The organism is Proteus sp. PR00224 (assembly GCF_016238105.1).
Taxonomy (GTDB): domain Bacteria; phylum Pseudomonadota; class Gammaproteobacteria; order Enterobacterales; family Enterobacteriaceae; genus Proteus.
This window is the reverse complement of record NZ_JAEHQU010000001.1, coordinates 230686-288356: the sequence shown is the minus strand read 5'-3', so window position 1 is coordinate 288356 and position 57671 is coordinate 230686. Positions and strand designations below refer to the sequence as shown.

Here is a 57671-nt window from a genome sequence, read left to right as displayed (position 1 = left end):
AACAAAACTTCAATTTCTTCAATCAATTACCTGATTTACATCCTTCTGAATTAGAAAAAATAGATATCAGGACATCACAATTAATTACGCCACTATTTGAATATTCAGGTGCATGTTCTGGCTGTGGTGAAACCGCCTATATTAAATTATTAACTCAGCTTTATGGCGATGAATTATTAATTGCAAATGCCACAGGGTGTTCATCTATTTACGGTGGTAATCTCCCAACCACACCCTATACCACAAACAGAGAAGGCAGAGGGCCTGCTTGGGCTAACTCCTTATTTGAAGATAATGCCGAATTTGGTCTAGGTTTTCGTCTCACCTTAGATCAGCATAAAAAACGTGTTGAGCGCTTATTAAATCGATTTGCAACAGAAATACCCGCTTCACTTTATCAAACGTTGACTGATACGAATAATTCTAATCAGGATAAACGCAATGGAATTAATGAGTTATCCACCTTATTAGGTCTCAGTAGTGATCCACTAGCCAAAGAGTTACTCCATGATGCGCACTATTTAATGCAAAAATCTGTATGGATGGTTGGCGGTGACGGTTGGGCTTATGATATTGGTTTTGGCGGACTTGATCATGTATTGAGTAGCGGTGAAAACGTTAATGTACTGGTGTTAGATACACAATGTTATTCCAATACTGGTGGACAACAATCTAAAGCAACCCCAATGGGCGCTATTACTAAATTTGGTGAGGATGGAAAAAATAAAGCTCGCAAAGATTTGGGTATCACCATGATGATGTATGGCAACATTTATGTTGCTCAAATCGCTATTGGTGCTCAAATGAACCAAACTATTAAAGCCATTCAAGAAGCGGAGGCCTATCAAGGACCTTCACTGATTATTGCTTATAGTCCTTGTGAAGAGCATGGTTATGACTTGGCCTTTAGCTATGAACAAATGAAGCAACTGACTGCATCAGGTTTCTGGCCTCTCTATCGATTTGATCCTCGCCGTGAACAAGAGGGCAAAAATCCATTAATGCTAGATTCAAGAGCTCCTAACCAAGTCGCTTCTGCGGTGTTAAATAAAGAGCAACGTTTTAGTCGACTATTTAAAATCTATCCTGATAAAGCAATGGCATTAGCGAATCAAGCACAACGTAATATTGAAAAGAAATATGCTTTACTTAATCTATTGGCAGAAAAAAGCATAAAGTCAGAGACTGAATAAACTATAAATCCCACTCGGCTAAAAATCATAACCACTCGTAAGATGGGTGGTTATGATTTTATTAATACCTAATATATTAAACAGATATCATTTTATTTCGGCTGGCATTCATACCTTGGATCATACAAAACCAAGCCAATGCAGAAACCACCATTAAAATAGCGAATAAAGAGGCGGGCGGAAATGCAGTTAAAATAAAACCACTGGCAAGTGGATTAAGCGCCGCACCTAACCAACCGAGTGACTGTGCAGAGAAATAACTTGCTTTCATTCCTAACGGTGCAATGTTATCAATCATCATATACTCGCCTGGTGCATAAATTAATTCACCAAAGGTAAACACAGCGATAGCTAGTGCCCAAAAGATTAAATTGTCACCAGCAAACATAAAGCCAAGTAAGCCTGTCATAAAAAATAACGTACCTAATGTCATTAATTTACGTAGCCTTTCTGCGGTAACATGTTTACCCACTATATATTGTAAAGAGACTACAATGGCAGCGTTTACAGGTAATACCACGGCGATAACAGACTCTGCTAATTTTGCATCGTAAACCACTAAAATATATTGCGAAATACATGAGGCAAAAGAGCCAAACGTCAATGTACCGAAAAAAGTTGAGAGTACAAACCAACTTAATGCTCTATCTTTTAGCATTATTTTCGGATCCCATTTCACACTATTTTCTTCATCTGTATTCACCGCTTTTGAGCGTTGAACAAAAACTTGGATCATAAATAGTGGAAATGTTGCCGAAATAGCCGCAAGCCAGAAAGGTAATTGTGTTCCATACATTAATAATAAGGTGCCGATAGGGGGCCCCACCGTCCATCCCATATTGATAAAGGTATAGTTTAGAGAGAATATTTTAGGTTTTGCTGAAACTGATAAGGTTTCGGCAAAATACGCTTTTAATACGGTTGAAAACACTAAATAAGAGCAGTTAATCACAGAAAAAAAGATAACGACTAAAATAGTGCTATGAACAAGAGGGATTGCAGCAAATCCAAAAATAAACGTTAGAATTGCAAGGATCATATAACGTTTTTTCTCAAATTTATCAGCAAGCATGCCAAAGCCAAGGCTGAAGAAAATCCCCGTTGTTAATGCAATAGACATGGCAATACCAATATCATCGACGGGTAATTGATACTCCCTCGACAAATAGATAGCCATAAACGGTAATGTTGCACCTCTTCCTATTGTAAGAAGAAGTGATGAAAATAGCAGTGCAGCTGTTGAGCGTGTTTTTTTTGAGAACATATTATCTTTATTCTAATTATTTGTATTTTATGGCGTGTTTTATAATTCGTACGATTTTTTACGGGTGAAAAAAAGAACAAATTCGCACTGTATATTAATACATAACTTAGTAATTACTGTATAGCTTAAAGTCAGAAAAAAAGCTCTTTTTGATCTTATCTTTTTTCTTGCTGATCTTGTTGTAATGTTCAATTATCCCATTTTTGATAATAGTGTTTATCAAATTCTAATCTATTAACACATTGTTATTTTTTCTAAACTGAGCCAATCATTGTTTTATTTACTGCATTAAATCTGAGGTCGTTATGTCTTTTATTCATCTTGAATTTGAAAAACCTATTGTTGAATTAGACGAAAAAATAGATGCATTGCTCACCTTTAAGCAATCTCAAGATGAACCAACAGGTATTAATTTAGATGAAGAAATCGCACGTTTAAGGCAAAAAAGCCTTTCGCTGACAAAATCTATTTTTACTGATTTAGGTGCTTGGGAAATTGTGCAACTCGCTCGTCACCCAATGCGTCCATATACCCTTGACTATATTAAAGCGGTTTTTACTGATTTTCAGGAGTTGGCGGGTGATAGAGCTTATGCCGATGATAAAGCGATTGTTGCGGGTTTAGCGCGTTTAGACAAAATGCCAGTCATGGTGATTGGGCAGCAAAAAGGGCGTGATACAAAAGAGAAAATTCTTCGCAATTTTGGTATGCCGTCACCAGAAGGTTATAGAAAAGCATTACGTTTAATGAAAATGGCGGAGCGCTTTCATCTACCCGTAATTATTTTTATTGATTCTGCGGGAGCGTACCCTGGTGTTGGTGCTGAAGAGCGCGGACAAGCTGAAGCTATCGCACGTAATATTCTTGAAATGTCACGATTAAAAACACCTATTATTTGCACTATTACTGGTGAAGGATTTTCTGGAGGCGCGCTAGCTATTGGTGTTGGTGATAAAGTTAATATGCTGCAATACAGTACTTATGCAGCAATTTCACCAGAAGGCTGTGCATCTATTCTGTGGAAAAGTTCTGATAAAGCGCCAATTGCGGCAGAAACCATGGGAATGACAGCACCTAAATTACAATCATTAGGTATTATCGACGCCATTATTCCAGAGCCATTAGGTGGAGCTCATCGAGATCATCAACAAGCTGCTGAATTTCTTAAACAACAGTTATTAACTGACTTAGCCTTATTAAAAAGCTATTCAACCGAAGAACTTTTAGATAAACGCTATCAAAAACTCATGTCTCATGGTTACTGTTAATTATTAACGAGTGAAAAGAAAATGAATGATACACTGCCTATATTGAGTAATAGAAATACAGTAGGCAGTGAATTATTTATGCAAATCGATCTTAATTTATTACGTATTTTTTCTGCCGTAGCAGAGCAAGGGCAATTTGCAGCAGCAGCTCGGCTATTATCTATGCCTACCTCAAATATCAGTCGTGCAATTAAACAGCTTGAACAGCAACTCAATTGTAAACTTATTGATAGAACAACTCGAAAAATGCGCCTTACTGAACAAGGCAAAATACTCTATCAGCAAGGAATAAAAACCTTAACTGAATTAGACAATGTTGTAAGCAATATCACTAGTGATGGACCATTAACGGGTACTTTCCGTTTAACTATTCCGAGTGAATATGGCAGTGAGCTACTTGGTGATATTTTGGCTGATTTTGCTGCACTTCATCCTAATTTACTTATTCAATGTGATACCCAACTAATGCCAAGAAATATCATCGATGATGATATTGATTTACTGTTAACTTTTCATCGTGGAAATTTAGCGGATAGTAGCTATCACTCACGCTTAATTAAATCATGGCGCAGTATTGTTGTGGCATCTAATGAATTATTAGAAAAAACAGGAATACCCACACATATTGAACAATTAAGCAAAATGCCTTGTATTTCTAGCTTAAGCGCACTAGAAGGGCAACCTTGGATATTTATGGATGAAGATAAAAAGCCAATCAGAGTAACCATTAATAGTAATTATCGAGTAAACAGTGCCATATTAGCAAAATCAGCAGTATTAAAAGGATTGGGATTTGCTATTTTAGCTGAGCATTGCTGCCTTGATATGATTAAAGAAGGGAAGTTACGAGCTATCGAGTTTCCTCAACAACCCGCAACGATTAACTTAGTGGCAATATATGCAACTCGTAGCACACTCTCACGTAATATTGAGTCTTTTCTTGAATTTCTAGCTCAACGTTTATAGATATTAATCTGTGATTTGTTGAGTAAGTGCCTTATGTTTTGCTTTAACAGGAAAGAGCACAATAAATAAAGTCACAAAACATGAGATCCCCGCGATCGCAATTGCATAAGCAAACCCCGAATTAAATGCCTCTGGTAATAGAGTGACAAATCCTTTGTCTAAACTATTTGTCGTATTTTCAGTCACCAAACTAACAATATCGGTATAACTTACAGATATTCCCAATGTCTGACTTTGGAGCACCATATAATGAATTGCTTGCTGCACCATCAAAGTGCCTAATAAAGCAATTCCCATTGTCATACCCGTTTGTCTTAATGCATTCATGGTTGCAGACGCCATACCAGAACGAGATGGTGACACACTTTTCATCACTAAAGCACCTATTGCGGGTGTTGCTAATCCCATTCCAGCACCTAATACAAACAGATAGCTTCCTGTTATTCCATAATGGCTATTTGTTGCTAATGTCGCTAATAAACAAGAAGAAATAGCGATTAATAAGAAACCACAGATCATAAGTTTTCTAACAGAGAAATAAGAAGATAACCGTCCAAAAGACATAGAAAATAGTGCCATTGCAATAAATTCTGGTGCCATTCTCCAACCCGCTTCTAATGCACTCCAACCTTGTGCTTTTTGCAAAAAGAATGCGATAAAAAATACATTACTGTATGTAGCAAAACCCAAGGTAAAAGAAGAAAGGTTATATTGAAAGAACGTGCGATCTTTAAATAAAGCCAGTGGTAATAAAGGACGCTCCACACGTTTTTCTATCATTAAGAAAAGGGCAAGGAATATAATCCCCGCAATCAGTGTTGATACTGTTCTATAATGTGACCAACCCACAGAGCCAGCTTCAATTAAACCATAAGTCAGTAATCCTAATCCCAACATACTGGTTAATTGGCCAAAAGGATCTAAAGCAACATTTTCAGGATCAGCACTCTCACTTAATCCATACCAACCTAATAAGACGGTAATAATGCCAATAGGAATATTAATAAGAAATATACTCGCCCAGCCACTCACATAAACTAAAAAACCGCCTAAAATAGGACCAATAATTAACGATAATGCACTGACTGAAGACCAAATACCGATAATGCGAACCCGTTCAATATCAATAGGAAAAGCATGAGTAATTAAAGACAATGCACCCGGAATAAGTGCAGCTGCGGCAATACCTTGAATAATACGTCCAAGAATTAATATTTCATGTTGCTGTGCAATCGCACAAATTACTGAACCTAACGTGAAAATAATCACGCCCCATAGCCATACCTTTTTTCGCCCAAAGCGATCGCTCAAAGGACCTGATGACAAAATACAGGCTGACAAACAAAGCGCATAAGCATCAACAATCCACTGCAAGGTTGCCATATCAGCATGTATATCATTTTGAATAGTTGGCAGAGCTACATTCACGATACTAATATCGAGAGTTGCCATAAAAGTACCTAAACAAATGGCACAGATAAGTGACAGTCGTTTTAAATAAGTCATAAGCTTTTATTGCCTTAATGATGAATAATAATGGCATAATAATACTCGACCGACCGTCGGTCAATTGATATTGATAATGAGTTTCATTTGTCATCATTGTGACTCGCTTTAATATAGAGTACTCTTTACAAGCGACTTTGAGGGAGATAAGCAATGTCATTAGAAGAACAAATAACAGATAAACCAAGAACAAAACCCGCAGAGGTTCGTTTAGAAGAGTTAATGAATGCCGCAGAAGCGTTATTTCTTGATAAAGGTTTTGATGCCACAACCGTTAGCGATATTGTAAAAAAAGCAGGGGTAGCAAAAGGAACGTATTATCACTATTTTTCTGCCAAAACAGACGTTCTTGATGCGCTCAGAACACGTTATATGGATTGGTATTTAAATAAAATAGATAACGCCATGGATGCCTGCTCACAACAAGATCATCGTGAGAAATTAAAACAGTGGTGTGAAATCAGCGTTATTGCTTATGTTGAGAAACAAGAATTACACGACATGCTTTTTCATCAAGTATTTCATCAAAGCAGCAATATTCATGAAAATAGAGCATTACAGCAAATTCAAACACTGTTAATTTCGGGTACAGAAAATAAAACTTGGCATGTTACACAACCGGAATTAACCAGTACATTGATTTATCATGGTATGCATGCTGCGGTTGATAATTTAGATCATAGCGAAGAATATACCGAAAAAACATTAGGTAATATGCTATATCAGCAATTTACTCAATTGCTAAAATAAGCGTTAATGATATATCGTGACAATGTCACTTATTGAGAAGATAGTTCCAGAAAATCAGCTTACTGAAGGAATGACATGGTTACTTTCAGGATTAAATGTAGGCACAGCAATTGGTGCAACATTAACAGGGCAACTTGTTGATTATTCTGGTGTTCAATCTGGCGTATGGGTTGCCATTGGCGCAAGTACTTTAGTGATGTTAATTGCATTTATTGGCTTTAAACGCATAAATAATCACAACAGTAAGATTTAAGCACAATCAATAATAATTAAAGCCTAAGAATATCAGCAAGATTAATGTTGATATCTTAGGCTTTTTTCGATCAGCGACTACGATTTAACAGCATTAAACAAAGGAAATAGCTACCACCTAAAATCGCTACTAAAGTTCCTGCGGCAATTTGTGCAGGATAAATCAATATTTGCCCAAGCCAATCAGCCCAAACCATTAAAGTCGCACCGATTAATCCCGAAAGAATTAATTGTGATTTTATTTTTTGAGCGCCAATTAATACCGCCATATGAGGAGCGACTAAGCCAATAAAGGCGATAGGGCCAACAGTTGACGTAACTAATGCACATAACAGAGAAACAATAATCAGTAAAATAATACTTGCTCGCGCTGTATGTAATCCTCGCGCTAAAGCAAAGTTTCGACCAATTGATATTAATGCCAACCATCGAGTGAGTAATAAAACAACGCCCACAATAAAGATGATAGCTAATGCAAAATAAATAGCTTGTTGCCCTGTTACACGATAAGTCGAGCCTGATAACCACAATAATATTTTATAGCTACTTAACGAACCTTTCGCTAAGAAAAACTGAATAAAAGCCTCTAAACTCGCGGTTAATGCAATACCCGTTAAGATTAAACTGGCAGGGGCATATTGGTGCCTTTTACCCAACACTAATAAGATAATCATAACAACGCCGCTTCCTAATAACGCAGTTCCCCATTGTGATGTTTGTAAAGTACTTCCCAGAATTAAGCTAGAAAATACCAAAGCGAAGGTTGCACCTGATGAAACACCTAAAATATCTGGGCTGGCTAACGGGTTATAAATTAAACGTTGTAAAATAACGCCAGCAATAGCCAGTGCAACACCAGCAAAGAGTGCTGTTAATAGACGAGGGAAACGCAAAGCCCATTGATAAACGGAAGGTATTTCCCATAACCATTGGCGCTCATTAATATGAATAAACAGGGTAAGCGCTAATCCAAGTATTAATAATGCCGTTATTCCTATGACCATATAATTCGATATTTTTTTAGTTTGAGAAATAATTGAAATAGAAAGCTGATCTTGAGCTCGCATTTTCTTACGACTAAACCAAATTAATGCTGGCGCCCCAATAGCCGCTGCCGTAACACCACTAGGAATAACTGTATTGAGCCACTGACCAACCCATATCGCAAGACTATCGGTAATTAACAGCAAACATATTCCCATTAATCCACTTGCAATGAGTTCTTGGCTAGCCGTTCTAGCTCCTAATGTTCTAACTATATTAGGTGCAAGTAATCCGATAAAACTAATTACACCAACAGCCGTAATAGAAACAGAAACTAACCAAGTACTTAATATAATGAAAAAGGCAAATGCAGGTAAAACAGAAAGCCCACGAGCCGCCGCACCTTCATGCCCTAAACGTAATAAAGTGAGAATACGAGGTGCAAAGATAAAAATAAGTAAAACAGGTGTTATTCGTGGTAATAACCAATAAACTTTATCCCAGCCATCTTGTGCTAAATCACCAGCTCCCCACATGAATATATTTTGAGCAAATTGTGAGTTTAATGTCACTAATGCCGTTGCAATAGCGCCTAATAAAATATTGACCACCATACCTGAAACAACTAAAGGTAAGCCGGTCATATTGCGAATACCTGCAATAATAATCACCAGAGAAAAGGCTAATAAAGCGCCAATTGTTGCAGCTACTGCACTGTAATCTGTAACCCAGCCAGTGAACCAAATATTAACGATCACTAAGGCTAGCCAAGCACCTGATGAAGTTCCTAAGGTTAAAGGGGAAGTTAAATTATTTTGCGTTAATTGCTGCATTAAACTGCCAACAACACCAAATAACCCGCCAATAACAACGGTCATAGCTAAACGTGGTAATTGTGCGTGCAAGAAAAAAACATCAGCAAAAGGCATTGTTGTGGCTGAATTAGCCAATAAATACAATTGATGAGATAAAGAAAGAGAATTATCAATTTGTAAGTTGGTAATGCTTAATAAGATAATTACCAAAAAATAGAAAGTAAGTTGCTTAATTTTCATTACTAGGTGCCATATCTAATAAGCTTTCAGTAATGGCTTGCGCCATTAATGTCAATGATGTCATTCCTCCATAATTCCAGACAGGTTTGACTGAATGAAAATGCCCATTTTGTACAAATGGCATGGCTTTCCATAATACTGATTTTTGCAGTTTACTTTCATCAGGAAAAGGCAACATATAAAGGACATAACCATGTTTAATCTGTTGCAATACATTCATTCTTCGTTGATCAATACCCCAAGGTTGTGGCGGTAATGATATTGCCGATTTCAGCCCCAGCTTATTTATCACATATTCGGTTGTTGAATTTTCAGTATATAAAAAGATGGAGGTGAGCGTAGAAAAACGGATCACTTCTACTTCAGGTAATGTGATAAATGCCTGCTGTAACTTTGCTTTAAATTGCGCAAAAGTAGCGTCCATTTCAGCTAACTTTTGTTGTGCGAGAGCTTCTTTTCCCAAAAGCGAAGCAAGGGTATTAAAATGCGCTAGAGCGATTTGTGCCGCATTATCTTGGCGAGAAAAATTAGGTAAATAAACCACAGGAGCAATGGTTTCTAATACAGGTAATAAATCTTGTTGTGAGCTTGATGCTAAAATAAGGTCAGGTTTTAACGTCGCTATTTTTTCTAAATTAGGCTCTGCTCGCATACCAACTTCTTCAATAGAATTCGGTGCAATAGGGTGAGCAACCCATTGGTTATAACCTGCAATTTCAGTTGCCCCTACGGGGATAACTTCAAGTGTTAATATTTGTTCAAGTAAATCCCAGTCTAAAACAATAATACGTTGCGGTGTGTTAGAAGCCTTTTCATTATTATGTTGCGCCGCATTTACTGTGGGGGTAATTAATAAAATTACTAAACAAAAGGACAGTAAATTAACTATTTTTTGTAATATTACACGCATACCACCGCCACTTTATGTTGTTGTGAGCCTTTATTATCAGGGTGTTCAATCAGCTTAATGGGTGTTTCATAAAGCGAGGAGAGTCGCTCTTCATCAAAAAGTAACGAGGCTTCACCTTCAAACGCAATTTTCCCTTTTTTAAGTGCGATGATATGAGTGGCATAACGCAAGGCAAGGTTAAGATCATGCAAAATAACAATAATACCAACGTGCTGAGTTTGATTTAACTCACTCAACAATTCCATTAATTGGTATTGATGATGTATGTCTAATGCCGAGGTTGGTTCATCTAAGATCAAGATCGGTGATTGTTGAGCGAGTAACATTGCAACCCAAGCCCGTTGACGCTCACCACCTGATAAATCATCAGCAAGCGTGTCAGCGAAAGGAAGTACTCCCGCTTTTTCCATCGCCATTGTGATAATTTCATCATCTTTTTTATTCCAACGGCCTAATGTTCCACGCCAAGGAAAGCGTCCTAAACGCACTAATTCTCTGACAGTTAATCCAGCAGAAGCGGGAAGTTTTTGGGGAAGAAACGCGATTTGTTTAGCCAAATCACGAGGCTTATATTGTGAGATATTACGGTTATTTAGTGTGAGACATCCGCTATCAGGAATTTGCTGACCCGATAACAAACTGACGAGTGTCGATTTACCTGAGCCATTATGGCCAAGCACAATGGTTAATCCTGAATCTGAAATACGCAGTGAGGGTATTGATAAAATAGTGCGTCCACCGCGATCCATTTGAATATTTGAGAGTTCAAACATGGTCACTCATTTATAAAATCATATTCCGCCTTTTATTGCATGGTTAACAATAAAAAGCGGAATAAAAAAGAAAATTACCAGCGATATTTAGCGTTTAATAAAACAGAACGAGATTGCCCGTAATAGCAGTAATAATCACAGCCAGAGAGATATTCTTTATCAAGAATATTGTTGATATTTAGCTGTAATTGCCACTGTTTATTGAAATTATAGGTTGCTGCCATATCCCATAATGTTGCACTTGGTACTGTTAAATCACTGCTCTTAGGATTATCTTTAGATTTACCTAAATAACGAACACCCGTTCCTAAAGTTAAATCTTGGGTTCCCGTAATTGGAATAGTGTAACTACCCCAAGCAGAAGCAGTATGTTTAGGAATTAAACCTGCTTGTTGTTTACCTCGATTACCCGTGTCATCTGTTTGCATATCGGTATAGGTGTAATTGGCTTTTAACGCTAAACGTTCCGTTAATTGCATTTCACTTGTTACTTCAATACCTTTTGAAGTCACTTTACCTGTTTGTGTTGAAACAAATGTCGTTGGGTTTGCAACAAGCGCATTTTTCTGAGTAATATCAAACCAAGCAATATTAAAGTAGCCATCCATAAAATCAGGTGTATATTTCACACCTGCTTCAATTTGCTCACCTTTTAACGGTTTATACAGATCCTTTGTTGCTGGATCGATAGTGCTCATTACCTCAAAGGACTCGGAATAACTGACATAAGGCGATAATCCATTATCCGCTAAATACATTAATCCTGCATTCAGGCTAAATTCGCTATCAGTACGAGATTTATCCTCATTTTTTACTTTTGCTGTATTCTCTGTTTTTACCCAATCTTGGCGTACACCAGCAACGGCAATCCAGCGACTATCAAATTTGGTTTGATATTGTGAATAAAGGCTATATTGGGTTTTATCAATAGTCCGATTAACGTTATCTGCTGGATTGAGTGGGGTATAGTTTCCGTAAATAGGGTTCCAAGGATTAATGGTGCCAAAACTATAATTATCTTGTTCATCACCTTTAGTTTGGTGATATTGCAATTCTGCGCCTGCTAATAATGTGTGCTCAAAGTTATCCGTATCCCATTCACCGACCACATTATTATCAAAGGTAATACTTTGATTTTTACCATCACGGAAAACAACACCGCGATTCAATTCTGTTGCTGTTATATCTGAATTAGGAAATGCATAAACACTACGTAAGAGCAGATCGTTATAACCATAATTTAAACGTTGAGAAAAACGCCAAACATCATTGATGTTACTCTCTAATAAATAACCAGCTGAAATTTGGGTTCGTTTATATTTATCGTATCCTGGTTCACCTAAGTTGGTAGTAGGCTTTATTTTACCAAAAGGAGATGAAATTAATGTACCGGCAGCAGGGAAGAAAGGATTAGTTGGCGTACCATCATCATGCAAATAGGTTGCCATAAAGGTTAATGATGTATCATCAGTCAGGTTGATCGCAACACTTGGCGCAAGGTAAATACGCTCATTATCAGTGTGAGATAATTCTCCATCTGACTTTTTCATTAATCCAACAAGACGATAGCGCACACGTTTATCATCGGTAGCACTTGAAACATCAAAACCTAAACCACGTTGGTCATTATTTCCGACCTCAAGAAATACTTCATTTTGAGGCTTAAAGCTGGGTTTCTTTTGTACGACGTTAACCGCACCACCTGGTGTCGATTCACCAAATAATACCGCCGATGCGCCTTTTACCACTTCAATTTGTTCAAAACCATAAGGCTCTAATAACCATGTATAATAACCATCACGGAAAAGACGGCTACCATCTAAATAGGTTGCTGCTTCAAAGCCACGAACACGAAGCCAATCTGTGTCGTTATCCGCACCATAAGGTTGAGAGACAACACCAGATGTATAACGCAATGCTTCATCTAATTTTTGTGGAGCATGTGTTTCTAGATCTTGTTGAGAAATAACAGAAACCGATTTAGGTGTTTCTTGCAAACGTGTATTTACTTTTAGTGCTTGAGCGCTCACAACAAGCTTCTCAACGTGTTCTGTTTTTGCTGTTTCTTCAGCAAAAGCCTGTGTAGTCAAAATAAAAGGAAGGGTGGCAGAACAAAGTAATGCCACAGGTTTCAATTTAAATGCATAAAAATTAATCACAATAAGTCACCGAATAATAATCATTACTATTACCACTATTATTCATGTAATCGATACTAAGGTAAATTAATTTATGCAAAAATGTCTATAAATGATAATTTTTCGGGTTAATTAACTGCTTATGTCAATCCAAGCAAGGCGTCCACCGACAGAAGTGCTGCGATGTTGTGCATGGTGGCTTAAACATAAAAATAGTATTATTGATATATTGGCATATGCTCTACATTATAAAAAATAAAAGTATTTTTTATTAAAATAATCAATATATTTATTTATATTAAGTAATTTTATTATTATTTATTATTATTTTACTTTAAATACTTTCAAACTAAGTGAAATATGAATAGCATAACCATAGGAAATAGTAAACTAACATCAGCTCAAGTTGATAGGGTTTTATCTGGAGAAAAAGTCAATAAAGTCATGACTATCTGGGATAAGATAAAAGATTTTTTCCATATTAGCGATAAAAAGCAAGTCATGACATTGTTTTATGATGTTTATTATAACCCTAAAGTTTCATTTTTAGATAAAATAGATAAGTTTCAAGAACTAAGGAATTTATCACTAAATGATTATAAGGATACATTTAACATTAAAATAGATGATAATGTTTTTTATTTTGAGATAGGGGACATTCAGGATGGTACACATATATCTCAATCATATTTTAAAATTGATTGCACAGAAGAACAAAATGAAAATATCATTAATAATCAAAGTATTAAATCATTGTTTAATCAATCACCCCAAAATGATATTGATAATATAGTATCAATAGTAGTAGATAAAATAGATAGAATAAATAAAATGGAAAATAAAAGCACGGAAGAAAAAATAGAATTAATAAGAAGCACTTTATCATTATTATTGAATGATGATAATTATAGAGATAAAGAACTCGATTCTTTTAAGAAAGGAAAATCAAAACTAAATGAGATTGCATCAAAAAAAAATTGTAGCGGAATGACAGAAAAATATGTCATGGATAAAATATGGAAAATAATAAAAGAAAATGGTAATGAAAAATATAATGACTATTACACCAGTTTATTAATAGACAATATTTTTAACGATAGGTTTTATTCAACCTATAATATAATATATAGTTATCTGGGACTGAAAGAAATTCTCAATAAAGACAGAAAAATATTAGATATAGAGTTTACACCAGAAAAAGTAACTTTTTTTCTTCTAGATGAAAATAATAATAAAATCATATCCAATGAACATTCAAATATAACACAGAAATTTAATTTAGACTTTGCAGCATTTGAATACATTATAAATAATGAAAACGTATACAATAATGCAAATTTAAAGGAAGACAAAGAAAACTTAACTAATTTTTTATCTACTTACTATATATTAAGTGAAAAATTAGATGAAAAAGACAAAGGCGACCTGTTTATTAAAATATTGAATTTAAAGGAAGAAAAAAACATATTAGGTGATAAATTAGAATTAATTAAATCGATATCTAAACAATATAATAATAGTAATATAGATAAAAAACTGGACATTAAAATAACTCAAGAAAAACAAATAGAATTTAAGCTTAAAACCAGTGAAAAGGGGAATGACAATGTATTAAAATTTACCATTCCTTATGATGATAATAATTTAGATTTACTTAATATAAATAACTTTAACAATAGCGATTTCTCCATTGAAAACAAAATAAATATATTAGCAAATTTAGATAAGTATAATAAAAACTCAACTATATTAAAGATCTTTCATTATCATAATTTTGAAAAATCTTCAGAGTTAAAGGAAGAATTTAAAAAAGAATATGGAGAAGAATTTGAAAAAGAATTTCGCGGAATAATCGAGCCTTTATTGATGGATGAAAAAAAGACAAATATTTTTGAGATTAGTACCGAAGAAAAAAACATAATAGAAAACTTACCTAAAAGTATCGGCATTTATAGTGTCGAAAAAATAAATGAAGTATTTAAATATTATAACGATATATTATTTATAAAAAGATTAGACTTACAAGACATTGATAATAACAATGAATATATAATAAATTCAAAAATCGATAATTTAATTTTAAATAGCAATAACAAGAAAGAAACTATTAGCGAAGAGTTTTCCGATGTGCTAAATAAAACAGTTGTAGAAAACATCACCGAAAAATTAAAAAAAATAGAAACAGAGTCTAAAATAAATATTTTATCTTTAAGTAAAATTAACACAGAAAATCTTAATGAAGAAAAATATCTTGATACCTTATTTTCTGGAAAGTTTAATGAAATTATAGAAAAATACTATAACGATGGAAAGTTTAAGAATGTAACTAATTTTATGGAAGTTAAAGTAGATAAAAAAAGTGAAAAAGATGAAGAGATAATTAAAATTAGAGTATCAGAAGAACATGCACAAACTTCTCTAATTAATGCAATTCAAGAATATGTAAAATCCCCCGCAAGCTTTCTAGCAAATAAACTTAGCAATTCAATAGAAAAAGAAAAATCAATATTAAATTTAGCAGTTATAGACCGCTCTTTATTGATCGAAATTGATAATAAAATATCAGATTTAACTGAACTCGTTGATAGAATACCAGATGGAAATAATTTAGATAATATTAAAAGTTTATTACTAATATATAAAAAAATAAGAGAAATAATTAGTAAAAACCAAGATATAAATAAATTAGCAAAGAAAGAAAAAGATACTACTGGGTCTATAATCAATGATAGTGCGTTAAATGTAGCATTATTAAACAATATAGATATGTTGGGTATTTTATTATCAGATAAACATATGGATTTAAAATATAAAAAGGATAAAGAAGAGAAATTTAAGCTTATCGAAGAAAAACAAATCAGTGAAGATTTATTATTTGAAACTCCTTTATTATACAGTGGCTTGGAAATAATGATAAAAATAAATAGAAAAATAAAAAATAAGCCTGATGTGGAAATTTCAGGAAACTATAATAAAATAAGAATGTAAAAACCCATTTATCTAAATTTAAAAAGGCTTAGTCAATTCACTAAGCCTTTTTCATTTATCTTATCTACTATTTAATAAATAGGGCGGCGATTAAGCCTCAACACCTTTTTTCGCTAAGAACTCATCATAAGTTCCTTGGAAATTAGTCACTTTTTCAGGTGTAATTTCAATAATACGGTTTGCTAATGAGCTAACGAATTCTCGGTCATGAGAAACGAAAATCAACGTACCTTGATAAAGCTCTAATGCCATATTCAATGATTCGATAGATTCCATATCTAAGTGGTTGGTCGGCTCATCCATAATTAAAATGTTTGGTTTTTGCATCATTAGCTTACCAAATAACATTCTACCTTTTTCACCACCAGATAAAACTTGGACTGATTTCTTCAAATCATCTTGAGAGAACAGTAAACGACCTAATACGCTGCGTACAGATTGCTCATCGTCTTCTGGTTTCATCCATAAGCTCATCCAATCAAATACTGTCATATCCACTTCAAAATCAGTTGCGTGATCTTGTGCATAATAGCCAATGTTTGAGTTTTCAGACCATTTTAAACGACCTGTATCAGGTGTTAATTCACCGACTAATGTTTTGATCATTGTCGATTTACCCACACCGTTATTACCTAAAATAGCCACTTTTTCGCCCACTTCAAGCATCATATTGACGTTTTTAAACAGCGGGGCATTATCATCATAGCCTTTAGAGATATTTTCCACTTCAAGCGCATTACGGAATAATTTTTTCTCTTGTTCAAAACGAATGAATGGGTTTTGACGGCTAGACGCTTTCACTTCTGCTAATTGAATTTTCTCAATTTGTTTTGCACGAGAGGTTGCTTGGCGTGATTTAGATGCATTAGCACTAAAGCGACTCACGAAAGATTGTAATTCACTAATCTGTGCTTTTTTCTTCGCATTATCCGCTAATAAACGTTCGCGAGCTTGAGTCGCTGCAAACATATATTCATCGTAGTTACCGGGATGAACAGCAAGCGCACCATAGTCTAAGTCTGCCATGTGCGTACAGACCATATTTAGGAAGTGGCGATCATGGGAAATAATGATCATGGTACTGTTACGTTCATTTAGCGTTTGCTCAAGCCAACGAATGGTATCAATATCCAAGTTATTCGTCGGTTCATCCAATAATAGAATATCTGGATCAGCGAACAGGGCTTGCGCAAGTAACACACGTAATTTCCAACCGGGAGCCACTTCACTCATAGGGCCATTATGTTGTTCTAATGGAATACCTACGTTTAGCAATAATTCGCCAGCACGAGATTCAACGGTATAACCGTCCATTTCACCAAATTTCACTTCAAGATCAGCAACACGTAAACCGTCTTCTTCGCTCATTTCAGGTAAGCTATAGATGCGTTCGCGTTCTTGCTTCACTTCCCAAAGTTCTGTGTGACCCATAATTACCGTATCAAGCACAGTAAACTCTTCATAAGCAAACTGGTCTTGTTTTAGTTTACCAAGGCGTTCATTAGGATCGAGAAATACGTTGCCGCTACTTGGCACTAAATCGCCACCTAAAATTTTCATAAAGGTTGATTTACCGCTACCGTTGGCACCGATTAAACCATAGCGATTTCCGCCACCGAATTTGACAGAAATGTTTTCAAACAGAGGCTTTGAGCCAAACTGCATAGTGATATTATTGCTGATTAACAAGACGAATACTCATTATTAGTGAATGACAAAAGGTAATGGGGCGGCATTATGCCACAAGTTACCCCTATTAAGACAGTAAAGTGACGAATGACTATAAAGGAATTTTTGTTGTGAGAGAAAAACACATCGTAATGTGAGTTATTGCCCACGAGAAAAATAAGAAAAAAGAGATAACACAAAAGTGCTATCTCCAAGAATAATAGAGTAGATATTAATACATAACGTGCTTATTTAGAAGGCACTAAACCAGGTTCAACTACGGCATAGACTTGATCGTCTAAAAGGTCAGCGTCTAGAAGTTGTGCCACTAAACGTGCAACATCTCGGCGATTAACTAAACCATGAGTTTCTTCGTATTGATAAAGCTGAGCCTTACCCGTTTCTTCACCATTCAGTAATCCACCGGGTCTGACAATCGCATAATCAAAACGACTGGTTTGCAACCACACTTCAGCCAATGATTTTTCTCTCACAGCTTGACCAAACGCGGCTTTTGCTCTGTCAGATAACGCGACCCAACTATCGCCACACCCTAACGAAGAAACCATTAACATACGCTGAAAACCCATTTTCTCCGCAGTATCAATTACGGTTCGATGAGCTAAATAATCATTTTCACCGCCCATTGTGGAAATGATGTCTGCTTCTTTTCCTGCCAATGTTAAAACAGCTTCAACAGCCTTAGCATCAATCGCATCGCCGATAACTGTTTTGATCCCTTTTTCTTCTAACCGATTAGCTGCCTCTTCGGAACGAACTAAAGCCACAATAGGGCGTCGTTGTGTAACGCCAATATCTGCAATATGTGCGCCAACACCTTTACCGCCAGCGCCAAAAATAACCCATGTTTTCACGCGCAATTATTCCTTATTTAATTGTTGTGCTAATTGACGGAAGGCTGATAATTGCTCTGGTAACAATTGACGATGTTCGTCTCTACCAAGGAAAATCTTAAACATTGCAACGCCTTCATGATTGAAAAATAAGATAGAGGCGGTATCCATACCCATAAATTTACGCTCGATCATCGCAATATATTGGCAATTTTCGGCTTTAATATGGCCTGTCATTCCTTTTTTACCACGTAAGTTAAAATAGCCATGACGATGAAAACCACTTGGTAATTCACCGCTAAACTCTAAAATAACATCTTGAGTATGCACAAGCGTGGTGACATTACCCCATTTCATGACGTTATCCCACACTATATCGAATTGCTCACCACCCATTAATGAACGTGATGGTAAATGTCTTACAACGTCTAATAACGTTGTATTAAATTGCGTCGCAATAGTTTCCAATGTGCCATCAGGCTCTGTCATTAAAAATTGTTGTAACTCTGTATTCATGATGTTGTTTCCATCTTTTCATTAATAGTAAGGGTGATGAGATTAACGAGGAGTATTTAACTGCAAAATTAATTGCTGTAAGGAAGTCAGTAAATTACTTGCCCAAAACCGACCTTCATTGGTCAGTTTCATGCAAAGAAAATCATCTTCAACAAGACCTGCTTGATACCATTGATTTAATAAAGGGGAGAGCTGAGTCGCTTGCGGACTTAATTTGGCTAAATCAACACGACCACATTCAATGCCCGCTTGTAGTTCATGACGCCAACGAAAACCGCTGTCTGTTGTACGGCTCATCATCATCAACGGTTTTTGGTTATCCGTGATTTTTTGATAATAATTATCGAGTGAGCGTTCAATCATCCAAGAATAACCATTAACTGAACCACCAGCACCAGAGCCAAAGGCAAGACAATCCGCGCCTTGTTTAATTAATAAATTATAGAGATTGCGTTCACGAGTTGTTCTAGCCCAATGACTATTACTGATCTGACGCCAACCCACGTTATCCATAAAATCACAACCTTGAAGATAAAGCGCTCGCCTTTCTATCGGTGTTGGTACTGTCACACGTTGATTTTCGACAGCTTTACCTAATGGTGTATTTGGCAATAAATTCAAGGCATATAAATCGACACCATCTAAGCCAATATCATGGGCAATAGTCAGATCCTCTTGCCAATTCAGCGCATTTTGTCCCGGTAATCCAAATAACAGATCACACACCACAGCAGCTCTATCTCGTAAACAGAGTCCTTTCATAAACTTAGCGGCTTCTTCACCGGTTGATGTCCTTGCCATTCGTTTACGTATTTTGCTGTTAAAGGTTTGAATACCAATAGAAAATCGATTTGCACCTGCATCTAAACAAGCATCAATTCGATTATCATCAAAATTTAAAACGCGACCTTCAATCGTGATTTCGCAATCTGGTGCTAAGGGGAGTGATTGGCGTAAATGTGTGATCACACGATAGAGATCTTTTGCTGATAATGCAGAAGGGGTTCCACCGCCAAAGTAAACTGCATGAATTGGTGCTGACTGATAAAGTAAGCTATCTGATTCAGCCGATATCTCACGCAGTAATGCGTCGGTATAACGCTTACAGGCTGCTTCGTGATAGTTATTTTGATAGAAACCACAAAATGTACAATGCGTTGCACAAAAAGGGATATGAATATACAACAAACGTTTACACGCAGGCGTTTTACTGTTTAACAGTGTTTGCCATGTAGATTGTTGATCTCCTTTCACAATAGGTACAGAGCCTCGCCACGGCATTGTGGCATGTCTATCACGAAAAGGGCTATCACCCTCAAGTGCAAAATGGGGAGTAAGATCGATTTCAGTCGAAAATTGCGTGCTATGTGTTGCGACTAACTCTTTCATTATTAAATCATTCCTACTTATTATCATTAACAGGATCAGCGGGATAAAATTGTTGATGCAATAACTCCACGGCATCCACAATACGAGGTCCCATTCCCAAAATAAGGGATTGATCAATTTCAATAATGCGTTGATTTTTCCATGCTTGTGTCATTGAGACACCGGGAACGGACGCTAATCCTTCAGAGGATCTTATACCGCCAGTATGGTTTTGTTGGCTTTGTGTGGTTATAACGATAACTTCTGGGTCAGCCGCGATAATGGCTTCTGCGCTATAGATACGATAATTTTCGTGAGTGGCGATATTATCTCCACCCGCTAATGCCAAAATGGCATCTGCAACACTGTTTTTTCCTGCAACTTGAGGAATTCCCCCTCCTGGTGAAAGAAAGAACAATACTTTTACTTTGCGCTTAATGTGATTATTTTTAGCTGTGATCGTCGTTAAACGAGATTGCAGTGAACTAATCAAAGTTTCTGCTTCTGTCTGTTTATCTAATGAAACCGCTAAGGTACGAATATTTTTAAGCATTAATTCAAACGTAGCGGGTGTTCTTGGTAAAGAAATAACCTTTACATTATGTTGTGCGAGTTGGCGTAATACCATTCTAGGTTCAGCATCATCCCAAGTCACAAAAGTAGAAGGGCGTAATGACAGAATGCCTTCTGTACTTAACTGTTTCCAATATCCGATATGAGGCAATGCTTGTGTTTGTTCAGGATAAGACGTTGTTTCATCAACACCGACAACCTTATTGCCAGCACCTATGGCATAAACCAATTCCGTTATAGAGCCTCCAGCAATAACCCAGCGTTCATTATTTTTGTTTTCTTTTGCCATTAAGTTAAAAGGCAACAATAACAAACTAAGTGCGATTACTATTTTTTTCATAATTAAAATGCCCATGTCAGACCAACTGCTGCATTAATTCCCGCGGCAGGAATAGATTCATGAGCCGTTTGATAACGCTTATTTAAAATATTATTTAAATCGAAGTTAATACGGTATTGATCGTTATGACCAAATTCCGTACTCAATGAAAGATTAACCGTCGTCCAACCTGCATAGTGCTGTTTATTTTCGGGGTTACTATGATCTTTCGCTTTTGTTGCTGCTCTTAAATATAAGTCCGACATTAGATTCATATTATTGAGCAGTAATAAATGCTTAGCACCAATACGAGAAGTTAATGTTGGTTCACCGGTATCCCATGTTTTCAATGTTGAACCAATAAATTGACGACGTATCACATTGGCAGAAACATAAGGAGTAATTGACCAACCTTGGTATTGAGCCATCACTTCCATACCATAAGTTTTCGCGCGATCGATATTGTCGTAATAGAAATAATCTGCTCGGCCAGTTTTACTATTTCCTTCGCAAATACGTTCTCCCGCACAAGCGATAGATGTGATGTAATCTTTAGCTTCAGAATAATAAATCGCGCTATCGATGTACCAATTATTCCCTTTATAACGCGCACCAAATTCCACATTATTAGAATGTTCTGCTTCAAGATCGCGATTACCGTAAGTCACCGCACCGCCAGCAGTTGTGTTCATGAATTGCTGAACAAGTGTCGGGAAAACATAACCTTGTGCAAACGCGAGACGTAATTCTGTATCTTTAAATCCAGAATAACGCAAATGAGATGACACAATAAAAGCGTTATCTTTCACAGAATCGTAAGCTAATGTCTTATAACTTGTTCCTGTTTTATTATGGTGAATAGTTTCATCACCATCTTGTAATTCTGATTCCAACCAATATTGTCTGGCGCCCATAGTCCATGACCAATCATCTGTTATTTTCCAATCATTTTGGGCAAAAACAGAGATATTGGTTTGTTTACTGCGGTTATGCAAAAGAGATTGTTTTTCATAATTAACAGCAGGTGGAAAACCCGTTGTACTATTTGAAGAAGTCTGCCCAGCGGACGTTTGTTTTACTTTATCTTGTTGATATTGAGCGCCTAAAATTAACTCATTATTTGCAGGTAAAGTAAAATTAGCCTGCATAGTCATTCCATAAGTATTTTGAGTGTCTTCAGACTGAGTTCGGTTTTTAACGGTTAAATTACCAATCATTGGGCTACCCGTTGGGGTAACAACACCAACACGGTTTTCAAATTTTCGCTCTATACGTTGTGTATAGGCATCAATATGAAGTTTTTTGAAATAATCTGTATCAGCATCATAGTCATAAAATAAACCGACTTTTTCACGCTCAAGTTTAGGTACTTTAACGCTAAACTCTTGATATTTTCCTTCATCAGCATAATAAGATTGTGTTGATAAATTATAACGATCGAGCGAAAGACCAAACTTATGTTTATCCACTTTATAACCTAACCATGCACCTTGACCGTTATTTCTAAAATGCGTATTAGGTAAACGCCCATCAGGAGTATATCTATCACCATGATCGGCATAACTTCCATTAAGGCGATATTCAAAATCACCGACAGTACCTGAAATTAATGCAGACTCTCGCCATCCCATCGTTGCTGAGTCATAAACGACTTTGACATTTCCCCCAAAAGGCTTATCGCCACCTTTTTGAGTAATTAAATTCACCACACCGCCAATAGCTTGTGAGCCATAAAGCACAGAATAGGGGCCTTTAACCACTTCAATACGCTCTAGTGCAGATTCATCAATTAAAATACCGGCACCATAATTTTGACCGCCTCGTTGATAGGTTACTTCTTGTCCATCAACCAATAAAAGTACACGTGATGATGCTTCTCCACGAATACGGATCTGTTTACGGCCAGCAAGGCTATTGTCTGTAACTTCAACACCAGGAATATCACGTAATTGGTCAGCAATAGAAGATGAATTTGATTGGCTTAATGTTTCTTTATCAATAACTTGGATAGTAGCAGGGCTGTTCCATAAAGAAGTTGCGCTACGTGTTGTTGTCACAACAAGTGTTTCTTCTTTAGGTGGAGCATTATCAGCAATAGCATATTGAGAGAGTGAGAGTGTTAAAGCGGACAACACGAAGCAAGATTTAAATTGAATGCACATAGTCGCAGACCTTAATGAGATCGGTAATTATTATCATTCGCTTTATAATTTAAGTTTTGGTATTCATCAACATAAAAATGGCAAATAGAATACATCTTTGATTTTGATCAAGGTAAAATTGTGATCTCATGCACAATGGATGCTTAAATAAACAAAAAAGGCATAAAAAGAAGGGTTTTTAAGCAAATAAAGAAAAGGAGACGAGAAAGAGTAAAGCTTCAATCACTTAGTTAGTATTAATGTGTTATTTTAAACACCATAAATATAGACCATTTAATACCGAAAATAACAAAGAGAGTGTTGTTATGCCTATATGGGTTGATGCTGATGCATGTCCAAAAGTAATCAAAGAAGTGTTATATCGTGCAGCAGATAGAGAAAAAGTGATTATTACGTTTGTTGCTAATCAACGATTAATTGTACCTGCATCGCCTTTCTTACGTACATTACAAGTTTCGGCTGGGTTTGATGTTGCTGATAACGAAATTGTTCGCCGCACCAATAAAGATGATTTGGTTATTACCGCTGATATTCCATTAGCTGCCGAAGTCATAGAAAAGGGCGCAGTAGCACTGAATCCAAGAGGTGAACGTTATACTGAAGCAACTATTCGTGAACGTTTAAATATACGTGATTTTATGGATACGATGAGAGCAAGCGGTATTCAAACTGGAGGACCCGCAAGTTTAAGTCAGCGTGACCGCCAACTTTTTGCGAATGAATTAGATAAGTGGCTTTTACAACAAAAAAAGCGCGCTTAATTTAAGTCAGTAAACAAATGCGATAATAACTTCAATTAATTATTTATTCGGTGATCTCATTCACTTTCAATTGATATCAAAAACCAATGAATTTATTTATAATCTTAAGGAAATTTTCCCATCAAGACGAGAGGTAATGATGTCATTTTCTAAATCTATGCTTGCTTTGGCTGTAATGGCTGTCTCCTTTTCTAGTTACGCGGCAAAACAGGCTGATTTGATGATAGTTGACGGCACTGTTCTGACTATGGATCAGCAAAATAAAATCATTGAACAGGGTACTGTTGTCGTAAAAGAAAATAAAATTATTGCCGTTGGTGGCCCTGAGCTTTCTAAAGAGTATCAAGCTAATAAAGTATTAGATGTTGATGGTGATATTGTGATGCCGGGTTTAATTAATACCCATACTCATGGTTCGATGACGGTATTTCGTTCATTAGCCGATGATGTGCCAGACAGACTTCACCGTTATATTTTCCCACTTGAAAGCAAAATGGTTTCTCGCGAAATGGTCAGAGTAGGTGCTGATCTTGCAAATATCGAAATGGTAAAAGGTGGCGTAACAACTTACGTTGATATGTATTATTTCGAAGATGAAGTAGCCAAGACTGTTGATAAAATGGGTAATCGTGCAGTATTAGGAGAGTCTGTTATTAATTTCCCTGTTGCCGATGCAAAAACACCAGAAGAGGGTATCCAATACGCAGTAAACTTTATTAAAGAATATAAAGATCACCCTCGTATTATCCCAGCATTTGCACCACATGCTCCTTACACAAATACCACAGAAAACCTTCAGAAAATTGCTAAGTTATCAATAGAACTTGATGTTCCTGTTATGATCCATTTAGCTGAAACTGATCGTGAACAAGAAGAAATCGCTAAACGTACTGGCGGTAAAAGCCCAGTTCAATATATGGCAGATATCGGAGCGTTAAATAATAAAGTTATCGCGGCTCACGCAATTATGGTCGATGATAACGATATTGATTTACTGAAAAAATATGATGTTGGTGTCGCTCATAATATTAGTGCAAATACTAAATCAGCGAAAGGTGTGGCGCCTGTCGTCGCGATGCTAGAAAAAGGTGTTCGTGTAGGTTTAGGGACTGATGGCCCAATGTCAAGTAACACACTAACGACGATGAATGAGCTAAATCTTGTGGGTAAAATCCATAAGTTAGAGAATAAAGATCGTGCTGCTATGCCACCATTAACCGTTGTAGAGCTGGCAACAATGGGGTCGGCGAAAGTATTACATATGGAAGATAAATTGGGATCTTTAGAATCAGGTAAACTTGCTGATATTATCGTTGTTGATACTAAATCACCTAACATGGTGCCAATGTATAGCCCTTATGCAGCATTAGTTTATGGTGCAAATGGAAGTAATGTTCGTCATACCATTGTTGATGGAAAAATCTTAATGGAAGATCGCCAATTATTAACAGTTGATGAAAAAGCCATTATTAAAGAAGCGCAAGATTTCTCTGATAAAGTGCGTAAAACTGTTATCGACAGCGGTGAAGTTGTTAAATAAAAATCGATAGTAATATTTTTATCCTAGGCAGTTTGTTTTTAAACTGCCTTTTTCATTGTTTATTACTGAAATTTTTCTCTTATTCTTATCTAAACAAGACGATATAAAGCTAATAAAAGCTAAATATTTCCCCATCATTAAGATAATCCTTATTATTTAAATATTCATTTAATTAAAAATACTAATATACTGTTTTATCTATTCTTTTCACCTTCACGCTATTAGATCTTTAAGTTTATTCTGTTATCTAATTTGAGAGTTATACCATTAAACTAAGAAACACTTACAATTCTCCTGTAAAAGTAACTATTTACGATCAGCTACCACTGAGTCAGGAAAACAATATCAATGTAGCAGATGCGGTTTATAAAGATGGCGTACTTGATAAAGATACTGGCGAAATTAAATGGAATATCACATTAGGTGCAAAAGAGGAAAAATCATTACCTCTAAATTACACCCTTTCTTATCCTAAAAATAGGCAAATTGTGGGATTATGATTTTTCTCATCTAAATTTAAAAAGTAAAATAGAAGAAATAGACGAAATAGAAGAGGGGGCATTTGCACCTTTTTCTATTTTAAATAGCAGTAAAAATAGCAGTAAAACTTTTAATAAGTATTTTTCTGCATAAACTGATTAACACTATTTTTGATAGTTTCTCTTAACCACAGCACTTTAGAATTATACGCATGGCGTTTATGCCATAGTAAAATAAATGAAATATCAAGTTGTTCAGAAACACTATGTGGTAGAGGGATAGGCAATGTTACTAAATTAGGTAAAACTCGTGAGGTATAATGGACACAATATCCAGGCAAACAAGTAATGAGTTCATGATTAGGTTGAGAAATCGTAAATAAAGTTTGCTCAAATGACGTGTAAGTTATCGCGATATTACGTAAACGCCCATGCTCTGCCAATATCTCATCTAATGCCCAATGAGCACGTTTATCATATTCTGTTGAAATGTGAGAATAGTGCAAAAATGTCTCTAAATTCCAAGGTTCATTTAATAAAGGATGATTTTTTCGAACATAAACCAATGGTGTATCACGAAAAAGCTCTTCACAATCGATGACTTCAGGTAATAAATGTAACGCCTCTTTAGAGCCTGAATAATATTCACGACCTAAAAAAGCAATATCAGCATCACCATCGATAATGCTTGATAACGAGTTATATTCCCAATTTCGTATTTGCACCATTGATTGAGGATAATAATTCAATATTTCCAAAGGAAATTGATTGAGTAGTACCTGATGTAAAGGAGATTCTAATATTAAACTGAAATGAACACCTTTAGGCGTTTCGCTATTTTGCTTGCTCGCGATATGGTTACCAATATTAATAAAATCAGAAAGAGACTCTTCAATACTTAATGTCAAAGGTGTTGGAATTAATCCTTGAGGGCTACGAACGAAAAGGGGATCATCAAACCAAATCCGTAATTTAGCCAATGCTTTACTGACTGCTGAAGGCGAAATAGACAACCATTTTGCAGTTAATGTAACACTGCGCTCTTGTAAAAGAATTTGAAAAATAACTAATAAATTCAAGTCTATTCGATGTAATGGCTTATGCATCACAATTCACCTTTTGTTGTTGTCCAGAAGAACGAAAGAGATGCAAAAAGGTAAAACCAATAAGGCAACTAGCAGACAATATAACCATCAGCATATTAATTGCAGATATTCCCAACCATCCCATAGTCCAGATATAGAGAGATGCAAAACTCAATTGCGAAATCCCTAAAATCGAACTGGCAAGCCCTGCACGCTGACTAAATGGAGAGAGCGCTTGACTCATTATAATACCAAATAACAACGCAAACCCCGCACCACATAATGAAAATGAAGCAAAGAACCAACGAGGATCACTGTTTTTTCCAATAAAAAGAAAAATAACTGCACCTAAAAAGCTCGATAAGCCAGTATATAAAATGGTTTCATAACGAAGTTTTGTTAAAATTTTAGGCATCATAAACGACGTTGCCATACTGACCATTGAAAGCAATGTAATTGCTGTTGAATACTGCCCAGTAGTGTAATGCATTTGTTGCATAATCACGATTGGAGAGATATTAACATAAGTCAGGATCACGCTCATTCCCAAGCACGAAATAAGCAAACGACTTAAAAAGAAACTATTTAAGAAAGACTCACCAGTGATTGTGTTATTTTTAGTCCACTGTTTTGGTTTAGTTTCTTTTATTCCAAAGAAACAATAAATAAAAATTAATAGCGCATAGATTGCCATAGCATAAAACATCACTGGCCATTTAAATTTTAATAAGATCAGAAAACCTAAAACAGGCGCTAATACTGGAATAATACAAGTAATACCATTTATCATAGAAAGGACTTTAGCGCGTTGTTTTTCAGCTAATGTATCTCGTAATATCGCAAAGGTAACAACGTAACAAAACCCAGCCCCAATACCTTGGAAAAAACGTGCAATTAAAAAATTATTTTCCGTTACAGAAATTCCCGCATTAAATGATGCCAATAAGAAAATAGCTGTTCCAAGCAATACAATGGGCTTACGCCCTAAATTATCACTACACCATCCTGCAACTAACATGGATGAAACCATGCCCATTAAATAAATTGAAAAAGCTTGATGTAATGTCGCTTCTGATGCGTCTAAATCATTCGCTATTGCCGTTAAACCTGTTAAATGTAAATCCACACCAAGAGGGTAAATCAGCACTAAACAAAAGCTAAAAAGGATATATTTTGTCATCCAGCCACCTCAATTATTCTGATGAAGAGGCATTCTAGTCGTCAAAGAAACTGAAACCTAATGACAAAAAAGCAATCTCTAATTTCCATTTTGGAAATAATATATTTATCTCATTATCAAAGTTTAGGATCATTACAGCATTAAAGCCCCGTAACATAAATTTACGGGGCTTTTCTTTGGTATACGCATTTAATACAAGAAATTTTAGCTATCTACTAATTTTTAAACCACTGCATGACTTCTTCATAACTTCCTTGGTAAATAATTTTATCTTCCTTTTTACTTAATTGATAACGATACATAGGATCGTAATACTCTTTAAGTAAAGGGGTTAACCAAGAAAAATGCGCTTCTGTATTACCACTCATTTTTTGTGTTTCTAATGCTTTATCAAGTAATTGAGTTAATTCAGAGGCTCTTTGAGAGCCTAATCGACGACGTATTGCAAATAGCCCATGATGTAAATAATCACTATAAGCTTGCCAGCCTTCATTTTCGCCATAAACATCTAAAAAATCGTGTGTCATACGATCAAAATATTCTGCTTTCAAACGTTCTATGCGTCGTTCAAAGGGATCATCAACAACAACTATTGAAGCCTCAACCATTTTTGCTCGTAAACATTCAGGTAATCCATTGGCGCCAATAGCACGACCTTCATCCTCAAGTACCCATCGTGTATATTTCGGTGCTTTCTGCAACATTTCAACACCAAGATGGTTTTCAAATGTGGCTTGAGGAAATTGTTCTTCTACAGTGCGGCCAAAAGATGAACCTCGATGGTGTGCAATACCTTCAAGGTCAATACCCTCAGGTAATGAACGCACTAAAGTCGTTTTTCCATTACCGGTACATCCACCAATTAAGATAATAGGCCGTTGAACCAATTCATTGGTCATTTCAATAACAGTCTGTCTTAACGCCTTATATCCACCTTCAATTAATGGATAATCTATACCTATTTCTTTAAGCCATTGCTGAACTATATGAGAACGCATTCCTCCTCGAGCACAGCAAATATAACCATTGGGAAATTGCTCACAAGCTTCACGCCAAGCTGCAATACGGTTGTCACGAATTTCACCACTCACCAATTGATGCCCTAAATCAACCGCTTTTTGTGAACCTTGCTGTTTATAACAAGTCCCCACAGCAGCGCGTTCCTCATCATTCATTAAAGGCAAATTGATAGCATTAGGGATCGAACCTTGATTAAATTCAATAGGCGCACGCACATCAATAATAGGTGTGTTATTAGCAAGAATATGTCGAATATTTTGAGCAGAAAACGCTGATTCCATAATAAAAATTGTTATATCTAGTCTGGCTGAAAGATTGACTACTATACTCTTAAGAGCATGTGATGACACGCTTTGATCGTATGTTTTTATTAAATTATAAAGTGTTATTTCTGACAGAATAATTTTTTCTAGAAATATGCATGGCGACAATGTATTTTTTACCTCTCTTATTCATCACAAGAAGAGCTTCAACAATTTATCTTATGGGCAGAGAACTATATTGATACCCAATCTCAATATTTTAAAACGTTATTTATACCCATTTGGAATGGGCTAATAACCGTAATAAATACGCCACATGACTATAATTATGATGATAAAGCATCACATCTTATTTTTTATGGTTGGTCTAAAAAACATTGGATGATGAAGGCTATTTTAAAAGCTAATGGTGAAGAAATTCTTGAATAAAACCCAATAAAGCAGGGTGTTATTTATTTAAAATGAACCGTTAAAAGTAGATACTGTTACGAGGTTTATGTGATATTTGAGATTGTTAGAACGCTTTTACATTACAGCTTGCACTTTTTAGCTCCTATTTTATTAGGCTATCTTTTCTGGCGTAAGAATTGGAAGATAGCCTCACTTCTTATGATAGGAACAATGGCTATTGATATTGACCATTTGTTAGCAACACCTATTTTTGATCTCAACCGTTGTAGCGTGGGTTTTCACCCATTACATACCAGTTGGGCTGCTTTAATTTACTTAGGCATATGGTTTTTACCCTCATGGAAATTAAAAGCCATTGCGGTGGGGTGTTTATTTCATTTATTTACCGACTCGGTTGACTGTTATTTAGGTGGATTAAAACCCAATTTAACAATAACGATGAGTTGTGATAAAAATTACTTTATATCCGATCTAAATAGCAACTCTATTCTCTAAGCCTCTAATATGCTGAATGATTTCACTTATTTTCTCTCTTTCAAACCACATAATCTGATGGTAATTACAAAAAGCTTGATGTAGAGTGCTCAGTCTTTTTTTAATGAAGTCTATTGGGGAGGCTAAATGTTTATTGGCTTTGACTACGGAACATCGAATTGTTCTGTTGCAATGATGAAAGAGGGAAAACCCACTCTTTTGCCTTTAGAAGGTAATGATGTGTATATTCCATCAACCCTTTGTGCGCCAACCCGTGAATCCGTTTCTGAGCACTTATTTCGCCATTTAAATATTAAACCGTCCAGTGAAGTTGGCGAACAATTACTAAGAAAATCGATCGCGTTTAATCGAGAAGAAGATATTGAATTAGTTCCTGAAGATATTCTTTTCGGACAATCTGCATTAAGTTTATACCTACGTGATCCTCGTGATGTCTATTACGTTAAATCACCTAAATCCTTTTTAGGTGCATCAGGCCTACATGAGATACAAATTAGCTTCTTTGAAGATTTAGTTTGCGCCATGATGGCAAATATTAAGCACCAAGCAGAAAAAACCACACAAGAAGCGATCACAGATACCGTTATTGGCAAACCTATTAACTTTAATGGGTTAGGTGGCGATGCTTCAAATAGGCAAGCTGAAAGCATTCTTATCCGTGCAGCTAAAAGAGCTGGCTTTAAGAATATTATGTTTGAATTTGAACCTGTTGCTGCCGGACTTGAATATGAGTCGACGTTAACTAAAGACCAAACTGTATTAGTCGTTGATATTGGTGGTGGTACAACTGACTGCTCATTAATTCAAATGGGGCCAAGTTATCAAGGTAAAACCGACCGTTCAAACACATTACTTGCGCATAGTGGACAACGTGTTGGTGGTAATGATCTTGATATTTACCTTGCTTTTAAACAAATTATGCCATTATTTGGTATGACAGGGTTAACGTCTTCAGGTATTAAATTACCTCTGAAACAGTTCTGGGATCCTATTGCGATTAATAATGTAGAAGCTCAAAAAGATTTTTATTCTCGTCAAAACCTTGCTGTATTAAATCAGTTAAGACGGGACGCAAAAGAGCCTGAAAAAATAACACGCCTTATTGAAGTCTATAATGAAACATTGGGTTACAGCATTGTTCGACGTGCTGAAGAAGCCAAAATTGCCTTATCAGATTCTCCTGAATATATTGCTAATATCGCGTTATTAAGTGAAACCTTAGAATTAACGATTGAACGTGATCAAATGGTTGAATCTATTGAATCACCAAAAAGCAAAATGATTGAATTGGTTAATGATGCGGTAAAACAAGGGGGAATAAAACCGGACGCTATCTTTATGACTGGAGGTTCGGCTCGTTCGCCTATTTTATGCCAAGCAATAGAACAACAGTTACCCAATGTTCCTATTGTTAAAGGTAATGATTTTGGCTCTGTCACCGCAGGATTAGCACGTTGGGGCGAGGTTTGCTTTAAATAATTAATATCAAATAATCGGTTTTAAATAACTGACTTTTTCAATATATTAAAGCGCTTTACATTCAATCTTTGTATTGATTAGATGTAAAGCGTTTTTCTTTTTTCTTTATAAAACACGATAAAAACACAACATTCGACAGGAGAACACATGTACCGCTTCCAAAATGATTATAATGAAATTGCACATCCTGCGGTCATGAAAGCAATCACTGATACAATAGGGCAACGCTATGATGGATATGGTATGGATAAGCTTTGTCATCAAGCTGCTCAATCAATAAAACAGCGTATTCAACAACCTAGTGCAGATATTCACTTTTTTAATGGTGGCACCATTACTAATTTAACCGCTATCTCTCATTTTTTACGTCCACACCAAGCTGTTATTTCTGTTAGTACTGGGCATATCGCTACACATGAAACAGGTGCTATTGAAGCAACGGGGCACAAAGTTATCACCACTTTTTCGGCAGATGGTAAATTAACGCCCGCATTGTTAAAACCTATTCTCGCTGAACATAACGATGAACACTGGGTTCAACCTAAGCTTGTTTATATTACGAATGCCACCGAAATTGGTACGGTTTATCGCAAAGCGGAGTTGCAAGCACTGCGTGATTTCTGTAACGAGCATAACTTATGGTTATATCTTGATGGTGCTCGTTTGGCAGCAGGATTAATGTCTGCACAAAGCGATCTGACTATCGAAGATATCGCTAGCTTAACCGATGCTTTTTATATTGGTGGCACTAAAATTGGTGCAATGTCAGCTGAAACGCTAGTGATTTGTCACCCAGCACTAAAATCTGATTTTCGTTTTAGCTTAAAACAAAAGGGTGGATTACAAGCGAAAGGCTGGTTATTAGGCGCGCAATTTGAAGCTTTATTTAAAGAGGATCTCTATTTCAAATTAGGTAAACACCTTAATGAAATGGCATCACAATTAACTGAGTTCTTTACTGCACAAGGTTTTGAATTTTTAGCGCCACCAGAATCCAACCAAATTTTTGTTATTTTGCCAAACACGATTGCAGAAAAATTAACACAGCAGTTTGTTTTTCATCGTGTTTTACTTGAAGACCCTAATTTGAGTTGTTTACGTCTTTGTACTTCTTGGGCAACAACACAACAAGATATTGATGAATTCAAAGTGACCTTTTTGAAATTAATTTAATTATTTAAGTTATTAGTTATTAAACTTCATCCATTACGCGCTTTTTTAAGGCGTAATGGATCTTCAATAAAATAGCGATCTAAATTTAAGAATATAGTGATGATGCAATAACGGGATAATGCTATATTAAAGACTCCTCACTCAACATAAGTAGGGTAATAGAATGAAGAAACTGACACTCCAAGAAATGACAGATGCCCAACAAATGCGAGTAAGAACCCGAATAGGTCAAGAGAGAAAGAAATTAGGGCGTGAATTAACGAATGCTGAAATGAACAAAGTCAAAGACTCCATTATTACCGAAATCTCCCTCGAAGTTGAAAAAGCCACCAAAAAAGCACAAGCCCTCAAGAAAAAACAAAAACTAGCCCCGAGTGATGAAACCTACAGTTGGTCAGCCAAAAACCACAGTCGGGGATATCGTTAATTTTTTGCCTTGCTAGTAAATTCGATTACTAGCAAGGAGTTACCTTAAAGGTTTTACTTTCAATTAATTGCTCTAAATACCCTGATATTGACGCAATATTGTTATATTTCCATCGTCTCTATTAATGAATATAACTTTTTAAATGCATGATATTTTTTATCGTATATTTTATGTTTTTCTAAATTTGGTGTATGACGTTTTTTAAGCTTAGGTTGAGAAAGAATAACTTGTGATGAATGTGCTGGATTTACCGCTAATTGAGCCAATCTTGCTGCACCAAGAGCAGGGCCAACATCACCGCCTTGGCGATAATCAAGTGTTTTTCCTGTAATATCAGCAAGCAGTTGCCGCCAATATCCACTTCTGGCTCCACCACCAATTAATGTAATATTATCAGCTGATTGACCTGCATTTTCAGCAACTTCAATACCTTGCCGTAACGCAAAACTCACTCCTTCTAGAACCGCTTGGCATAAATCAGCTCGTTGATGCTCATGGGTTAATCCCCAAAAGATACCTTTCGCATTAGGGTTGTTATAAGGTGTCCGTTCACCTGAAAGATAAGGTAAAAAAAGTAGAGGGCTATCAGCAAAAGTAGCGTGTTCAATTTCTTCAAACATCGCACTCACACTCTCAATACCTGTTAGTTGACACACCCAATCAAGACATGATGCAGCACTCAGCATCACCGACATTAAATGCCAAGTATTAGGTAATGCATGACAAAAACTGTGTACGGCATTATCACTATTTTGGAGAAACTGTTCACTCACCACAAAATAAACACCCGACGTACCTAAAGAAAGCATTGCCTGACCTGGTTGATAAACACCCACGCCAATTGCACCTGCTGCATTATCGCCGCCACCAGCAATAATAGGTACTTGTTTCATCTGCCATTTTTTAGCGATATCAGCCAATAGATAGCCCGTTATTTGATTACCTTCAAACAACGTGGGCATTTGACGACGCGTTAATCCTGTTGCCTTTAAAAGCTCATCACTCCAATCTCGTTTTTGCATATCTAACCAAAGCGTACCAGCTGAATCTGACATATCACTGGCGAAATTACCGCTCATCTTCCAACGTAAAAAATCTTTAGGTAATAAAACATGTGCAATGCGTTGAAAGATTTCAGGTTCATATTCAGCAACCCATTGTAGTTTTGGCGCAGTAAAGCCGGGCATAACTAAGTTACCCGTGATTTTTTTAAACTGAGGATATTGCGCCTCAAGCATTTGGCACTGTTTAAAACTGCGTCCATCATTCCATAATATTGCAGGACGTAAAACCGCTTGCTGATCATCAAGCAAAACGGCGCCATGCATCTGTCCGCTTAATCCAATCGCCTCAATTTGATCCATTGGAAAATGACATCCAAGCTGAAGAATGGCTTCTTCTGTTGCTTGCCACCATTGTAGTGGATCTTGTTCTGACCATTGAGGGTGAGGGCGTGAAATTGTTAAAGGAACTGAATGGCTAGTGACAACGTCACCTTGTTCATTCATTATAATCGCTTTAACGCTTGATGTGCCTAAATCTAGCCCTAAATACATGAAGTTACCTCATGACCTGTATCTAATTAATAAACACAGCGGAAAACCCGCTGTGTTATTACATTGATGCTATTAACCAAAAATATAGCGATTCACTAAGCTTTCGAGCATTTCTTGGCGTCCACTTTGTAACTGTGGTGCTAAGGTATTGCTTTGTGCATATTTCGCCACATCTTCAAGGCTTAATTGACCTTGTAAGATATTTTGACCAAATTCAGCACTCCAACCTGAATAGCGCTGTGCAGTGAATTTATCAAGTCCACCATCTTGGATCATTCTTGCCGCAATGCGTAACGCCATTGCCATCGTGTCCATTCCTGAAATATGCCCATAGAAAAGGTCATATTTATCATTACTTTGACGACGAACTTTAGCATCAAAGTTTAAACCACCCGTTGTGAAGCCACCTGATTTAAGAATTTCATACATCACGAGTGCATTTTCTTCTACGCTATTTGGGAATTGGTCTGTATCCCAACCTAATTGTGGATCGCCACGGTTAGCATCAACTGAGCCTAAAATCCCTAGCGCAATGGCAGTGGCAATTTCATGGTGGAAGCTATGTCCCGCCAATGTAGCGTGGTTTGCTTCAATGTTTACTTTGACTTCTTTTTCAAGGCCAAACTGTTTTAAGAAACCATAAACAGTCGCAGTATCGTAATCATACTGATGTTTTGTCGGCTCTTGTGGTTTGGGTTCAATCAATAATGTGCCTTGGAAACCAATTTTATGTTTGTGTTCAACGACCATCTGCATAAAACGGCCAATTTGCTCTCTTTCTTGGCGTAAATCCGTGTTTAATAGCGTTTCGTAGCCTTCGCGTCCGCCCCATAATACATAGTTTTCGCCACCCAGTGTTTTTGTCGCTTTCATCGCTTCGCAGACTTGTGTCGCTGCCCATGCAAAAACGTCAGGATCTGGGTTAGTTGCCGCACCTGCACCATAACGAGGATTAGTGAAGCAGTTTGCCGTTCCCCATAATAACTTAACGTTGGTTTCTTCTTGTTTTCTCGCTAATACATCGGTGATTGCCGCCATATTAGAGATATATTCATTGATATTATTACCTTCAGAAATAACATCGACGTCATGAAAACAGTAGAAAGGAACATTGAGTTTATGAAAGAATTCAAAGGCAACATCAGCTTTGCGTTTTGCTTGCTCTAAGGCTTCACCCGGTGTTTGCCACGGTCTATCAAAAGTACCGATACCGAACATATCAGAACCATTCCAGCAGAAGTTATGCCAATAACAAGCCGCAAATCTTAGGTGATCTTCCATTCGCTTACCTAAAATAATCTCATCAGGATTATAGTAACGAAACGCTAATGGGTTATCGCTTGTTGTGCCTTCATATTGAATTTGTTCAATTTTATCAAAGTAAGACATGGAACCGTCCTTATTTAGTATCAAGTTGTAATTCTGAATGTGATTCAAGCTCAGCAGTCATTTCTTCCTGCTCTTCTGGTGTTAATTTGGCAATGCCAAAGCCCGTGAAACCCCACAGCATGGCAAAGAAGATGCCACTCCAGCACAATACGGCCCAAGGTAAGTAACTTAAGGTTGCAACACCTAACGTACCTGCCATATAAGCCCCTGCGGCTGTCCACGGTAAAATAGGTTCAAAGATAGTGGCGGAGTCTTCGACAGTACGAGCGAGGTTTTTAGGGTGTAATCCTCGTTCGATATAGGCACCGCGTAACATTTCGATAGGAATAAGGATTGAGATTTGTCCATTACAGGTCACGCCAATCATGGTTAGCCCGCAAGCAATTGTGGCTAAGATCATTGAACCTGTTGAGTGAACCATTTTTAACAATGCATGGACAATCACTTCTAATGCGCCACTTAACGATAAAGTACCGGCAAAAGAGAGGGCGCAGAAACAGATAAGCAAGGTGCTCATCATTGAGTTCATGCCACCACGATTTAATAAATTACCTAATAATTCAGGGACTTCTTTACCTTGGATCATCGAGACATTAAAGCCATCAACGGCACTTTTTACGATGTCATGTAAACCAAAACCTTGAATAAGATAAGCGTTAAACATCGCAATAGCGGCAGAAGCTAACATCACTGGGATAGTCGGTTTTTTCGTTACTGAACCATATAAAATCACTAAGACTGGAATGAGAAGGATTAGATTGAAGTTATAAACATTCTCAAGACCATTTGTAATTAATGTCACTTTTTCTGGCACACCTTGACCAGCTAAATCGCCATTCATGCCATAAACAGTCATCACAATCGCCGTTAAAATCAGAGAAGGCAGTGTGGTGTAAAGTAAGTGCCAGATATGCTGATAAAGGTCGATTCTAGCTGCCATAGCTGCAAGGTTAGTATCACCTGATAATGGTGAAAGTTTGTCACCAAAATAGGCGCCAGCAACTACCGCACCTGCGGTTGCGGCAAGGTTAGCATCCATACCTACAGCTACGCCCATAAAAGCAACGCCGATGGTTCCCGCAGAGCCCCATGAAGTTCCCGTACAGACTGATACTAATGATGTGACCAATAATGCCGTAACGTACAGCATTTCTGGGCTGATCATTTTTAATCCGTAATAGATCATCAGTGGAATGGTGCCACCAATCATCCATGTGCCTATTAATAAGCCCACACTGATTAAAATCAGCAATGCTGGCATGGTTTTAGCAATTTTTTGTGAGATTGCCGTTAAGATCTCGTCATAGCGATATCCTAATCGTTTTACTAATAGCGCAGCTACAATGGTAGATAGCACCATTAAAGGCTCTGGTGGTAAATCAAAAGCGGCGTAGCCTCCGCCTAATAGCACCACCATGGTGAATATAGGAAAGAGTGATTCGAGTAATGTAGGTGTTCTCGGGCTGTTTATCGTTTGCGTTTTCATTGTAATTTATTCCGAACTGGCATGAGGTAAGGTACGAATAAGCCGAGTGAAAACGGTTTCTAATATTGAACGAGGTGTCGCGATATTAATGCGGAAAAAACCATCCCCAACCGCACCAAAACCACGCCCCCAACTCATTTCCACTTCAGCTAATGAAACAAACCAATGTTTTAGTTGTTCTTCAGATAACTGCATCTTTTGGTAGTTGATCCATAGCATGTAGGTGCCATGACTTTGTGTGATAACCCAATTAGGAAAGTAACGTTCACATTGTTCTTTTACCCAACGACGGTTATCAGCAAGGTACATTTTTAATTCACCAACCCACTGTTGGCCTTGTAAGGTATAGGCTTGTAAAAAAGCGGGCACTGAAAAATAGCCAGGATTATGAATACCCGCAGCAATTAAGCATTGCTTGAATTTTTCACGATATTCAGGATTGGCAATAACAATATTAGCAATTTCAAGGCCAGCTAAATTGAATGTTTTAGCGGGAGAAGTACAAATAAAGGAGTGTTGTTCTACATATGTATTTACTGATGAAATAGGGTGATAAGTTGCGTCATCAAAAATAAAATCTGCATGCACATCGTCAGAAATAATAAAAACCTGATATTTTTGCGCAAGTTCCGCTATTTTTAATAAGTCACTTTTTTGCCATACCGTTCCTGTTGGGTTATGTGGCGATAGCAAAATAAAGCAGACAGACTGTTTAAACTTACTTTCCAAGTCATCAAAATCAATTTCATAATAGCCGTCACGATAAATCAACGGACTTTCTAATAGTTCACGTTGATTGACACAAACGGCATTGCTAATAGGATGATAAGCTGGTGACAGCGTTGTGACTTTATCGCCAATTTGTGTGAAGTTTTGAATATAAAGCGAAACCGCTTGAATAATACGAGGACAAAACACAATCGTCTCAGGGGCAACAACCCACTGATATTGCGTTTTAAACCAATTGGCAGCAACATTATTCCAATCATGGCTCAGGTCGGTATAGCCATAAATGCCTTTAAGATTAAATTGAGTGAGTTCATTAATAATAAAATCAGGCGCAGGAATATCCATATCTGCAACAGATAACGGGATAACATTGGCGTTACTATTACACCATTTTGCACTATAGGTATTTTGCCTAGAAATTAATTTATTAAAGTTATTCTGATACATGAGAAATCTCCTCGGCAATCGGGTTTAAAAACAAAATACTCGTTGTTATTAACATTGGTTATTCCTATTTTTTACTTTGCTATTACGAAATTTGGCTTGTGTGATAATAGTCACATAGCGATGAAAGCAAGTTCTAGCAAAATTAAAGCTGTGGTTTAATGCCTGGCTGGGTAATTAGGTAGAGTAAAATGAAAAAAGATAAATACTTTCGTATTGTGCTGTTATTCAACGCTAATAAAGTGTATGACCGACAAGTGGTTGAGGGTGTTGGAGAATATCTTCAAGCATCACAGTGTCATTGGGATGTATTTATTGAAGAGGATTTTCGTACTCGGCTTGATAATATAAACCGTTGGGTTTGTGATGGTATTATTGCTGATTTTGATGATCCCATTATTACAAAACATTTAAGCCAATTACCATTAGCGGTTATTGGTGTGGGTGGTTCTTATCATCAAGAAGAAAATTATCCATCTGTACCTTATATCGCCACAGATAATTATGAATTAGTCCAGCAAGCCTTTTTACATTTAAAGCAAAAAGGGCTTAAACACTTTGCTTTTTATGGTTTACCAGCCAAAGATCACCCTCATTGGTCTAATGAACGAGAGCATGCATTTCGTCAATTAGTCACCAGTGAAAAATATCCGGGCATTGTTTATAACGGCATGGATATTACCCAAGAAAATTGGCAACATGCGCAAAACCGTTTATCCGATTGGATACAAACATTACCCCCACAAACAGGGATTATTGCAGTCACCGATGCAAGAGCGCGTCATTTACTGCAAGTCTGCGATAATTTAAATATTAATGTGCCTGAAGAAATAAGCATTATCGGTATTGATGACGAAGATATGACTCGTTATTTATCGCGTATTGCACTTTCATCTGTTGTACAAGGCTCACGGCAAATGGGATATTTAGCAGCAAAGCTTTTACATCAAATATTAGAAGGGCACTCAACAGATAAACAGCAAAGAATATTAGTCCCTCCTGTTAAAATTGTTGAGCGTCGTTCAACAGATTTCCATTCATTTAACGATCCTACCGTTGTACAGGCTATGCATTATATTTATTACAATGCTTGCAAGGGGATAAAAACGGAGCAAGTTTTAGATGCGGTTAATATGTCGCGTTCTAATTTAGAACAACGCTTTAAAAAGGAAATTGGCAAGACAATTCACACGGTTATTTATGAAGAAAAGCTCAAACGGGCTCAAAATTTATTAGCCACCACAACACTTGCGATACAAGAAATATCCGTGATGTGTGGCTATCCATCACTGCAATATTTTTACTCTATCTTTAAAAAAGAATTTGGTATGACTCCGAAAGAGTTTAGGGATGAGTGAGATAATCATGGCAAAAGGGAAATAAAAACGCCTATCTCTTCCTACTATTCGCCCACGGATCACAGTCTGGGTGATCGATAACTTCAATCACATCATCAATATCTACTTCAAGAGAATCAAGATATAGCGCTTCCACTTCTGCTCGCGCCCAAGGTGTTCTGCGCAAAAATTTTAAACTCGATTTCACGCTAGGATCACTTCTAAAGCAGTTAATTTTGATGAGTTGCCCTAATTTAGCCCAACCATATTTTGCTACTAGTGCATTTACTTGCATTTCAAGAGTGATGCCATGTAGCGGATCTTTAGAAATATGTCCTGTCATGATTTTCTCAAATACGTTTTAGTTATTTCAAAGGTAAGAAGCGGTGCAGAGTACAAGAAAGCGGTGAGAGTGGCAATAAACTAGGCTGAATAAAATAAAGGTGATGCATTGTTATCCAGCATAACGTGTTGATTACAACACACCCATTAAATCCTTAACCATAATGACTAATACCATTTCTATTTATTATTAATTGGAATTTAACCTTAGACTGTCCTGAAGGTTTACCCGTTATTTTAACGCCTAAAGGCACTGCATTTTCAGGAAATAGCACCGTACTTGCATTAAATACATCATCTGATAATGCCAAAGGTGTGGGTGTTGAAACACAGTACAGCATTAATGGCAGTAATTGGACTACTTTAGAATTAAATAAACGTAATACCGTGATTAGTGCTGCAAAAAATGAGGGTGAAGTAACATTGAATTTTAGAGGTTATTACAAACAAATGGAGAAGGACGTTTTTCCTGGAACAGCAAATGCCACGTTAGATCTTGAGATTGTTTATCAATAAAACGTTTATTAAGCCAAGCCATTAAGTTAATTCAGTAAGTTTTAATGGCTTGGCTAATTAATTACTTCTTACGTGAAAAAGTAGAAAAAGAGTGTGTCACTTTTTTAGCGCTAATTATTTTATCTAATTGTTGTTGCAACTGTTTATCATCCATTGTCGCGCGATCATGTTGACGAAGATGCTCAGCCCAAGAAGCCACCATAAAAGTTTCCATATAAGTTTGAGCGTTATTTTCCGTAATCGCATCAGATGAAACAAACAATCCCCATGAATAACCGCCATCTCTTAAACGAACCGTTTTTAGTCGATTCATTAAACTGAGAAATTGCTCACGGTGAATTGCTTCAATTTGATAATTGACGGTAATTAACACAGGGCCTTTATCTGTTGTGATCTCAATAAGTCCATCATCAAGAATAAAGTGTTCTGAATGCTGTAAGTTGATGTTGTCGTGTTCTAATTTGACACGCAAAACACATAACCAAACTAAAATAATCCCAACCATTGCACACAGTAACGCGATCGTCACTGAAGTATGTGAAGCGATTTGTCCCCAAACGAGAGATCCTAACGCCATAGAGCCTGAAAACACAGTTAAATAGAGTGCAAGACCTCTCGCACGAACCCAATTAGGTAATGCTGTTTGTGCGGAGACCATTAATGTGGAAAGGGTGATTATCCAACTAAATCCTGCAAGCATACTGGCGAAAATAGCGAGATATTTTGAAGTTACACTGGCAAAAATAAATAACACCAAAGCTGTACCTATGGTGCCAAAAGCAATGAGTGTGCTGGTGCTAAATTTTTCACGTAATGTTGATAAGCTAAATGCGCCAACGACAGCACCAATACCAATGCTAGTCGTTAATAAACCGTATAATGTCGCATCACCTTGCAATGAGACACGAGCCACTAGCGGTAACATTGCCCAATAGGCACTTGCAAAAATAAAAAAGCTGGTGGCTCTTATAATCGTTTTTATCAACGCGGGGCTATAACGCGCATAACGTAAACCAGAGATCATTGCTGCCACAACAGATTCAGCAGGGAGTTTCTCTTCTTCTTTTTTCTCACCTTCCCACCACCAGACAGCAAGGATAATGGCGATAAAGCTCAAGGCATTAAGTAAAAATGGAAGATAAAGACCGACTTGAGAAATCAAAATACCTGCAAGTGCGGGGCCTATTGCACGGCTGATATTAATTCCCATACTGTTTAAGGCAATACCTGATTTTAATTCATGAGGCTCAACAATACTTGGCACAATAGCTTGCCATGCAGGACCTAAAAACGCTGCACCAGAACCCAAAACAAAGGTAATTAATAATAACCAGCCAATACTGATAACATTGAAATAAACCAAAACAGCCAATAGAGTGACAGCACAGAGCATTAAGATATTGACGAAAATAAGCAGTTTTCGTTTATCGAAAATATCAGCAATGGCTCCAGCTGGAAGTGCTAATAAGAAAACAGGTAATGTCGTCATGGCTTGAATAGCAGCAATCATAACGGGATCAGGGCTTAGGTTTGTCATCAACCAACCAGCACCCACATCATTCATCCAAGTACCAATATTAGAAAATAGCGTTGCCATCCATAATACGAAAAAAATGCGATTACGTAAGGGCGACCATGCAGAGGCGCGTTGCGTTGCCATCGTCTTATCTCTCTTTGTTTGAAATGGCCGGTAAATAAATTACCGACCATCGTTATCATAAAAATTAGAATGCAAAACAAGAACAGCCTAAAGCGCCCCAAAATGCATTATCATCTGAAATAGGAATGGATGATTGGCGAGCGATATCATGTTGATGCCCATGAACATGGCAGGCACCACAGCATTGATGTAACTGATTTAATACCGCTGTTTTTGTCTCTTGTTGTAAATAAGAATAATGACCTGGCACTTTGATCACAGGCGACCAATCTGGTAATACGGGAATAGACGGTGGTGTTAATGATGAAAAATCACCATTTGCATACACAATTTTTCCATCCACTACCGTTAAAAGTGATTCAATTGCTTTGATCTCGTTTTCTGGCACTCGAAAATAATCAGCAGAAAGGGCGATAAAATCGGCAAGTTGACCTGCTTTAATTTGACCTTTTTTACCTTGTTCATTGGAGAACCATGAACTCCCCATCGTCCATAACATAAGCGCTGTATCTCTTTCTAAACGATTATCGCCGTCATACATTTGCAGACCACCCACAGTACGCCCAGAAACTAACCAATAAAGCGCTGTCCACGGATTGTAACTAGCTACACGGGTTGCATCTGTACCTAATCCCACAGGCACTTCTGCATTTAGCATTTTGGCGATAGGCGGTGTTTGTTTCAGTGCTTTTGTGCCATAACGTTGTGCAAAATATTCGCCTTGGAATGCCATACGATGTTGAATTGCTAATCCACCACCAAGCGCTTTAACGCGTTCAATATTTTTCTCACTGATGGTTTCAGCATGATCAAAAAACCAATGTAATCCATCGAAAGGAATGTCTTTATTTACTTTTTCAAAGACATCTAACATACGACTAATAGATTCGTTATAAGTGGCATGTAAACGAAATGGCCAACGATGTTCGACTAAATGACGGATCACTTTTTCTAATTCAGCTTCCATATTTTCAGGAAGATCAGGTCTTGGCTGTAAGAAGTCCTCAAAATCAGCCGCAGAAAAAACTAACATTTCACCCGCACCGTTATGACGATAAAAATCACTGCCATCACCAGGTGATACCATTGATGTCCATTGTTGGAAATCTTCAAATTCTTGTTTTGGTCTTTGGGTAAATAAATTATAAGCAATACGAATAGTTAATTGATTATTCTTGGCAAGCTCATCAACGACTTGATAATCTTCAGGATAATTTTGAAAACCACCACCCGCATCAATAGCGCTAGTTACACCAAGGCGGTTGAGTTCTCTCATAAATTGACGAGTTGAATTCACTTGATATTCAAGAGGTAATTTAGGGCCTTTTGCTAATGCAGAATAGAGCAACATAGCGTTGGGTTTTGCTATCAACAATCCAGTAGGGTTGCCATGTTCATCACGCTGAATTTCGCCTCCCGGTGGATTGGGCGTCTCTTTGGTATAACCAATCGCACGTAAAGCGGCTTTGTTTAGCAATGCACTGTCATAGAGGTGTAATACAAAAACTGGCGTATCAGGAGAAACCGCATTTATTTCATCTAGCGTTGGCATACGGCGCTCTGCAAATTGAAATTCGCTCCAACCACCAACAACACGCACCCATTGCGGTGACGGTGTCACTTGTGCTTGTGCCTTTAACATCTCAAGAGCAATAGAAAGCGAAGGTACGCCTTCCCACCGTAATTCAAGGTTATAATTTAATCCACCGCGAATAAGGTGAAGATGCGAGTCATTAAGCCCAGGAATAATAATGTGTTTTTTTAGATCAATGATTTTTGTTTCTGCATTTTGAAACTGCATCGCTTCATCATTTGAGCCAATAAAAAGAAATTTACCTTGATAGACGGCTATCGCTTGAGCGATAGGATTTTCTCTATCAAGAGTATGGATCTCACCATTGATAAATATTTCAGTCGCGAAAGTTTTATTCATGATTTTTGATTTCCTATTTAAAAGGAATTAACCCTTTATTAAATAAAAGGTGTGAGCGTACCGCGCTTTATTAGCAATACAGATAACTATTTCTTTTTAAAATGAATTAAAGATATGAAAGTAAGTTTTTTTATGTTTATTCCAGCAGGTTTATTAAATTGTAGCTCAAGTTTATTTCATTACCATTTAAAACATTTGCTTTAAGGGATCAAAAAAAATGAACAAGATAGAGATGAGGTAATTAGTTGATATTCAATTGAATATCTATTATTTAAAACCTATTCATTTGAATTATCAATGTAGGATAAGCATTCACAATTTAATACCGTTATCGATTTGTTCTTTAATGTAATCGCTTTAATACTCACTAAATGTGCTAACGCGCGGTTTAATTGTCTGGTAGAGATCCCAAGCATTGCCGCTAATGGATCTCTTTTTTCTAATTGAAAAGAGAGTCCTTCTTGCTGAGTTTTAAAAAATAAATATCGGCGTAATTTAAATTCTGAAGAATAGGGGGATTGAGAGTGTTTTAACGATGATTGATAAAGTTTTTGGCTTAATTGTTGGCAAATAAAGGTCAAAAAATTTGCATCTTGTAATGCTTTTTGTCTGACAATAGAAAGCGGTAACGCTAATAAATAAGAAGGTACTAAGGCTTGTACAGTACTAAACACCATTTCATCTTTGGCTGAGAAAAGCTCTAAATCGCCAATAACACAGAAAGCTTGTTCAAAAGAAAAAACCACATGCTCACCATTTATTTCGTAGCGTTCAATCTGTAATTTTCCTTCCACTAAGCAGTATAAATGTGTTGCTTGGCTATTTTGCGTTATTAAGTATTCTCCTTTTTTCACTTCCATTAATCGCATAGAAGATAACAACGCATTAGATAAATAAGTATCGAGTTGATGCATTAAAATAAAAGCGTTACGTTTTTGTTCATCATTAACTATTAAATATTTGCTCAGTATTTTAATGTAAAAAGGTAAGGAGAAGGTTTGATACGAAATTGGCCATTATGTGGGGGTATTAATAAGGTTCACAAAGTCTGAGTTTATACATTGAATTCAATTTAACATAATATACATTATGCGAACCTTGGTATCTAAATATGGATAGGCACTGAAATCTCTGTTTTTGGCTGGTTGATTTATGTTGATTGATTCTTAATTTAACGCTTATTTGCCAATGCTTTTTCTAAATCTTGAATATAGTTTTGTTTTTTCTTCAAAGCTACAAACATTCCCCTGACAGTTATTAACTACCATTTGACGCCAAACAAAAATATCACAATGCATTACTTCTATAATTACCAACTTACTCATTGATACAGATGTGGTCACATGGTTAACAAACTGAATCTTAACTGGCCTGAATTTTTAGAAAAATACTGGCAAAAAAAACCTGTTGTACTGAAAAACGCATTTCCTGATTTTGTTGATCCTATCACACCAGATGAACTGGCTGGTCTTGCAATGGAACCAGAAATCGACAGCCGCCTTGTTAGCCTCACTGGCAACAAATGGGAAGCAAGTCACGGTCCGTTTGAAGACTTCAGCGAATTAGGCGAAGAAGGATGGTCACTGTTAGTTCAAGCTGTCAACCATTGGCATATGCCAGCAGCTGAACTGGTGAAACCATTTCGAGTATTGCCTGAATGGCGTCTTGACGACCTGATGATCTCCTATTCAGTGCCGGGAGGTGGTGTCGGACCACATATTGATAACTATGATGTTTTTATCATTCAAGGAATGGGACGTCGTCGCTGGCGTGTGGGTGATGCCCTGCCAATGCGCCAGTTCTGCCCTCATCCCGCATTACTGCATGTTGATCCGTTTGAGCCAATTATTGATGTGGAAATGGCACCAGGAGATATTTTATATATCCCGCCTGGATTCCCTCACGATGGCTTCACCTTCGAAGATACCATGAATTATTCTGTCGGCTTTCGTGGACCAAATGGCCGTGATTTGCTGAGTAGTTTTGCAGACTATGCACTAGAACAAGATCTGGGTGGGATCAATTATGGCGATCCAAACCTGACAGTACGCGACAATGCAGGAATAATGGAAGCTCATGAAGTTGAACGCCTGCGCGCCATGATGATTGAGATGATCAACAAGCCCGATGATTTTGAACAGTGGTTAGGCCGTTTTGCAACTACACCGCGTCATGAGCTAGATATTGCACCTTCAGAACCACCTTATCAGCCAGAAGAAGTACTGAATGCGTTGAATGACGGTGAAAAACTGATCCGACTAAGCGGACTACGCGTTCTACGCATCGGAGAAAATTTCTTTGTGAATACAGAAGCTTGGGCCACCAAAGAAACGAAGGGAGCAGATGCATTATGCCAGTTTACAGAAGTTGGAGCAGATCGACTTGGTGAAGCATTGAAGAACCCAGCCTTTGTTGCGGAATTAACCGAATTTATCAATCAAGGATATTGGTACTTCGAAGAATAAGCGATATTTGCTGAATATGATAAAACACCTGCTTGCGGGTGTTTTATTTTGTCATTTCCGCCCTCCTTCTTTCTCAAGTCAGATGGTGTTGGCTTCTTAATTACAATAAGAAAACCTCGTCTTAACGAGGCTTCTATTACTGCAAAATACCGTAAAAATAGTTAATAGACTCTTTTATATCAGCCTATTCCCTTTTTCATCGACAACATTTTGTCCATCTTCTTTTGAAAAGGCACCTTTCTGTGCTTTTGGAAGAATATCCAAAACGACTTCTGAAGGACGGCATAACCGAGTTTCTAATGGTGTCACAACAATAGGTCTATTGATTAATATTGGATATTGCAGCATATAATCAATAAGTTGCTCATCAGTAGCATCAATATGACCAAGACCTAATTTATCATAAGGTTCAACATTCTTTCGTAATAATGCTCGAACTGAAATATTCATATCAGCAATGATTTTTTCTAAAATCTGTTTAGATGGTGGTGTGTCTAGATAATGGATAATTTCAGGCTCTATTCCACTATTTCGGATCATTTCAAGCGTATTGCGAGAAGTACCACAATTTGGATTATGATAGATTGTAATATTGCTCATAATGTCACCATCAATTTATTAACGTAAGTCTAAGTACTAAAGCAATTAATGTTACTGTCAGCACTGGGATAGTCATAATAATGCCCGTTTTGAAATAATAGCCCCATGTAATGGTCATATTTTTTTGTGATAATACATGTAGCCACAATAAAGTTGCTAAACTTCCTATTGGTGTAATTTTTGGACCGAGATCTGCACCAATGACATTGGCATAAATCATCGCTTCTTTAATTAAACCCGTCGCATTGCTACCTTCAATAGATAAAGCACCTACAAGAACAGTTGGCATATTGTTCATAATTGAAGATAAAAATGCGGTAATAAACCCTGTTCCTAATGTCGCTTCCCATATTCCTTTTTCTGCCAATGTGTTGAGTACTTCTGATAGATAATGAGTCAAACCCTCATTGCGTAATCCATAAACAACAAGGTACATACCAAGGGAGAAAATCACGATTTGCCAAGGTGCTTCTCGTAAAACTTTTCGAGTATTAATCGCCTTTCCTTGTACCGCGACAAACCACAAAATTACGGCCCCAACAGCTGCAATGGCACTAATCGGAATACCCAACGGTTCCAGTATGAAAAAACCAAGCAATAAAAGAAGCAATACCAACCAACCTGCTCTAAATGTTTTCACATCTTTAATCGCTGTCGCAGGCATCGCTAATTTAGAGGTGTCATATTGCTGAGGAATATCTTTGCGGAAAAACCAATGCAACATAATTAATGTCGCGATAATAGCGGCAATATCAACTGGAACCATCACTGAGGCATATTCCGTAAATCCGATATTAAAGAAATCAGCAGAGACGATATTGACTAAATTTGAAACAATTAAAGGCAAACTTGCGGTATCTGCAATAAATCCTGCCGCCATAACAAAAGCCAATGTTGTGCCTTTACTAAATCCAAGAGCGAGCAACATTGCAATCACAATGGGTGTTAAAATAAGTGCAGCGCCATCGTTGGCAAACAGTGCAGCAACGGATGCACCTAGCAGGATAATATAGCTAAATAAAAGACGACCCTTACCACCGCCCCATTTTGCAACATGAAGTGCTGCCCATTCAAAAAAGCCACTTTCATCCAAAATCAGACTGATAATAATAACAGCAACAAATGTGGCAGTTGCATTCCAGACGATATTCCAAACTACAGGAATATCTTGAAGATGAATGACACCTAACAGTAGTGCAACTAGTGCACCCGCGGTTGCACTCCAGCCGATACCTAAACCTTTAGGTTGCCAAATAACAAAAGTGATTGTTAGGACAAATATTAATACTGCAATAAACATAAAAACCTCTTTCAGAAGACTTATCTTCTAGTTTTTCATATCTGTTTTTTCATATATATAAAATTAAAAAATTTTATTCAGAGCAGCAACTAACCGCTCCTTTCTTTTCAATAGTTCTAAGCAAATCTGCTATTTTATTTTTCTCTGTCGCGTAGGTGATTTCAATAATATTTTTCACCCACGGTAATAATGTGGGAGATAAACGATAATGAACCCATTTTCCATGTTTAGAATCAAGCAATATCCCACTTTCCCGCAACATAGCTAGGTGGCGAGAAGTCTTCGGCTGGGATAAGTTTAGGGCTGTATAGATGTCACAAACACACAACTCGCCAGATGCTTTAAGTAGCAACACAATATCTAGCCTTGTTTGATCACTTAATACCTTAAATAATTGCAATGGTTCCATATTTGCTCCTCTCTTTAGATTAGCTAAATTACACTTGCAACATATATCTGTCAAATCATATGTGTTTTAATGATTACTTTTGCAATCACCTTTCCACACAGGAAGCATACCCTGTTGACTTATATCAAATGAAACAAAGTTAAGCGAATCGATTCACCTTATTGATGAGATACCTCTCTTGACTTAATAACCAATGGGGTGAGAATGCACTAATACTTTAATTTTTCCTTATATGGCTGAAATGGCACTTAAAGACGGCATATAGCTGTATCTGTATCCCCTTACTTCCATTCGCTAAAAAATGCAGCGACGACATATTTCTTCATTATTTTTCAAAGCACATTTTCGATGAGTATATTAATGGCGGAGGAGCCAAAGGCGGCGGTGTATTATATATAATGGTGTTAATTCCATTGGTCATACCGTTAGCAATAGGATATTTTGTCTATCAAATTAAAAAGCATAGAAAACAAAGTTAATGAGTTTTCTTTTCATCGCTGTTAGTGAATAATTGGGAACTTCTTCGCTTTTCAAAACAGGATGATCAACGTTTAGATGCCTTATTTAATAATCATCTCTAATTATCCTCAAAGGTGATTATTATTCGCGATATTTCTTTATGTGTGGATGTATGTAATAAAAAATCATAAGCAAATAATCAATTAATAACTTTGCACTCTTTATATATTAATTTAGCCATCTTACCCATATATGTATTTATCTATTTTTATTTATCGATATAATCTAAGAGCTTATCTTTATAAAAAATATCATAACTCATTGTGTGCTTTATATTTGACAAGGAAAATAAATCATGAAAAATAATATGATGTCTTTTACTTCGGCATTATGTTGGCTAAGTTTTTGGTTCGGTGCCGTTCTTGTTGGTGCATCATGGTTATATGCAAGGTTACAAGAAAAGGTATTTCTAACTGGATTAGATAAAGGATTTTTAGAGTTAACATCACCAGATAGCACTGTCGCATTAATGTTATCGATTGGTATTATGATGGTTGCTTTAGGTTTGATTTATGTTCCTTTATATTACTCAGCCATGTTTATCGGTAATACCGTGGCTATTTTAAGTAGAAAACCAATTAGAATTTAATTCTACCTATTAAAGTATTTTAATATTTTATTGAATTATCTTTCGACTTAAAATAAAAAGAGCCTAAAGGATCTTGTTTAGGCTCTCTTTTTCTATGGTTATTAAAATACTTTAGATGGACAACATAATTTTTTTAGCCCTCTAAAAACCCATAATAATGAATGCCAAATCAGTAGTAAGATAATTAAATTAGCAAAGATAAATAGTGCCGTTGATAATAACTGCATAAAACGGCTATTAGATGCCATACTCATATTTAATGATGCTTTTGCTAACGCAGAGACACCAAAGGAAAAACTCCAAAATGGTAATGAAAATGACTGTTTAACAAACCAAGGGATTAATCTCACCATAAATAAAAGTTGTAATAGGCCATAGCCTAATAACATTTTAGCGAAGAAGTCGATATGATTATCATTGATAGCCAAATATGCACTACAGGCAACTAAAGCAGGAGCTAATTGAATACCAAATGAGAGCCGTGACTTCTCATCCATTAACCCTTCACTACGTATTCTGTTTAAAATAGCAGGTTCTAAACTTAACCAAGAAAATACGCCAGCGCCAAAAAATAAAATACCCAAATCATTAAATCCAAATGCACCACATGCCATAGCACAGATAAAGTTATTCGCCACTGTCGGTAAATATAATGCAGGTGTGGTTGCCATTTTAGGATATTCACCCTTCCATTGATAACCAATCAGCCAACTGGAATACGCTAACTGAGCAATCGCACCGAGGCTAAATAATACAAGAGAAAATAACGGTGAATAAGGACTTAAACCTATCGATACTAAAACTGTTGTTGCGGGAAATAAACTGGTAAATCCACTGGCAACGGGATGTTTAACTTCATCAAGAATAGCGTGTCGATGAAATAACCATTTGCCCAATAGAAATAACGTCAGTGTTAGCCAAACCAAACAACCCACACTAATAAATATTTCACCAATATAAGCTGGATAGTTATGCTCTTTAGCCGCATAGCGCCATGCCATACCCGTACCTATCATCCCCAGTACTACACCAAAATAGCCCGATGCAAATTGTGAAGAGAGTATCTTAAATTTATTCATTAATATCATGCTGTTATCTTAACTCATATAAATGACATAGTGCATTGATGCTTTTCTTCTGAACATAGAATAATAATATAGATAATAAAAATTATTTTGATAAAGCGCATTTAAAATATAAGTTATGAATTATGACTCACTTTAAGAGTTTTCTCCCCTTATGTTCCCGAATATTCTGATGCTCGTATAAATACGATAACGATATCTTTATATTGCCCTTTATTTCGGAGTTTATAAAAATGAATATCACGTTAAAAAAGGTTGGAACACTGTGTGTCGCTTCTGTTCTGCTTTTTTCACTTGCGGGTTGTTCTAGCATGACAAAACGCGACCGTAATACAGCAATTGGAGCCGGTGCAGGTGCTATCGGTGGTGCTATTTTAACTGATGGTAGCGCATTGGGTACTATTGGTGGTGGCGTCTTAGGTGGCGTTATTGGTCATCAAGTTGGTAAAAAATAACTGATATTGTCTTATTCAGCTAGGCTGGGTTTGTTGCTCAATAAGCCCAGTCTCAGCATTGTTAATTGCTATATCTAATCCCTCTTATCTTACAGTTGAAAACAAAAATCTTACTTATTATTAAAGATAAAAATCTTTCATATAAGAAAAGGATCTTGTTTTTAGCCTGATTTATCACAAACCCTACTTTTAAACTTGACTCTTTCTAGTGATAGCCTTTTACTTTCAATTATTATAACTATCGAGGGTAATTAAATGATTATTTTTATCACAGGTGCTTCTGCTGGTTTTGGTGAAGCCATTGCTCGTCATTTTATCAGCCACGGACACAAAGTTATTGGTACAGCCCGTCGTTTGGATAAACTGAATAACTTGCATAAAGAGCTAGGTGAACAATTTTATCCATTACAGTTAGATGTGACAGATAAAAAAGCAGTCAGTGAGATTTACACTCAATTACCTGAAAAATGGCACGAAATTGATGTGTTAGTCAATAATGCAGGATTAGCCCTAGGTTTAAATACCGCCGATAAAGCCAACCTTGATGACTGGGATACGATGATCGAGACAAATAATAAAGGTCTGGTTCATGTCACCCGCGCTATTCTTCCTTTTATGGTAGAAAGAAACAAAGGTCATGTTATTAATATCAGCTCAACAGCAGCTTCTTGGCCTTATATGGGCGGTAATGTTTATGGCGCCACTAAAGCATTTGTTAAACAATTTAGTTTAGGATTACGTGCTGATCTCCAAGGTAAAAAAGTCCGTGTGACCGATATTGAACCAGGACTTGTTGGTGGTACAGAGTTCTCATTAGTTCGTTTTAAAGGTGATAGTAATAAAGTTGAGCAAACTTATGCTAATGCAAATGCGTTAACACCTGAAGATGTGGCAGAAGCGGTATATTGGACAGCAACATTACCTGCTCATGTAAATATCAATACCCTAGAAATGATGCCTGTTAGCCAATCATTTGCAGGCTTAAGTGTTCATCGTCAGAGCTAAACGCACTGAAAACTCATATTTTATTAAAGCATCAGCTATAATTATTAAGATATAATAGTCATTGACAGTAATAGCGACATAACTTTAGAGGATAGCAACCATGATCAACACACTCACTAAGAAACAAGTTATCAGAACAATGGTGTTCTCCTTATTTCTTGGTTTATCAGTGTCTTCTTTTTCTTCTGTTGCCGCTTCCACTAATGTAACCATTAATGGTGATGGCTATGATAATGTCTTAGATAAAGAACAAGCTCGACAAATGAAAGAGGATTGGGATCAAAAGCGTGAGCTACGTACCCAAGTCAATCAGCGAGAAAAAATTGAATTTAATAAAGTAGATAAAGCCATTGATGAGCGGGATGCTTGTCTGAAAAGTGCAAACGTCTACGCTTATTGGGAGCCTGAAACTCGTCGTTGTTTAGACAGTAATACGGGTCGCCCTGTTAACCCATAAGAAAATCGTGTAAAACAGTGATGTTTTGCTTTGTAAAACAAGGAGTGATTGAAATGAAAAAATATGTATTTGCAGTAATGGCCACACTGGTTGCATTTGCACCTTTAGCCGCGAATGCGGGTTGTGATGAAGTCGTTGAGTCTATTCAACAAAAAATCGTTAATAATGGTGTGCCAGTCGCTAACTTTACTTTAACTGTCGTTGAAAACGACCAAGTTGCACAAACAGAAGGTAAAGTTGTTGGAACTTGCGAAAATGACAGCAAGAAAATCATCTATACTCGTCATTAATCTATAAGTTGATAAAATCTTGTGTTAAAAAAGGGCGCAATGTTAGCGCCCTTTTCCTTTCCACTGTTTATCAATGACTACTCTTCTGATTTATCTGATCCGCTCTATCTTATTTAGTCTTAATTTTATGTGCTATTTTTATCATTAGTATGTTTGCGACTAAATCAGAAAAAACAAAAACACCCAATGAATTTACTCATCAGGCATTTAAAAGTAACAAGTTTGGTATCGTTTAAAAACAGATAGCAATCCACTTCGTTACTTATTTATATTCTCTCTTAAGCAGGTACAGCGATTTCCAACTGACTTAAATCGAGGTAACAAGAGAGATCACGTTCTTCAGGACGTAACAAATACGGGATTTCACCAATCAGCGGTGCAGGAATATGCTGAGACAGCCTTTCCACAATTTTCGCGTAATAAGGTAATCCTGGATTTATTCTGTTCGCAACCCAACCTACTAATTTCAAACCATCATTGATAATAGATTGCGCTGTTAATATTGAGTGATTGACACAGCCTGGTTGAATACCAACAACCAAAACAACTGGGATTTGTTCTTTCACCACCCAATCAGAATAAAAAGTATTATCATCAAGCAGATAACGCCAACCACCATTACCTTCGATAACAACACACTCTGCTTTTTTACTTAAATTGTCGAGCTCATTTGAAATTTTATTAAAATCGATTTCATTTTCGCTAACATAACAATTATCAAGCAAAATAGGATTAATTTCGTCGTAGCGAACTTCAACTGGTGATGAATTATGAATAATCATAGCGTCACGATTACGTTCACCATCAGCCGTTTCATGTAATTCTGTTGCAATAGGCTTATAACCTACTGCCGTTGACCCGCCACGATTTAATGACTGAAGAAGTGCTCGGGTTACAACAGTTTTACCCACGTTGGTATCTGTCCCCGTAACAAAAAAGCGTGTTAACATATAATTTACTTCCGTTATGACAGATAAATCAGGTTCATAAAAAATGACAGAGATTAGAGTTTAGGGTAACACTGTTTCTGGTGGCTTGAGGTAGCTCAATTTTTTAGTTAATTGCTCAAAAATAGAGAATTCGTTAATGATCAATTGACGCATTTACGCATACAAAACAGTTTTGTTACGTTTTATTTAGCTTAATTTAGCCTTGCATTAATTCAATTAACAAAGAACCGTTGTACAGCGCTTCTTTCACTAAAGATGCAGCTGGCAATGTACCTTTATTTCTTAACTCTGTTTCTTCAATAATGAGTGACTTTGCATAACGAGGCATGACGTGATCTTGAATATGATTCAGCATCAAAGGAAAGAGCACTGATTTAGCGCGACATAGCGGCGAACCAATTAATATTTTTTGCGGATTAAAGATATTGATCATAACAGCCAAAATAAAACCTAATCGCTGAGCGACTAAATTTACAATTTCAAGCGCGGGTTTATCGCCAACTAATATCGCATCACACAATGTCTCCACAGTTATAGGATATTTGTTTAGCAACGAAGTGGGATCTTCTTGAGCTAATAATTGGGCTTTCTTAATTAATTGAGGAATAGCAATTTCTGTTTCTAAACACCCTTTTGCCCCACAATAACAGCTATTTTGAGAATCGATAACTTTAGTATGTCCAATTTCGACGGCGCTATGGCTGTTAGAATGTAATGTTTTTCCATTGTTTATTACGCCAGCACCAACAATGTCATCGATAACAATTTGCAGAACGTCTGAATTGTTTTTTGCCGCACCATATAAAGATTCGGCCATTGTCCATGCAGTTACGCTATGTTGTAAAAATACAGAAACACCTGTTTTTTCATGGATTTTATCGGCAAGTGGAATGTCTTTAATATCATAATAAGGTGAGCTATAAATAACACCACTAATAGGATCAACAATAGCATTCATTGTAATGCTAATTGCCGTCAATCTTTCAACATGAGATTGATAACGCTCGAAGAATTTATCAATTGCAGCTAAAAAATGATTAAGAAAATCATCGCTGTATTCCTTGGGGAAATCGAATGTATCTTCAGTAACCAGTTTGCTATCTAATTCTCTTAAACTAAAAAGTAAACTGCCTTTATTGACGCGAATACAGAGAAATTGCCAGCCTTGGCTTTCTAATTTTAATCCGACAGCAGGCCTGCCTCGAAATCCCACATCTGGGAATTCCGTTTCATGAATAAGATGCGCTTCAACTAATTCTCGCGTGATCTTAGTAATACTTGCTGGCGCAAGCTCTGCCTTTTTCGACAATGAAATACGAGAAATGGGACCATGTTCATCAATCAAGCGAAAGACTGTGCCAAGATTAAATTGTTTTACGTGATCGATGTGGCTAGGTTGGTTCCCCATTGAATGCATCCTTAATTAAAGAGCCATAATTAATTCGAGGCTCCAAATAATTCATTACCGATTATGTCGTCAATTTGTAATAATTGTACAATACTTACATAAAAAGCGTGATCAAAAACACAGATAAATCAAGATTTTTGGTGATCTAAGATATTTTTTAACAGCAATTGCGTTAATCGATTCGCCGCAGCAGGAATAGTTCGTTTATTATGTGAAACTAACCAAACTTCAGAGAACGCTTGAGAATTTGCAAAGTGTAGATAGTGCACTCCATCAACTTTCATTCGCGTAAATGATTTTGTCACAATAGAAATACCAAGTCCTGCTGCAACTAGCCCTAAAATTGTCATGGCTTCACCCGCTTCTTGTGCAATAGTTGGCGTAATTCCTGACAGACTAAGTAACTGAATAATCTCATCATAAAGTGCCGTACCAACATCTCTCTCAAAGAAAACAAAAGGATATTGCCCAATATCTTGAATATTGACCCCCGTTTCTTTGTAAGCAAGCAGTGGATGCCCTTCATAAACCGCTAATATAAAAGGCTCACGAAACAATAGCTGGTGGTGCAAATTTTCGGGTAATGTTGTGTTTCGCATGATCCCTAAATCAATACGCCCCGTTAGTAACGGCGATATCTGTTGTTTTGTATTCATTTGATGCATATGAATACCGACTTCTGGATAGTTTTCTCTAAACTGTCGCAAACTCAAGGTGACTAAATGCATAAAAGGCGTTGTTGAGGTAAAACCAATTGAAATTTCACCTAATTCACCTTTTTCCATTCTAGCGGCGCGCGTTGCGGCTGCGTTGACCTGCGCCATAATTTGATACGACTCTTTTAAAAACATTTGTCCTGCGGGTGTTAACGAAACAGAACGGTTTGTTCGCTCTAAAAGTCTAGCGCCTATTTCACCTTCAAGTGCT

General features: G+C 36.7%; 51 protein-coding genes (2 of these 51 only partly in view). 21 read left to right on the top strand and 30 right to left on the bottom strand.

Going from position 1 to position 57671, the window contains the following annotated elements:
- Positions 1-1193, top strand: the 3' portion of a protein-coding gene (gene nifJ / locus JEP71_RS01395; RefSeq protein ID WP_332872257.1) for a pyruvate:ferredoxin (flavodoxin) oxidoreductase. It extends 2362 nt beyond the left edge of the window; 1193 of the gene's 3555 nt are visible here — the last part of the coding sequence; its start codon lies beyond the left edge, outside the window; the stop codon is at positions 1191-1193.
- A gap of 76 nt (positions 1194-1269) precedes the next feature.
- Here the strand turns inward: nifJ and ydeE are convergent, their stop codons facing one another.
- A complete protein-coding gene (gene ydeE / locus JEP71_RS01390; protein WP_196532712.1) occupies positions 1270-2457 on the bottom strand; it encodes an efflux MFS transporter YdeE in 1188 nt (395 codons plus the stop codon).
- A gap of 305 nt (positions 2458-2762) precedes the next feature.
- Here ydeE and accA point away from each other — a divergent pair, with 305 nt between their 5' ends.
- The gene (gene accA / locus JEP71_RS01385; protein WP_100158242.1) at positions 2763-3725 is read left to right on the top strand and encodes an acetyl-CoA carboxylase carboxyl transferase subunit alpha; all 963 of its coding nucleotides are present in this window, start codon (positions 2763-2765) and stop codon (positions 3723-3725) included.
- A 78-nt stretch (positions 3726-3803) separates the two neighbouring features.
- Positions 3804-4691: a LysR family transcriptional regulator gene (locus tag JEP71_RS01380; RefSeq protein ID WP_102086831.1), complete on the top strand. Its 888-nt coding sequence runs from the start codon at positions 3804-3806 to the stop codon at positions 4689-4691.
- A 3-nt stretch (positions 4692-4694) separates the two neighbouring features.
- Here JEP71_RS01380 and JEP71_RS01375 read toward each other — a convergent pair whose 3' ends face one another.
- Positions 4695-6197 (bottom strand): MFS transporter, encoded by a 1503-nt coding sequence (locus JEP71_RS01375; protein ID WP_198619512.1) that lies wholly within the window; start codon positions 6195-6197, stop codon positions 4695-4697.
- A gap of 153 nt (positions 6198-6350) precedes the next feature.
- On the opposite strand from JEP71_RS01375, the gene JEP71_RS01370 reads away from it, so the two are divergent.
- Positions 6351-6947 carry a TetR/AcrR family transcriptional regulator gene (locus JEP71_RS01370; protein WP_198619513.1) on the top strand — a complete coding sequence of 199 codons (597 nt, stop codon included), beginning with the start codon at positions 6351-6353 and terminating at the stop codon, positions 6945-6947.
- A 22-nt stretch (positions 6948-6969) separates the two neighbouring features.
- Positions 6970-7200, top strand: coding sequence for an MFS transporter (locus tag JEP71_RS01365; protein WP_308301892.1), 231 nt, complete (start codon positions 6970-6972; stop codon positions 7198-7200).
- A gap of 70 nt (positions 7201-7270) precedes the next feature.
- Here the strand turns inward: JEP71_RS01365 and fhuB are convergent, their stop codons facing one another.
- The 4 genes from fhuB to JEP71_RS01345 form a co-directional block, all read right to left on the bottom strand.
- Positions 7271-9238 (bottom strand): Fe(3+)-hydroxamate ABC transporter permease FhuB, encoded by a 1968-nt coding sequence (gene fhuB, locus JEP71_RS01360; protein WP_198625628.1) that lies wholly within the window; start codon positions 9236-9238, stop codon positions 7271-7273.
- The gene (locus JEP71_RS01355; protein ID WP_198625627.1) at positions 9228-10148 is read right to left on the bottom strand and encodes an iron-siderophore ABC transporter substrate-binding protein; all 921 of its coding nucleotides are present in this window, start codon (positions 10146-10148) and stop codon (positions 9228-9230) included. Before JEP71_RS01355 ends, fhuB begins: the two co-directional genes overlap by 11 nt.
- The gene (locus tag JEP71_RS01350; protein ID WP_198625626.1) at positions 10139-10921 is read right to left on the bottom strand and encodes an ABC transporter ATP-binding protein; all 783 of its coding nucleotides are present in this window, start codon (positions 10919-10921) and stop codon (positions 10139-10141) included. The genes JEP71_RS01355 and JEP71_RS01350 overlap by 10 nt, the downstream gene beginning before the upstream one ends.
- Before the next feature lie 74 nt (positions 10922-10995).
- Positions 10996-13080, bottom strand: coding sequence for a TonB-dependent siderophore receptor (locus JEP71_RS01345; RefSeq protein WP_198625625.1), 2085 nt, complete (start codon positions 13078-13080; stop codon positions 10996-10998).
- 339 nt (positions 13081-13419) lie between these two features.
- Here JEP71_RS01345 and JEP71_RS01340 point away from each other — a divergent pair, with 339 nt between their 5' ends.
- A complete protein-coding gene (locus tag JEP71_RS01340; RefSeq protein WP_198625624.1) occupies positions 13420-16047 on the top strand; it encodes a hypothetical protein in 2628 nt (875 codons plus the stop codon).
- 90 nt (positions 16048-16137) lie between these two features.
- Here the strand turns inward: JEP71_RS01340 and JEP71_RS01335 are convergent, their stop codons facing one another.
- The 6 genes from JEP71_RS01335 to JEP71_RS01310 all read right to left on the bottom strand — a co-directional run bounded on the left by JEP71_RS01335 (position 16138) and on the right by JEP71_RS01310 (position 23507).
- Positions 16138-17736, bottom strand: a complete 1599-nt coding sequence (locus JEP71_RS01335) for an ABC-F family ATPase (RefSeq protein WP_198625623.1) — start codon at positions 17734-17736, stop codon at positions 16138-16140.
- 227 nt (positions 17737-17963) lie between these two features.
- Positions 17964-18590, bottom strand: a complete 627-nt coding sequence (locus JEP71_RS01330; protein WP_198619521.1) for an NAD(P)H-binding protein — start codon at positions 18588-18590, stop codon at positions 17964-17966.
- A gap of 6 nt (positions 18591-18596) precedes the next feature.
- Positions 18597-19085 (bottom strand): heme utilization cystosolic carrier protein HutX, encoded by a 489-nt coding sequence (gene hutX / locus JEP71_RS01325; protein WP_232797447.1) that lies wholly within the window; start codon positions 19083-19085, stop codon positions 18597-18599.
- A gap of 42 nt (positions 19086-19127) precedes the next feature.
- On the bottom strand, positions 19128-20474 hold the full coding sequence (gene hutW / locus JEP71_RS01320) for a heme anaerobic degradation radical SAM methyltransferase ChuW/HutW (protein WP_198625622.1): 1347 nt from the start codon (positions 20472-20474) through the stop codon (positions 19128-19130).
- Positions 20475-20487: 13 nt separating this feature from the next.
- Complete coding sequence (locus JEP71_RS01315; protein WP_040133469.1) at positions 20488-21366, bottom strand: heme/hemin ABC transporter substrate-binding protein; 879 nt, start codon at positions 21364-21366, stop codon at positions 20488-20490.
- Positions 21367-21368: 2 nt separating this feature from the next.
- Positions 21369-23507 (bottom strand): TonB-dependent receptor plug domain-containing protein, encoded by a 2139-nt coding sequence (locus JEP71_RS01310; protein WP_198625621.1) that lies wholly within the window; start codon positions 23505-23507, stop codon positions 21369-21371.
- A 305-nt stretch (positions 23508-23812) separates the two neighbouring features.
- On the opposite strand from JEP71_RS01310, the gene JEP71_RS01305 reads away from it, so the two are divergent.
- The 3 genes from JEP71_RS01305 (at position 23813) to JEP71_RS17730 (ending at position 26308) form a co-directional block, all read left to right on the top strand.
- Positions 23813-24268 (top strand): YaiI/YqxD family protein, encoded by a 456-nt coding sequence (locus tag JEP71_RS01305; protein WP_040133470.1) that lies wholly within the window; start codon positions 23813-23815, stop codon positions 24266-24268.
- 139 nt (positions 24269-24407) lie between these two features.
- On the top strand, positions 24408-25808 hold the full coding sequence (locus tag JEP71_RS01300) for an amidohydrolase (RefSeq protein ID WP_198625620.1): 1401 nt from the start codon (positions 24408-24410) through the stop codon (positions 25806-25808).
- 266 nt (positions 25809-26074) lie between these two features.
- The gene (locus JEP71_RS17730; RefSeq protein ID WP_198625758.1) at positions 26075-26308 is read left to right on the top strand and encodes a DUF4139 domain-containing protein; all 234 of its coding nucleotides are present in this window, start codon (positions 26075-26077) and stop codon (positions 26306-26308) included.
- A 110-nt stretch (positions 26309-26418) separates the two neighbouring features.
- Here JEP71_RS17730 and yidZ read toward each other — a convergent pair whose 3' ends face one another.
- The 3 genes from yidZ to mnmH all read right to left on the bottom strand — a co-directional run bounded on the left by yidZ (position 26419) and on the right by mnmH (position 29853).
- Positions 26419-27396, bottom strand: a complete 978-nt coding sequence (gene yidZ, locus JEP71_RS01290; protein WP_332872256.1) for an HTH-type transcriptional regulator YidZ — start codon at positions 27394-27396, stop codon at positions 26419-26421.
- The gene (locus tag JEP71_RS01285; RefSeq protein ID WP_198625618.1) at positions 27386-28552 is read right to left on the bottom strand and encodes an MFS transporter; all 1167 of its coding nucleotides are present in this window, start codon (positions 28550-28552) and stop codon (positions 27386-27388) included. Before JEP71_RS01285 ends, yidZ begins: the two co-directional genes overlap by 11 nt.
- A gap of 215 nt (positions 28553-28767) precedes the next feature.
- Positions 28768-29853 (bottom strand): tRNA 2-selenouridine(34) synthase MnmH, encoded by a 1086-nt coding sequence (gene mnmH / locus JEP71_RS01280; protein ID WP_040133163.1) that lies wholly within the window; start codon positions 29851-29853, stop codon positions 28768-28770.
- Positions 29854-30333: 480 nt separating this feature from the next.
- On the opposite strand from mnmH, the gene JEP71_RS01275 reads away from it, so the two are divergent.
- From JEP71_RS01275 to JEP71_RS01260, 4 genes are all read left to right on the top strand, one after another.
- A complete protein-coding gene (locus tag JEP71_RS01275; protein ID WP_198625617.1) occupies positions 30334-30741 on the top strand; it encodes a DUF6122 family protein in 408 nt (135 codons plus the stop codon).
- Between the two features lie 126 nt (positions 30742-30867).
- Complete coding sequence (gene yegD, locus JEP71_RS01270) at positions 30868-32220, top strand: molecular chaperone (RefSeq protein WP_198625616.1); 1353 nt, start codon at positions 30868-30870, stop codon at positions 32218-32220.
- A gap of 147 nt (positions 32221-32367) precedes the next feature.
- On the top strand, positions 32368-33393 hold the full coding sequence (locus tag JEP71_RS01265; RefSeq protein WP_198625615.1) for a threonine aldolase family protein: 1026 nt from the start codon (positions 32368-32370) through the stop codon (positions 33391-33393).
- A gap of 163 nt (positions 33394-33556) precedes the next feature.
- Complete coding sequence (locus JEP71_RS01260; protein WP_040133167.1) at positions 33557-33820, top strand: DUF3811 domain-containing protein; 264 nt, start codon at positions 33557-33559, stop codon at positions 33818-33820.
- 101 nt (positions 33821-33921) lie between these two features.
- Here JEP71_RS01260 and xylB read toward each other — a convergent pair whose 3' ends face one another.
- The 4 genes from xylB to JEP71_RS01240 all read right to left on the bottom strand — a co-directional run bounded on the left by xylB (position 33922) and on the right by JEP71_RS01240 (position 39427).
- Positions 33922-35376, bottom strand: a complete 1455-nt coding sequence (gene xylB / locus JEP71_RS01255) for a xylulokinase (RefSeq protein WP_198619530.1) — start codon at positions 35374-35376, stop codon at positions 33922-33924.
- A 72-nt stretch (positions 35377-35448) separates the two neighbouring features.
- Complete coding sequence (gene xylA, locus JEP71_RS01250) at positions 35449-36765, bottom strand: xylose isomerase (RefSeq protein WP_198619531.1); 1317 nt, start codon at positions 36763-36765, stop codon at positions 35449-35451.
- 10 nt (positions 36766-36775) lie between these two features.
- Positions 36776-38251 (bottom strand): Na+/H+ antiporter NhaC, encoded by a 1476-nt coding sequence (gene nhaC, locus JEP71_RS01245; protein WP_198625614.1) that lies wholly within the window; start codon positions 38249-38251, stop codon positions 36776-36778.
- Positions 38252-38257: 6 nt separating this feature from the next.
- Entirely contained in the window at positions 38258-39427 is a 1170-nt protein-coding gene (locus JEP71_RS01240; RefSeq protein WP_198619532.1) for a MalY/PatB family protein, read from the bottom strand.
- A 188-nt stretch (positions 39428-39615) separates the two neighbouring features.
- On the opposite strand from JEP71_RS01240, the gene JEP71_RS01235 reads away from it, so the two are divergent.
- Entirely contained in the window at positions 39616-40782 is a 1167-nt protein-coding gene (locus tag JEP71_RS01235) for a XylR family transcriptional regulator (RefSeq protein WP_198625613.1), read from the top strand.
- Positions 40783-40813: 31 nt separating this feature from the next.
- Here JEP71_RS01235 and JEP71_RS01230 read toward each other — a convergent pair whose 3' ends face one another.
- Entirely contained in the window at positions 40814-41104 is a 291-nt protein-coding gene (locus JEP71_RS01230) for a VF530 family DNA-binding protein (RefSeq protein ID WP_198625612.1), read from the bottom strand.
- A gap of 170 nt (positions 41105-41274) precedes the next feature.
- Here JEP71_RS01230 and JEP71_RS17725 point away from each other — a divergent pair, with 170 nt between their 5' ends.
- The gene (locus tag JEP71_RS17725; protein ID WP_198625757.1) at positions 41275-41619 is read left to right on the top strand and encodes a fimbrial protein; all 345 of its coding nucleotides are present in this window, start codon (positions 41275-41277) and stop codon (positions 41617-41619) included.
- A 61-nt stretch (positions 41620-41680) separates the two neighbouring features.
- On the opposite strand, the gene JEP71_RS01220 is transcribed toward JEP71_RS17725, so the two are convergent.
- From JEP71_RS01220 to JEP71_RS01210, 3 genes are all read right to left on the bottom strand, one after another.
- Positions 41681-43279 carry an MFS transporter gene (locus JEP71_RS01220; protein ID WP_198625611.1) on the bottom strand — a complete coding sequence of 533 codons (1599 nt, stop codon included), beginning with the start codon at positions 43277-43279 and terminating at the stop codon, positions 41681-41683.
- A gap of 64 nt (positions 43280-43343) precedes the next feature.
- Positions 43344-45212, bottom strand: coding sequence for an amidohydrolase (locus tag JEP71_RS01215; RefSeq protein WP_198625610.1), 1869 nt, complete (start codon positions 45210-45212; stop codon positions 43344-43346).
- Between the two features lie 278 nt (positions 45213-45490).
- Positions 45491-46126 (bottom strand): Crp/Fnr family transcriptional regulator, encoded by a 636-nt coding sequence (locus tag JEP71_RS01210; protein ID WP_198625609.1) that lies wholly within the window; start codon positions 46124-46126, stop codon positions 45491-45493.
- Positions 46127-46555: 429 nt separating this feature from the next.
- On the opposite strand from JEP71_RS01210, the gene JEP71_RS01205 reads away from it, so the two are divergent.
- Positions 46556-47677, top strand: a complete 1122-nt coding sequence (locus JEP71_RS01205; protein ID WP_198625608.1) for a ribosomal protein uL16 3-hydroxylase — start codon at positions 46556-46558, stop codon at positions 47675-47677.
- Between the two features lie 174 nt (positions 47678-47851).
- Here JEP71_RS01205 and arsC read toward each other — a convergent pair whose 3' ends face one another.
- The 3 genes from arsC to JEP71_RS01190 form a co-directional block, all read right to left on the bottom strand.
- Entirely contained in the window at positions 47852-48277 is a 426-nt protein-coding gene (arsC, locus tag JEP71_RS01200; protein ID WP_198625607.1) for a glutaredoxin-dependent arsenate reductase, read from the bottom strand.
- 10 nt (positions 48278-48287) lie between these two features.
- Positions 48288-49577 (bottom strand): arsenic transporter, encoded by a 1290-nt coding sequence (locus JEP71_RS01195; protein WP_198625606.1) that lies wholly within the window; start codon positions 49575-49577, stop codon positions 48288-48290.
- A 73-nt stretch (positions 49578-49650) separates the two neighbouring features.
- Positions 49651-49986, bottom strand: a complete 336-nt coding sequence (locus JEP71_RS01190) for a metalloregulator ArsR/SmtB family transcription factor (RefSeq protein ID WP_109374015.1) — start codon at positions 49984-49986, stop codon at positions 49651-49653.
- Between the two features lie 814 nt (positions 49987-50800).
- Here JEP71_RS01190 and JEP71_RS01185 point away from each other — a divergent pair.
- A complete protein-coding gene (locus tag JEP71_RS01185) occupies positions 50801-51094 on the top strand; it encodes a hypothetical protein (protein ID WP_109374013.1) in 294 nt (97 codons plus the stop codon).
- A gap of 101 nt (positions 51095-51195) precedes the next feature.
- Here JEP71_RS01185 and tehA read toward each other — a convergent pair whose 3' ends face one another.
- Positions 51196-52173, bottom strand: coding sequence for a dicarboxylate transporter/tellurite-resistance protein TehA (tehA, locus tag JEP71_RS01180; protein WP_232797445.1), 978 nt, complete (start codon positions 52171-52173; stop codon positions 51196-51198).
- Between the two features lie 239 nt (positions 52174-52412).
- Between tehA and osmB the strand changes: the two genes are divergently transcribed.
- The 4 genes from osmB (at position 52413) to JEP71_RS01160 (ending at position 54386) form a co-directional block, all read left to right on the top strand.
- Positions 52413-52634 carry an osmotically-inducible lipoprotein OsmB gene (osmB, locus tag JEP71_RS01175; protein WP_109374011.1) on the top strand — a complete coding sequence of 74 codons (222 nt, stop codon included), beginning with the start codon at positions 52413-52415 and terminating at the stop codon, positions 52632-52634.
- A 255-nt stretch (positions 52635-52889) separates the two neighbouring features.
- Positions 52890-53639: a bifunctional NADP-dependent 3-hydroxy acid dehydrogenase/3-hydroxypropionate dehydrogenase YdfG gene (gene ydfG, locus JEP71_RS01170; RefSeq protein WP_198625604.1), complete on the top strand. Its 750-nt coding sequence runs from the start codon at positions 52890-52892 to the stop codon at positions 53637-53639.
- A gap of 100 nt (positions 53640-53739) precedes the next feature.
- Complete coding sequence (locus JEP71_RS01165; RefSeq protein WP_088495660.1) at positions 53740-54096, top strand: DUF1283 family protein; 357 nt, start codon at positions 53740-53742, stop codon at positions 54094-54096.
- A gap of 53 nt (positions 54097-54149) precedes the next feature.
- Positions 54150-54386 (top strand): DUF1161 domain-containing protein, encoded by a 237-nt coding sequence (locus JEP71_RS01160; RefSeq protein ID WP_198625603.1) that lies wholly within the window; start codon positions 54150-54152, stop codon positions 54384-54386.
- A gap of 278 nt (positions 54387-54664) precedes the next feature.
- Here JEP71_RS01160 and bioD read toward each other — a convergent pair whose 3' ends face one another.
- The 3 genes from bioD to JEP71_RS01145 form a co-directional block, all read right to left on the bottom strand.
- Entirely contained in the window at positions 54665-55336 is a 672-nt protein-coding gene (bioD, locus tag JEP71_RS01155) for a dethiobiotin synthase (protein ID WP_072068031.1), read from the bottom strand.
- 196 nt (positions 55337-55532) lie between these two features.
- Complete coding sequence (gene mlc / locus JEP71_RS01150) at positions 55533-56744, bottom strand: sugar metabolism global transcriptional regulator Mlc (protein ID WP_409281703.1); 1212 nt, start codon at positions 56742-56744, stop codon at positions 55533-55535.
- A 128-nt stretch (positions 56745-56872) separates the two neighbouring features.
- Positions 56873-57671: the 3' portion of a LysR family transcriptional regulator gene (locus JEP71_RS01145; protein WP_198619541.1), read on the bottom strand. The gene runs 116 nt beyond the window's last position; 799 of the gene's 915 nt are visible here — the last part of the coding sequence; the start codon falls outside the window, past its right edge; it ends in the stop codon at positions 56873-56875.

Excerpts from the sequence above, each read along its gene's own strand:
- JEP71_RS01315 (WP_040133469.1), bottom strand. The coding sequence starts at position 21,366 with ATGAAAAAAATAGTAATCGCACTTAGTTTGTTATTGTTGCCTTTTAAC.
- JEP71_RS01310 (WP_198625621.1), bottom strand. The coding sequence starts at position 23,507 with ATGTGCATTCAATTTAAATCTTGCTTCGTGTTGTCCGCTTTAACACTC.
- JEP71_RS01375 (WP_198619512.1), bottom strand. The coding sequence starts at position 6,197 with ATGACTTATTTAAAACGACTGTCACTTATCTGTGCCATTTGTTTAGGT.
- JEP71_RS01300 (WP_198625620.1), top strand. The coding sequence starts at position 24,408 with ATGTCATTTTCTAAATCTATGCTTGCTTTGGCTGTAATGGCTGTCTCC.
- JEP71_RS01165 (WP_088495660.1), top strand. The coding sequence starts at position 53,740 with ATGATCAACACACTCACTAAGAAACAAGTTATCAGAACAATGGTGTTC.
- JEP71_RS01185 (WP_109374013.1), top strand. The coding sequence starts at position 50,801 with ATGAAAAATAATATGATGTCTTTTACTTCGGCATTATGTTGGCTAAGT.
- nhaC (WP_198625614.1), bottom strand. The coding sequence starts at position 38,251 with ATGAAAACGCAAACGATAAACAGCCCGAGAACACCTACATTACTCGAA.
- JEP71_RS01160 (WP_198625603.1), top strand. The coding sequence starts at position 54,150 with ATGAAAAAATATGTATTTGCAGTAATGGCCACACTGGTTGCATTTGCA.
- JEP71_RS01235 (WP_198625613.1), top strand. The coding sequence starts at position 39,616 with ATGAAAAAAGATAAATACTTTCGTATTGTGCTGTTATTCAACGCTAAT.
- hutX (WP_232797447.1), bottom strand. The coding sequence starts at position 19,085 with ATGAATACAGAGTTACAACAATTTTTAATGACAGAGCCTGATGGCACA.
- JEP71_RS01285 (WP_198625618.1), bottom strand. The coding sequence starts at position 28,552 with ATGACAAAATATATCCTTTTTAGCTTTTGTTTAGTGCTGATTTACCCT.
- JEP71_RS01305 (WP_040133470.1), top strand. The coding sequence starts at position 23,813 with ATGCCTATATGGGTTGATGCTGATGCATGTCCAAAAGTAATCAAAGAA.
- JEP71_RS01380 (WP_102086831.1), top strand. The coding sequence starts at position 3,804 with ATGCAAATCGATCTTAATTTATTACGTATTTTTTCTGCCGTAGCAGAG.
- hutW (WP_198625622.1), bottom strand. The coding sequence starts at position 20,474 with ATGAAAGAGTTAGTCGCAACACATAGCACGCAATTTTCGACTGAAATC.
- arsC (WP_198625607.1), bottom strand. The coding sequence starts at position 48,277 with ATGAGCAATATTACAATCTATCATAATCCAAATTGTGGTACTTCTCGC.
- JEP71_RS01190 (WP_109374015.1), bottom strand. The coding sequence starts at position 49,986 with ATGGAACCATTGCAATTATTTAAGGTATTAAGTGATCAAACAAGGCTA.
- JEP71_RS01365 (WP_308301892.1), top strand. The coding sequence starts at position 6,970 with ATGTCACTTATTGAGAAGATAGTTCCAGAAAATCAGCTTACTGAAGGA.
- tehA (WP_232797445.1), bottom strand. The coding sequence starts at position 52,173 with ATGAATAAATTTAAGATACTCTCTTCACAATTTGCATCGGGCTATTTT.
- yegD (WP_198625616.1), top strand. The coding sequence starts at position 30,868 with ATGTTTATTGGCTTTGACTACGGAACATCGAATTGTTCTGTTGCAATG.
- xylA (WP_198619531.1), bottom strand. The coding sequence starts at position 36,765 with ATGTCTTACTTTGATAAAATTGAACAAATTCAATATGAAGGCACAACA.
- JEP71_RS01215 (WP_198625610.1), bottom strand. The coding sequence starts at position 45,212 with ATGAATAAAACTTTCGCGACTGAAATATTTATCAATGGTGAGATCCAT.
- JEP71_RS01340 (WP_198625624.1), top strand. The coding sequence starts at position 13,420 with ATGAATAGCATAACCATAGGAAATAGTAAACTAACATCAGCTCAAGTT.
- ydeE (WP_196532712.1), bottom strand. The coding sequence starts at position 2,457 with ATGTTCTCAAAAAAAACACGCTCAACAGCTGCACTGCTATTTTCATCA.
- JEP71_RS01370 (WP_198619513.1), top strand. The coding sequence starts at position 6,351 with ATGTCATTAGAAGAACAAATAACAGATAAACCAAGAACAAAACCCGCA.
- xylB (WP_198619530.1), bottom strand. The coding sequence starts at position 35,376 with ATGTATTTAGGGCTAGATTTAGGCACATCAAGCGTTAAAGCGATTATA.
- JEP71_RS01205 (WP_198625608.1), top strand. The coding sequence starts at position 46,556 with ATGGTTAACAAACTGAATCTTAACTGGCCTGAATTTTTAGAAAAATAC.
- JEP71_RS01350 (WP_198625626.1), bottom strand. The coding sequence starts at position 10,921 with ATGTTTGAACTCTCAAATATTCAAATGGATCGCGGTGGACGCACTATT.
- fhuB (WP_198625628.1), bottom strand. The coding sequence starts at position 9,238 with ATGAAAATTAAGCAACTTACTTTCTATTTTTTGGTAATTATCTTATTA.
- JEP71_RS01220 (WP_198625611.1), bottom strand. The coding sequence starts at position 43,279 with ATGGCAACGCAACGCGCCTCTGCATGGTCGCCCTTACGTAATCGCATT.
- bioD (WP_072068031.1), bottom strand. The coding sequence starts at position 55,336 with ATGTTAACACGCTTTTTTGTTACGGGGACAGATACCAACGTGGGTAAA.
- accA (WP_100158242.1), top strand. The coding sequence starts at position 2,763 with ATGTCTTTTATTCATCTTGAATTTGAAAAACCTATTGTTGAATTAGAC.
- JEP71_RS01230 (WP_198625612.1), bottom strand. The coding sequence starts at position 41,104 with ATGACAGGACATATTTCTAAAGATCCGCTACATGGCATCACTCTTGAA.
- JEP71_RS01240 (WP_198619532.1), bottom strand. The coding sequence starts at position 39,427 with ATGTATCAGAATAACTTTAATAAATTAATTTCTAGGCAAAATACCTAT.
- JEP71_RS01265 (WP_198625615.1), top strand. The coding sequence starts at position 32,368 with ATGTACCGCTTCCAAAATGATTATAATGAAATTGCACATCCTGCGGTC.
- JEP71_RS01195 (WP_198625606.1), bottom strand. The coding sequence starts at position 49,577 with ATGTTTATTGCAGTATTAATATTTGTCCTAACAATCACTTTTGTTATT.
- JEP71_RS01355 (WP_198625627.1), bottom strand. The coding sequence starts at position 10,148 with ATGCGTGTAATATTACAAAAAATAGTTAATTTACTGTCCTTTTGTTTA.
- osmB (WP_109374011.1), top strand. The coding sequence starts at position 52,413 with ATGAATATCACGTTAAAAAAGGTTGGAACACTGTGTGTCGCTTCTGTT.
- ydfG (WP_198625604.1), top strand. The coding sequence starts at position 52,890 with ATGATTATTTTTATCACAGGTGCTTCTGCTGGTTTTGGTGAAGCCATT.
- mnmH (WP_040133163.1), bottom strand. The coding sequence starts at position 29,853 with ATGGAATCAGCGTTTTCTGCTCAAAATATTCGACATATTCTTGCTAAT.
- mlc (WP_409281703.1), bottom strand. The coding sequence starts at position 56,744 with ATGGGGAACCAACCTAGCCACATCGATCACGTAAAACAATTTAATCTT.
- JEP71_RS01210 (WP_198625609.1), bottom strand. The coding sequence starts at position 46,126 with ATGCATCAACTCGATACTTATTTATCTAATGCGTTGTTATCTTCTATG.
- JEP71_RS01260 (WP_040133167.1), top strand. The coding sequence starts at position 33,557 with ATGAAGAAACTGACACTCCAAGAAATGACAGATGCCCAACAAATGCGA.